Source organism: uncultured Senegalimassilia sp. (genome assembly GCF_934630535.1).
In the GTDB taxonomy this organism is placed as follows: domain Bacteria; phylum Actinomycetota; class Coriobacteriia; order Coriobacteriales; family Eggerthellaceae; genus Senegalimassilia.
The window spans coordinates 1-57,671 of sequence record NZ_CAKTVU010000003.1; the positions used below are offsets into that span (position 1 = coordinate 1).

Annotated in this window: 51 protein-coding genes (1 of these 51 running past the window's edge); 49 read left to right on the forward strand and 2 right to left on the reverse strand. The window is 62.5% G+C overall.

Annotation, left to right across the window (positions count from 1 at the left end):
* From atpD to Q0D52_RS02610, 5 genes are all read left to right on the forward strand, one after another.
* The coding region (atpD, locus tag Q0D52_RS02590; RefSeq protein ID WP_294379970.1) for a F0F1 ATP synthase subunit beta at window positions 1-921 on the forward strand (921 nt) is incomplete at its 5' end.
* A 1-nt stretch (window position 922) separates the two neighbouring features.
* Complete coding sequence (gene atpC / locus Q0D52_RS02595; RefSeq protein ID WP_294360248.1) at window positions 923-1,192, forward strand: ATP synthase F1 subunit epsilon; 270 nt, start codon at window positions 923-925, stop codon at window positions 1,190-1,192.
* A 284-nt stretch (window positions 1,193-1,476) separates the two neighbouring features.
* Entirely contained in the window at window positions 1,477-4,935 is a 3,459-nt protein-coding gene (gene dnaE / locus Q0D52_RS02600; RefSeq protein WP_294379971.1) for a DNA polymerase III subunit alpha, read from the forward strand.
* A gap of 95 nt (window positions 4,936-5,030) precedes the next feature.
* Window positions 5,031-5,972, forward strand: coding sequence for a tRNA pseudouridine(38-40) synthase TruA (gene truA, locus Q0D52_RS02605; RefSeq protein WP_294379972.1), 942 nt, complete (start codon window positions 5,031-5,033; stop codon window positions 5,970-5,972).
* Window positions 5,972-6,133 carry a hypothetical protein gene (locus tag Q0D52_RS02610; protein WP_294379973.1) on the forward strand — a complete coding sequence of 54 codons (162 nt, stop codon included), beginning with the start codon at window positions 5,972-5,974 and terminating at the stop codon, window positions 6,131-6,133. Before truA ends, Q0D52_RS02610 begins: the two co-directional genes overlap by 1 nt.
* 92 nt (window positions 6,134-6,225) lie before the next feature.
* On the opposite strand, the gene asnB is transcribed toward Q0D52_RS02610, so the two are convergent.
* A complete protein-coding gene (asnB, locus tag Q0D52_RS02615; RefSeq protein ID WP_294379974.1) occupies window positions 6,226-8,226 on the reverse strand; it encodes an asparagine synthase (glutamine-hydrolyzing) in 2,001 nt (666 codons plus the stop codon).
* A 340-nt stretch (window positions 8,227-8,566) separates the two neighbouring features.
* On the opposite strand from asnB, the gene Q0D52_RS02620 reads away from it, so the two are divergent.
* The 4 genes from Q0D52_RS02620 (at window position 8,567) to Q0D52_RS02635 (ending at window position 15,359) form a co-directional block, all read left to right on the forward strand.
* A complete protein-coding gene (locus Q0D52_RS02620) occupies window positions 8,567-9,079 on the forward strand; it encodes a YbhB/YbcL family Raf kinase inhibitor-like protein (RefSeq protein WP_294379975.1) in 513 nt (170 codons plus the stop codon).
* A 269-nt stretch (window positions 9,080-9,348) separates the two neighbouring features.
* The gene (locus tag Q0D52_RS02625; RefSeq protein WP_294379976.1) at window positions 9,349-12,363 is read left to right on the forward strand and encodes a YhgE/Pip domain-containing protein; all 3,015 of its coding nucleotides are present in this window, start codon (window positions 9,349-9,351) and stop codon (window positions 12,361-12,363) included.
* Window positions 12,356-14,545 carry a YhgE/Pip domain-containing protein gene (locus Q0D52_RS02630; protein WP_294379977.1) on the forward strand — a complete coding sequence of 730 codons (2,190 nt, stop codon included), beginning with the start codon at window positions 12,356-12,358 and terminating at the stop codon, window positions 14,543-14,545. The genes Q0D52_RS02625 and Q0D52_RS02630 overlap by 8 nt, the downstream gene beginning before the upstream one ends.
* A 334-nt stretch (window positions 14,546-14,879) precedes the next feature.
* Complete coding sequence (locus tag Q0D52_RS02635) at window positions 14,880-15,359, forward strand: universal stress protein (RefSeq protein WP_294164101.1); 480 nt, start codon at window positions 14,880-14,882, stop codon at window positions 15,357-15,359.
* A 123-nt stretch (window positions 15,360-15,482) separates the two neighbouring features.
* Here the strand turns inward: Q0D52_RS02635 and crcB are convergent, their stop codons facing one another.
* Window positions 15,483-15,869 (reverse strand): fluoride efflux transporter CrcB, encoded by a 387-nt coding sequence (gene crcB / locus Q0D52_RS02640; protein ID WP_294379978.1) that lies wholly within the window; start codon window positions 15,867-15,869, stop codon window positions 15,483-15,485.
* Between the two features lie 103 nt (window positions 15,870-15,972).
* Between crcB and Q0D52_RS02645 the strand changes: the two genes are divergently transcribed.
* From Q0D52_RS02645 to nusB, 40 genes are all read left to right on the forward strand, one after another.
* Window positions 15,973-17,364, forward strand: coding sequence for a M18 family aminopeptidase (locus Q0D52_RS02645; RefSeq protein ID WP_294379979.1), 1,392 nt, complete (start codon window positions 15,973-15,975; stop codon window positions 17,362-17,364).
* A gap of 155 nt (window positions 17,365-17,519) precedes the next feature.
* A complete protein-coding gene (locus Q0D52_RS02650; protein WP_294379980.1) occupies window positions 17,520-18,416 on the forward strand; it encodes a DegV family protein in 897 nt (298 codons plus the stop codon).
* Between the two features lie 209 nt (window positions 18,417-18,625).
* A complete protein-coding gene (locus Q0D52_RS02655) occupies window positions 18,626-19,525 on the forward strand; it encodes a LysR family transcriptional regulator (protein ID WP_294379981.1) in 900 nt (299 codons plus the stop codon).
* 296 nt (window positions 19,526-19,821) lie between these two features.
* Entirely contained in the window at window positions 19,822-20,487 is a 666-nt protein-coding gene (locus Q0D52_RS02660) for a cytochrome c maturation protein CcmE (protein WP_294379982.1), read from the forward strand.
* 15 nt (window positions 20,488-20,502) lie between these two features.
* Window positions 20,503-22,707 carry a cytochrome c biogenesis protein CcsA gene (gene ccsA / locus Q0D52_RS02665; RefSeq protein ID WP_294379983.1) on the forward strand — a complete coding sequence of 735 codons (2,205 nt, stop codon included), beginning with the start codon at window positions 20,503-20,505 and terminating at the stop codon, window positions 22,705-22,707.
* A 102-nt stretch (window positions 22,708-22,809) separates the two neighbouring features.
* A complete protein-coding gene (locus Q0D52_RS02670) occupies window positions 22,810-23,529 on the forward strand; it encodes an ABC transporter ATP-binding protein (protein WP_294379984.1) in 720 nt (239 codons plus the stop codon).
* A complete protein-coding gene (locus tag Q0D52_RS02675) occupies window positions 23,530-24,288 on the forward strand; it encodes a heme exporter protein CcmB (RefSeq protein WP_294379985.1) in 759 nt (252 codons plus the stop codon).
* A gap of 36 nt (window positions 24,289-24,324) precedes the next feature.
* Window positions 24,325-25,101 (forward strand): cytochrome c biogenesis protein, encoded by a 777-nt coding sequence (locus Q0D52_RS02680; protein WP_294379986.1) that lies wholly within the window; start codon window positions 24,325-24,327, stop codon window positions 25,099-25,101.
* A gap of 75 nt (window positions 25,102-25,176) precedes the next feature.
* Complete coding sequence (locus Q0D52_RS02685; RefSeq protein WP_294379987.1) at window positions 25,177-25,362, forward strand: hypothetical protein; 186 nt, start codon at window positions 25,177-25,179, stop codon at window positions 25,360-25,362.
* A 90-nt stretch (window positions 25,363-25,452) separates the two neighbouring features.
* Window positions 25,453-26,274: a UTP--glucose-1-phosphate uridylyltransferase gene (locus Q0D52_RS02690; protein ID WP_294379988.1), complete on the forward strand. Its 822-nt coding sequence runs from the start codon at window positions 25,453-25,455 to the stop codon at window positions 26,272-26,274.
* A 970-nt stretch (window positions 26,275-27,244) separates the two neighbouring features.
* Window positions 27,245-28,144, forward strand: a complete 900-nt coding sequence (locus Q0D52_RS02695) for a homocysteine S-methyltransferase family protein (RefSeq protein WP_294379989.1) — start codon at window positions 27,245-27,247, stop codon at window positions 28,142-28,144.
* A 5-nt stretch (window positions 28,145-28,149) separates the two neighbouring features.
* Window positions 28,150-28,416: a hypothetical protein gene (locus Q0D52_RS02700; RefSeq protein ID WP_294360306.1), complete on the forward strand. Its 267-nt coding sequence runs from the start codon at window positions 28,150-28,152 to the stop codon at window positions 28,414-28,416.
* A gap of 80 nt (window positions 28,417-28,496) precedes the next feature.
* Window positions 28,497-29,261, forward strand: coding sequence for a mechanosensitive ion channel domain-containing protein (locus Q0D52_RS02705; protein WP_294379990.1), 765 nt, complete (start codon window positions 28,497-28,499; stop codon window positions 29,259-29,261).
* 397 nt (window positions 29,262-29,658) lie between these two features.
* Entirely contained in the window at window positions 29,659-30,603 is a 945-nt protein-coding gene (locus Q0D52_RS02710; protein WP_294379991.1) for a phosphate ABC transporter substrate-binding protein PstS family protein, read from the forward strand.
* A gap of 51 nt (window positions 30,604-30,654) precedes the next feature.
* The gene (pstC, locus tag Q0D52_RS02715; protein WP_294379992.1) at window positions 30,655-31,572 is read left to right on the forward strand and encodes a phosphate ABC transporter permease subunit PstC; all 918 of its coding nucleotides are present in this window, start codon (window positions 30,655-30,657) and stop codon (window positions 31,570-31,572) included.
* Window positions 31,565-32,482, forward strand: a complete 918-nt coding sequence (gene pstA / locus Q0D52_RS02720; RefSeq protein WP_294360318.1) for a phosphate ABC transporter permease PstA — start codon at window positions 31,565-31,567, stop codon at window positions 32,480-32,482. The genes pstC and pstA overlap by 8 nt, the downstream gene beginning before the upstream one ends.
* Window positions 32,479-33,303: a phosphate ABC transporter ATP-binding protein PstB gene (gene pstB / locus Q0D52_RS02725; RefSeq protein WP_294379993.1), complete on the forward strand. Its 825-nt coding sequence runs from the start codon at window positions 32,479-32,481 to the stop codon at window positions 33,301-33,303. The genes pstA and pstB (Q0D52_RS02725) overlap by 4 nt, the downstream gene beginning before the upstream one ends.
* Window positions 33,304-33,373: 70 nt before the next feature.
* Window positions 33,374-34,114, forward strand: a complete 741-nt coding sequence (gene pstB / locus Q0D52_RS02730; RefSeq protein ID WP_294380183.1) for a phosphate ABC transporter ATP-binding protein PstB — start codon at window positions 33,374-33,376, stop codon at window positions 34,112-34,114.
* Entirely contained in the window at window positions 34,114-34,794 is a 681-nt protein-coding gene (locus Q0D52_RS02735) for a phosphate uptake regulator PhoU (protein WP_294379994.1), read from the forward strand. The genes pstB (Q0D52_RS02730) and Q0D52_RS02735 overlap by 1 nt, the downstream gene beginning before the upstream one ends.
* Before the next feature lie 236 nt (window positions 34,795-35,030).
* On the forward strand, window positions 35,031-35,741 hold the full coding sequence (locus tag Q0D52_RS02740; protein ID WP_294379995.1) for a response regulator transcription factor: 711 nt from the start codon (window positions 35,031-35,033) through the stop codon (window positions 35,739-35,741).
* A gap of 12 nt (window positions 35,742-35,753) precedes the next feature.
* Entirely contained in the window at window positions 35,754-36,446 is a 693-nt protein-coding gene (locus Q0D52_RS02745) for a response regulator transcription factor (RefSeq protein WP_294379996.1), read from the forward strand.
* A gap of 11 nt (window positions 36,447-36,457) precedes the next feature.
* A complete protein-coding gene (locus Q0D52_RS02750) occupies window positions 36,458-37,891 on the forward strand; it encodes an ATP-binding protein (protein ID WP_294379997.1) in 1,434 nt (477 codons plus the stop codon).
* Window positions 37,892-38,293: 402 nt separating this feature from the next.
* Window positions 38,294-39,748 carry a replication-associated recombination protein A gene (locus Q0D52_RS02755; RefSeq protein ID WP_294379998.1) on the forward strand — a complete coding sequence of 485 codons (1,455 nt, stop codon included), beginning with the start codon at window positions 38,294-38,296 and terminating at the stop codon, window positions 39,746-39,748.
* Between the two features lie 163 nt (window positions 39,749-39,911).
* A complete protein-coding gene (locus tag Q0D52_RS02760; protein WP_294360336.1) occupies window positions 39,912-40,544 on the forward strand; it encodes a hypothetical protein in 633 nt (210 codons plus the stop codon).
* An 11-nt stretch (window positions 40,545-40,555) separates the two neighbouring features.
* Complete coding sequence (locus tag Q0D52_RS02765; RefSeq protein WP_294360339.1) at window positions 40,556-41,833, forward strand: AI-2E family transporter; 1,278 nt, start codon at window positions 40,556-40,558, stop codon at window positions 41,831-41,833.
* A 49-nt stretch (window positions 41,834-41,882) separates the two neighbouring features.
* A complete protein-coding gene (alaS, locus tag Q0D52_RS02770; protein WP_366930323.1) occupies window positions 41,883-44,516 on the forward strand; it encodes an alanine--tRNA ligase in 2,634 nt (877 codons plus the stop codon).
* Between the two features lie 83 nt (window positions 44,517-44,599).
* The gene (gene ruvX, locus Q0D52_RS02775; RefSeq protein ID WP_294161951.1) at window positions 44,600-45,022 is read left to right on the forward strand and encodes a Holliday junction resolvase RuvX; all 423 of its coding nucleotides are present in this window, start codon (window positions 44,600-44,602) and stop codon (window positions 45,020-45,022) included.
* A gap of 83 nt (window positions 45,023-45,105) precedes the next feature.
* A complete protein-coding gene (mltG, locus tag Q0D52_RS02780) occupies window positions 45,106-46,179 on the forward strand; it encodes an endolytic transglycosylase MltG (RefSeq protein ID WP_294379999.1) in 1,074 nt (357 codons plus the stop codon).
* Window positions 46,180-46,187: 8 nt separating this feature from the next.
* Window positions 46,188-46,754 (forward strand): YqeG family HAD IIIA-type phosphatase, encoded by a 567-nt coding sequence (locus Q0D52_RS02785; RefSeq protein WP_294360349.1) that lies wholly within the window; start codon window positions 46,188-46,190, stop codon window positions 46,752-46,754.
* A gap of 117 nt (window positions 46,755-46,871) precedes the next feature.
* Window positions 46,872-47,822, forward strand: coding sequence for a hypothetical protein (locus Q0D52_RS02790; protein ID WP_294380000.1), 951 nt, complete (start codon window positions 46,872-46,874; stop codon window positions 47,820-47,822).
* Between the two features lie 71 nt (window positions 47,823-47,893).
* On the forward strand, window positions 47,894-49,069 hold the full coding sequence (aroC, locus tag Q0D52_RS02795) for a chorismate synthase (protein ID WP_294380001.1): 1,176 nt from the start codon (window positions 47,894-47,896) through the stop codon (window positions 49,067-49,069).
* A gap of 18 nt (window positions 49,070-49,087) precedes the next feature.
* Window positions 49,088-49,759, forward strand: a complete 672-nt coding sequence (locus Q0D52_RS02800) for a shikimate kinase (protein WP_294360357.1) — start codon at window positions 49,088-49,090, stop codon at window positions 49,757-49,759.
* Window positions 49,741-50,856 (forward strand): 3-dehydroquinate synthase, encoded by a 1,116-nt coding sequence (gene aroB / locus Q0D52_RS02805; protein WP_294380002.1) that lies wholly within the window; start codon window positions 49,741-49,743, stop codon window positions 50,854-50,856. The genes Q0D52_RS02800 and aroB overlap by 19 nt, the downstream gene beginning before the upstream one ends.
* A gap of 128 nt (window positions 50,857-50,984) precedes the next feature.
* Complete coding sequence (aroQ, locus tag Q0D52_RS02810; protein WP_294380003.1) at window positions 50,985-51,497, forward strand: type II 3-dehydroquinate dehydratase; 513 nt, start codon at window positions 50,985-50,987, stop codon at window positions 51,495-51,497.
* A gap of 1 nt (window position 51,498) precedes the next feature.
* The gene (locus tag Q0D52_RS02815; protein ID WP_294380004.1) at window positions 51,499-52,644 is read left to right on the forward strand and encodes a Xaa-Pro peptidase family protein; all 1,146 of its coding nucleotides are present in this window, start codon (window positions 51,499-51,501) and stop codon (window positions 52,642-52,644) included.
* Window positions 52,645-52,698: 54 nt separating this feature from the next.
* Window positions 52,699-53,259 (forward strand): elongation factor P, encoded by a 561-nt coding sequence (gene efp, locus Q0D52_RS02820; protein WP_294162429.1) that lies wholly within the window; start codon window positions 52,699-52,701, stop codon window positions 53,257-53,259.
* A 401-nt stretch (window positions 53,260-53,660) separates the two neighbouring features.
* Window positions 53,661-55,547 carry an acetyl-CoA carboxylase biotin carboxyl carrier protein gene (accB, locus tag Q0D52_RS02825; RefSeq protein WP_294360368.1) on the forward strand — a complete coding sequence of 629 codons (1,887 nt, stop codon included), beginning with the start codon at window positions 53,661-53,663 and terminating at the stop codon, window positions 55,545-55,547.
* A 1-nt stretch (window position 55,548) separates the two neighbouring features.
* A complete protein-coding gene (gene accC / locus Q0D52_RS02830; RefSeq protein WP_294360371.1) occupies window positions 55,549-56,901 on the forward strand; it encodes an acetyl-CoA carboxylase biotin carboxylase subunit in 1,353 nt (450 codons plus the stop codon).
* Window positions 56,898-57,251 carry an Asp23/Gls24 family envelope stress response protein gene (locus Q0D52_RS02835; RefSeq protein ID WP_294162423.1) on the forward strand — a complete coding sequence of 118 codons (354 nt, stop codon included), beginning with the start codon at window positions 56,898-56,900 and terminating at the stop codon, window positions 57,249-57,251. Before accC ends, Q0D52_RS02835 begins: the two co-directional genes overlap by 4 nt.
* Before the next feature lie 32 nt (window positions 57,252-57,283).
* Window positions 57,284-57,671, forward strand: partial view of a transcription antitermination factor NusB gene (gene nusB / locus Q0D52_RS02840; RefSeq protein WP_294380005.1) — the 5' portion only. The gene runs 83 nt beyond the window's last position; the window shows 388 of its 471 coding nt (coding positions 1-388); the start codon lies at window positions 57,284-57,286; its stop codon lies beyond the right edge, outside the window.

Consider the following 57,671-nt stretch of genomic DNA (forward strand, 5'->3'; position numbering starts at 1 on the left):
ATCCAGGAGCTCATCAACAACCTGGCTCAGGAGCACGGCGGCACTTCCGTGTTCACCGGCGTTGGCGAGCGTACCCGCGAGGGTACCGACCTGTACCTGGAGATGAGCGATTCCGGCGTTATCAACAAGACCTGCTTGGTCTACGGCCAGATGAATGAGCCTCCGGGAGCTCGTCTGCGCGTCGGCCTGGCTGGTCTGACCGAGGCCGAGTACTTCCGTGATCAGGGCCAGGACGTTCTGCTGTTCGTGGACAACATCTTCCGCTTCACGCAGGCCGGTTCCGAGGTGTCCGCACTGCTCGGCCGTATGCCGTCCGCCGTTGGTTACCAGCCTACGCTGGCTACCGAGATGGGCGACCTGCAGGAGCGCATTACGTCCACGTCCACGGGTTCCATCACGTCCGTGCAGGCAGTTTACGTGCCCGCCGACGACCTGACCGACCCCGCTCCGGCTACGACGTTCACGCACCTGGACGCTAAGACCGTTCTGTCCCGTTCCATCGCCGAGCTGGGCATCTACCCGGCCGTCGACCCGCTGGAGTCCACCTCCCGCGCTCTGGATCCCGCAATCGTGGGCGAGGAGCACTACCGTGTGGCCACCGGCATCCAGGAGCTGCTGCAGAACTATAAGGACCTGCAGGACATCATCGCCATCCTTGGTATGGACGAGCTGTCCGAGGAGCAGAAGCTCACGGTTTCCCGTGCGCGTAAGGCTCAGCAGTTCTTCGGCCAGTGCTTCCACGTGGCAACGCAGTTCACCGGCCTGCCCGGCAAGTACGTCAAGATGGAGGACACCGTGCGCTCCTTCGCCGCTATCCTTGATGGCGAGTGCGACGAGATCCCCGAGCAGTGCTTCCGCCTGAAGGGCGGCATCGACGACGTCTACGCTGCTTACGAGGAAATGAAGAAGGAAGAAGCGTAGTATGGCTAGCTTCAAGTGCGACATCGTCACGCCTGCCGAGAAGCTTGCAGCTTGCGAGGTTGAAATGGTCGTCGTTCCGGGCGTCGAGGGCGAGATGGGCTTTCTGGCCGGTCACGCTCCGCTGGTGTCCGTGCTGGCCGATGGCGAGATCCGCCTGACGCCTGCAGGGGGCGGCGCCGTGCAGCGCTACGAAGTCAAGGGCGGCTACGTGCAGGTTACCGACGACAAGGTGATCATCCTTGCCGATAGCGCAACGCCTGTTGCTGCATAGCCTGGGTGTTGGCTTGAACATCTGAACCCGCGGCCGCTGGTGCGACTGCTGGCAACGCGACGGTCGTATCCATCGGCTGTTCACCTTAAACGGCCCCTGCCGAAAGGCGGGGGCCGTTTTGCGTATAGTCTCATGAAACCCCGTGCGAAATCCATCGTTTGTTCGAACACACGTGCGTTAAAGGCTGCTATGATGGGGAACCGGAAAACCCTGCTTCGGTGATCTGCCCATTGGCCTTACCGAAGCGCAGCACATCAGCTTGCGAGAAGATTCGAGGCGCATCCATGGCGTTCGTTCATTTGCATAACCATACCGAATATTCATTGCTCGACGGCCTGACGCATATCAAAGATATGGTCCGTCGCGCTGCGGAGCTTGACATGCCCGCGGTGGCGATCAGCGATCATGGCGTTATGTCGGGCGTTCCCGAGCTGTGCGATGCGTGCGCAGCCATTGAGAAGGAAACCGGCAAGAAGGTTAAGCCGATTTACGGCTGCGAAGTATACTTCACCACCGATGAGGAGCTTCGCAAGGATGTAAAGCCCAAGCTTTACCACTTGCTGTTGCTGGCGAAAACCAACGAGGGTTATCACAACCTGTTGAACCTGGTCAGCGAGTCTCATGTCGATAACTTCTACTACAAGCCGCGAACCACGTTCAGCATGCTGCAGAAATATGGCAAGGGCATCATCGGCTCGTCTGCCTGCATCGCGGGCATCATCCCGAAGCTGCTGGATAACCGCCAGTTCGATGAAGCGGTGGAGTGGGCAAACAAGTTCGCCAGCTGCTTCGAACCGGGCGACTTTTACATCGAGTTGCAAAACCAGGGCATCCGCACCGATGGCGGCCTTACGCAAACGGAGCTGAATCACCAGCTTACCGAGGTTGCGCATCGTGCAGGCCTGAAGACCATCGCAACGAACGACTTCCATTACCTGTTGCAGGAAGATGCGAAGGCGCAGGACATCATGCTGTGCATCGGCACGGGTTCGGCCGTCAACGACACGAACCGCATGAAGTTCGAGAACGACCAGTTCTATATGAAAACGGAAGAGGAGATGCGCGAGGCGCTTCGCGATTTCCCCGAGGCGTGCGACACCACGGTTGAAGTTGCCGAGAAATGCAACGTCATCCTTGAGCGCGATTCCATTCTGCCGAAGTTCCCGCTTCCTGAAGGCGAGACGGACGAGAGCTGGTTCCGTCATCAGGTGCTCGAGGGAATGAAGAAGCGCTATGGCGACCCTATTCCCAAAGAGCCGCTTGACCGCGCCGAATACGAGATGAGCGTCATCATTCAGCAGGGCTTCCCCGCGTACTTCCTGATCGTGCAGGAATATCTGGATTGGGCGCGAAGCCAGGGCATCGGCGTTGGGCCGGGTCGTGGTTCCGCTGCAGGTTCCATCGTCGCATATGCCATGGGCATCACCGACTTGGAGCCGCTTTCAAACGGCTTGCTGTTCGAGCGATTCCTTTCCCCGGAACGCGTGGAGATGCCCGATATCGACTGCGACTTCGAGGATGAACGTCGTCAGGAGGTTATCGAGCATATTCGCGAGGTGTACGGCGCCGACCATGTTACGGGCGTTATCACGTTCGGCAAGCTGCAGGCGAAGAACGCCGTGCGCGATGCCGCGCGCGTGCTTGATTATCCTTACAGTGTAGGCGACAAGATCTGCAAGATGATCGGCGATGAACTGGGCATCACCATTCAGAAGGCACTGGACACGAACCCCGATTTGAAGAAGGCCTACGACACCGAAGAGGACGTCAAGGCGGTCGTGGATGCGGCGCAGTCCATCGAGGGCCACGTGCGCGGCGAGGGCGTGCATGCATGCGCGACCATCATCTGCCGAGACCCTATGGCCGACCATGTGCCGGTCAAGCGCGATACCAAGGGCGGCGGCATCATCACGCAGTACGACGGTCATTACACGCCTGACCTGGGCCTGTTGAAGATGGACTTCCTTGGCTTGCGAACGTTGGGCGTGCTCTCGCGCGCGTGCCGCAACGTGGAGATGACCACGGGCCGCAAGATCATTCCCGAGGAGATCCCCACCGACGATGAGGCGGCGTTCGCGCTTATGCGCTCGGGCAACATGGACGGCCTGTTTCAGGTTGAGGGTGGCCTGTACGTCAGCTTGTTCGCGCGCCTGCCACCGAAGAGGTTCAGCGACATCGTGGCTTCGATCGCCCTGAATCGCCCGGGTCCGCTGGAGTCCGGCATGGTCGACGACTATGTCAAGGTGGCAAGTGGCAAGACTCCTGTGCATTACTACGATGAACGCCTGCGCCCGGTGCTTGAGGAAACCTACGGCACCATGGTGTACCAGGAGCAGATCATGCAGGTGTCCATGGTTATGAGCGGCTTCTCCGCTGGCAAGGCAGACAAGCTGCGCAAGGCAATGGGCAAGAAGAAGCTCGACATCATGCGCATGCTGCAGGAGGACTGGAACAACGGCGCGGTCGAGAACGGGTACTCGCTTGAGATCGCGAAGAAGATCTGGGACGACGCGGAGAAGTTCGCAAAGTACGCGTTCAACAAATCGCATTCGGCTGCGTACTCGATCCTGGTTATGCGCACGGCGTACCTGAAGGCGCATTACCCGAACGAGTACATGGCCGCAGTGCTGTCCAGCTACATGGGCAACACCGATCGCTTGATTCGCTACATCTCCAGCTGCAACCACAACGGCACGCCCGTGCTGCCGCCTGATATCAATTCATCGAACGCCGAGTTCACCCCTGTCGAAAACGGTATCCGTTTCGGCCTGGTCGGCGTGCGCGGCGTCGGGCGAAACGTTGCCGACGAGATCATCGAAGAGCGCGAGAAGAACGGACCGTTCACCAGTTTGCACGACTTCGTGAACCGCGTCGATGCGAAGTGCTACAACCGAAAGACGCTCGAAGCCCTTATCAAGGGCGGTGCGTTCGATTCGACGGGGTACACGCGAAAGCAGCTCATGTACTTCATCGAGGAGACGCCGCTTCTAGAAGGTGCGGCAAAGCGTCAGAAGGACCGCGATCGCGGTCAGGTGAGCATGTTCGACTTGCTCGCGGACGATGAGGATTCGGGCTTCCAGGAAGACGTGCCTGCTCCTGATGGAGTGGAGTGGCCGAAGCGCCAGCTGCTGACGTACGAGAAGGAGATCATGAAGATCTACGTCTCGGACCATCCGCTCACGCCGTACGAGAACTACATCTCGCGCATCACGAAGTGGCAGCTGGGTGATTTGGCCGAGCGCACGAAGGAAATCAAGTCCGCGGTGTTCGTGGGCATGGTGTCCAACGTGGTGACGAAGCTGACGAAGCGCGGCACGAAGATGGCCACGTTCGACCTGGAGGACACCACGGGTCACGTGGAGTGCATCTGCTTCAAGTACGAGGAGAACGCAGAGGCGATCCAAGAGGACGCCATCGTCAAGATCAAGGGCAAGTTCGAGCATTCCGATCGCGGCAACCAGATTATGGTGTTCGAGACGGAAACGCTAGAGTTGAACGAAGAGGATGCAAAGCCTCGCCAGCTGCGCTTGAGCGTGCCTATGTCGGATTTCGACCAATCGAAGTCCATGCGCTTGAGCCGCATTCTGAAATCGTATCCGGGGCGCGATGGCGTGGTGCTGTTCGTGAAGCAAAGCGATGGGCATAAGTTCCGGGCGGAGCTTCCGGTTACGGTGGACGCGGAAAGCCCTATCATGCGCAGCGAGTTGACGGATTTGTTCGGCTATAACGTGCTTACGGCATAGCGGCTGGGCTGCTTGGTATTGGATATCCCATGGGACCCAGATGTGAATCCGGGTCCTGTTTCTTATGCCGGCAGTTGTCGCGTATCATGGACCGCATGGATAAAACGATTGGACACAACAAGCAAGCGTTGCAAGCCGAAGGCGCGGCGGCGCAGGCGGAAGGCGCAGTGGCGCAATCGCAAGGTGCGGTGACGCCGACGCAAGCCGAAGGCGCAACGGTATACGCCGATGCCGCACGGGCGAGCGACGCTGCAGGCTTCAACCGCGAGGATGCCGAGCGAACCTTGTCGTTAACGGTTTCCTATAATGGCGGCCCGTTTTGCGGGTTTGCACGTCAGCCCGGCAAACTAACCGTTCAAGGTGAGCTTGAGCAGGCGCTTTCCCTGGTGATGCGCCGGCCGGTGGAAGTGGTGTGCTCGGGCCGTACCGACGCGGGCGTGCATGCGCTTGGCCAGGTGGTGAGCTTCAATGTTTCCGTCGATGAGCTTGAGAGCCGCAGCTTGCATAGCCTGCGTCGCAGCTTGAACGCGTTAACGCATGAGGACATCGCGGTGCGCAAGGTCGAGGAGCGCGAGCCGGGCTTCAGCGCTCGGTTCGATGCGCAGTGGCGCGAATACCACTACCATATCTGCCTGGATGACACGCCGCCCCTGTTCATGCGCGATTTCAGCTGGTTCGTGCATGCCGACCTGGATATATCGGCAATGCAGCAGGCTGCTCGTTATCTGGAAGGCGAGCACGATTTCAAAAGCTTTTGCATGGCGGCCAGCGCCGTGGGCAAGCCTACGTGTCGCAACGTGCATGAGATCTCGCTTTCGCGCGAGACCATCATGGGCGAGGAGGTGCTGACCATCAAGGTGGTGGGCAATGCGTTTTTGCACTCCATGGTGCGTACCATCGTGGGCACGCTGGTCATGGTGGGTCGCGGCTTGCGTAAGCCCGAATGGGTACGTGAGGTGCTTGAAGCTCGCGACCGAACCGCGGCGGGGGAGAACGCCCCCGCGGGCGGGCTGGTGTTTTGGAAGGTGCAGTACTGATGGCGGGCAAGCAGGAAGACAAGCGCCCCGGGCGCAAGGCGGAAAGAAAGCGTCATCTTGCAAAGTTCACCCATCTGTACGAAAGCCGCGACAAGCGCTTGTGCGTGTTCGAGGATGAGCACGGCCACCTGACAAGCGTTCGAACGTCGCGTTTGGCGTGACGAAGGGTTCTTCTCTAATCGTCCTATCAACTAAGAAGCCCCTTGCAGCCTGATGGGTTGCAAGGGGCTTCGACGTTACGGCGCTGCGTCAGCTAGCGCGTTTTCGGCTTTTCCGGCACCGTTTTGTCCACGAAGTAGATCTTGTACCACATGAGGAACATGTAGACGATCCAGATCTTGCGGCTACGGTCGGCACCGGCCTTGTGCTCGTCGAGCAACCGCACCAGCTCGTCGGCATTGAAGAACTCACGCGCGATGTCGCTGGTGAACCATTCCTTCACCTGGTTGTAGTAGCGGTCCTGGCGTAGCCAGTTCACCACGGGGACGGGGAAGCCAAGCTTCTCCTTCTGCGCCCAGTCCTTCGGGATGGCGCGTTCGGACGCCTCGCGCAGCGTGAGTTTGGTTTGCGTTTCGTTGGCCTTGAGCGGGGTGGGGATGGTTGCCGACACGTCGAACACGCGGCGATCCAAGAACGGCACGCGGGACTCCAGCGAATGGGCCATGGACATCTTGTCCGTTTTCAGCAGGATGTCGCCGACCAGCCAGAAGTACAGGTCGACATACTGCATGCGCGTGGTCTCGTCCAGGTCCTTGACCTCGGCGTATACCGGCGCGGTGAGCTGCTGGGGGGTGGGGGCGTTGCAGCCGCCGCGCAGCAGCTGGGCGCGCTCCTCCACGGTGAAGGCGACGCCGTTGGCGTTGGTGTAGTACCAATCCTCGGGCGTTTCGCTGGCGCGCTCAAGATAGTTCGCGCCGCGGATGCCCAGCTTGCGCATGACGCCGGAAGCGCCGCGCAGCAGACCCTTCGGGGCCCAGGACAGCTTGGCGTTGGAGAACGGCGTTTGGTAGATGCGGTAGCCGCCGAAGAACTCGTCGGCGCCTTCGCCGGAAAGCACGGCCTTGACCTGCGTTGCGGCGATCTGGTCCACGAAGTACAGCGCCACAGCCGAAGGGTCGGCCGAAGGCTCGTCCATGTGCCACTGCACGCGGGGCAGGCTTTCCCAGTACTCGTCCTCCCCGATGTACTTGTTGGTATTGGCGATGTGCAGCTCGTCGGCAAGCTCGTGGGCCCACGAGATCTCGTCGCGCATCATGCCGCCGGCGCCTTCGGCGTTGTTGGCGGCGGCGTTCTTGTAGCAATCGAAGCCCACGGTGAACGTTTTGATGTCGGGGTTTTCCTTCGCCAGGCACGCCGCCATGTAGCTGGAGTCGATGCCCGAGGACAGGAAGCTGCCGACCTCGACGTCGGCCACGTTGTGGTAGCGGACGCTGTCGCGCACGGCTTCGTCGATGGCCTCGACGGTATCTTGGCGGCTGCGCTGCGCATCGAAGTTGTACTCGGGGCGCCAGTAGCGGCGCTCGGTGATGGAGCCATCGGCGTGCACGGTCATGCAGTGCGCGGGAGCCAGCTTGAAGATGCCCTTGAAGAAGGTTTCGGGAAGGGCGCTGAACTGGAAGCACAGGTATTGCTCGAGCGCTTCACGGTTGAGCTCGCGCGTGTAGTCCGGATGCTCGAGGATGCACTTGATCTCGGACGCGAAGATGAAGCGGCCGTTTTGCTGCGTGTAGTAAAACGGCTTGATGCCGAAGAAGTCGCGGGCGCAGAACAGCTCGCGCGAGTCGCGGTCCCAGATGGCGAACGCGAACATGCCGCGCAGGCGGTCAAGCACGCCCTCGCCCCATGCCAGATAGCCCGTGAGCAGGACTTCGGTGTCGGAGTTGGTTTGGAACTGCCAGCCCTGCGCTTCAAGCTCGGCGCGCAGGTCGCGGTAGTTGTAGATCTCGCCGTTGAACACGATGGCGTAGCGGCCCTTGGCGGCAGCCTGCTCGGGCGTGCCGCACGGGGTGCCGTCAAGATGCAGTGCCGGCGAGGTGATGGCAGCGGCGTGCTCGCCCGTGGAGCGCACCATGGGCTGGTTGCCGTTGGCAAGGTCGATGAGCGAAAGGCGGCGATGGCCCAAGGCGATGCCGCTTTCGACGTCGATGTACTGGCCTTCGCCGTCGGGCCCGCGATGGGCCATGACGTCGCACATGGCTTTCAGGGTGGGCAGGCTTGCATCATCAGCCTGCGTGAATCCGCAGATACCGCACATGGTGAGGCATCCCTCCAATCATATATAAAGGTAAGGTTCATCATAACGAATGGGGCGGACGGTGGCACGCCTCCCGCGAAAAGCGCAGATTTTCCAACGCGCGGCGCCAGGCGGGACGACGCTCGGTCCGGCGCATGCTACACTGCGGGGAAAGAACGGCCTGTGCGGAAGACCCTGCGCTGATAGGGCGTTGGAGCTTGCGGGTGGAAGGATCCTTTGCGGCGCTTGAGCGGGGTGCGTTTCGTCTGCAAGCGTGGCGGGCGTCGCATGTTCGCCTGCGGCGCGGCGACAGCGTGCTCGCCCATGGCTTTTGAAACGATGGAAGGGAAGGGAGCAGCTTATGAAGGTGCATGTGGAGTTGGATGGCGGCTTGCTGGCGGATAGGTTCGGGAAGTATGCGTCCGAGCCGGACCGCCTGGAGGGCTTTCCCGTGCGTTCGTTCCCTATCGAGATAAGCGATGTGCCGCAGGAAGCGCGGACGCTTGCCCTGGCGTTCATCGACTTCGACGCCATCCCCGTGGGCGGCTTCTGCTGGATCCACTGGACGGCGTGCGACCTGCCGGCAACCACGACGCTCATCCCCGAGGATGCCAGCCGTACGGGCGCGGTCGCCATGGTGCAGGGGCGCAACAGCAACTGGTCGCCTATGGCGCATGGCAGCGACAACCCGCAGGTGCATTCCCGTTACTGCGGCCCTCAGCCGCCTGATGCCACGCATAGCTACACGTTGAACGTGTACGCGCTTGATTGCGAGCTGGGGTTGCCGGAAGGCTTCTATCTCAACGAGCTGCGCCGCGCGATGGACGGCCATGTGCTCGACCAGGTGTCCGTGGAGCTGCCGAGCCGCGCGTAGGAGGGTGCGGTGCACGGCCCTTTATGTTCGCTTCGTTAGGGAGATTCTTACAGGAATGAAACGGATTCTGTGGTTTGGCGCTATGCGGAGTAGCGCCGCAGGTGGGGTGTTTTACAATGACGGGTACGCAATAGAGCGCCTGTCGTCTTGACGCTTGGGCGCGGGCGGTCTGCCGTGAGGCTGGCCGCCCGCGCTTGTTTTCGAGATGGCGCTGCGAGGTTTTCGATTCGCGCTCGATAGCGCTGGCAATGGAAGAGGTACCGCTTGCTATGAAAAACGTTCTGCACGTGCTCGGCCGCGATCTGCTGCGCCTTTTGAAGGCGCCGGCCGCCCTGGTGGTGGTCGTGGTGCTGGTCGTGCTGCCGTCGACGTACACGTGGTTCAACGTCATCGGCTTTTGGAACCCCTATGACAACACGGGCAATATGCGCGTGTGCGTGGTCAACGAAGACGCCGGGTCCGAGAACGACTTGATGGGCCAGATGAACCTGGGCGATCAAATCGTGGACACGTTGCATGAGAATAACCAGCTGAAATGGGAGTTCACCGATTACGATGATGCGATGCGCAAAGTGGAGTCAGGCGAGGTGTACGCGGCGTTCGTCATCCCCGAGGACTTCACCGCCAATCTGTTCACCATCGTGACCGGCGATTTCCAGCAGCCTAACCTGCAGTATTACGTTAACGAGAAGATGAACCCTGTGTCGCCGAAGGTGACGGATGCGGGTTCCTCCACCCTTGACGAGACCATCAACGGCCAGTTCGTCTCAACGGTCAGCTCGGTGGTGGCGGACACGCTCAACGACAAGATCGCCGAAGCGGAGCAGAGCCTTGGCGCAGCGCAGAGCAACTCGGCCGCGCAGCTTTCGCGCGCCGTTGATTCCATTTCCGATGCGCGCACGACCGTAAGCGGGCTGGCTGCCTCCACCGAAGAGGCCCGCCAAAAGGCGCAATCGGCGAAAGGCCAGCTTGAGCAGGCCCGCGTCGATGCTCAGACCGTGCAAGACCAGCTGCAGCAGGTGAGCGACCTTTCCCTGACGTTGCAAAACAGCCTGGGCACGTTTACTTCGGTTGCCATGCCCGGCATGTCGAACACGAACCTGGTGTTGTCGCAGATCGCCTCGCAGGCGGCCGGGTCGATAACCGATGCGTCCAACGCCATATCAAGCGCGCAGGGCACGGTGGATGCCGCGGCCGATCGCGCCCAGGGCGTGCTGGACATGAACACCGCCGTCATCGAGCAGCTGCAGATCGTGCACGACCAGATGCCCGATTCCGACCCCAACAAGGAGCAGCTGCGGATGGTCATCGATTCCCTGACTTCCCGCAACGCCGAGCTGCAGCGCGACCTTGACGACCTGAAGATGCTCAGCGGCGATGTGGACGACACGGCAGCCAGCGTCGCAGCTGCCGCCAATACCATCAACGCCGCGGCGCAAAGCGCCATCACCGCTTCCGGCGTGTATCAGCAGCAGCTGTTCGGAAGCGCCTTGCCGCAGGTGAGCAACGGCATTTCCCAGGTAGGCATCGCCGCTGCCGGCTTGAAGGGGGCCATCTCCAATCAAAGCTATCTGATCGATGAGACCTCGAGCGTGATCGATCAGCTGTCGGGGACGCTGCGCGTGGCAAGCGATGCTATGGCTCAAACCGACGTCTTGTTGTCAAGCCTTGAGGGGACCATGCGCCAGGCGCGCAACGACGTGTCTCTGCTCGGGACGTCTTCGGCGATATCGGACCTGATCGATAACGGGCGCATCGACCCCGAGAAGATCGCGGAGTTCATGCAGGCTCCCACGCAGGTGACCACCGAGAAGCTGTATCCGCTCAACGCCTACGGTTCGGCAATGGCCCCGCTGTTCATCAGCCTGAGCCTGTGGATCGGCACGTTGATGCTGTGCGTCATCTTGAAGCTGGAGGTCGACAAGGAGGGCGTGCCCGGCTTGACGGTGGTGCAGGGCTATATCGGCCGATGGCTGTTCTTCGCTTTGCTGGTGACCCTGCAGGCCGTGGTGTGCGTGACGGGCTGCCTGTTCATCGGCGTGCAAGCTGCATCGGTGCCGGCGTTTTTCGCAACGGCGATCTTGCTGTCGCTTTCCTATCTGTGCATCACGTACACGCTGTCATCGTCGTTCCAGCATATCGGCATCGGCCTGTGCATCATCATGGTGTTCGTCCAGATCCCGGGCGGCACGGGCTTGTACCCGGTGGAGATGACCGACGCCTTCTTCCGGACGGTGTACCCTATGTTCCCGTTCACCTACGGCATCAACGCCTTGCGCGAGGCCATCGGCGGCTTCTACGGCACGCAGTGGCTTGGTTATTGCGGGGTGCTTCTGCTCATCGCGTTGTCCATGACGCTTGTGGGCCTGTTTGTGCGGCCGCATCTGACCAACCTCAATCGTCTGGTGGCGAAGGAGATCAAGCAAAGCGACCTGCTCAACGTCGAGGAGGCTCTGGTGCCTGAGCGCCGTTACCGCATAGGGCAGCTTATCCGGGCGCTGTCGGACCATGATGAGTTCCACGCCGAGGTGCGGCAGCGGGCCGATGCCTTCCTGAGGCATTACCCTCGCCTGAAGCGCGGTACGTTCATCCTGGGCATTGCGGTGCCGGTGGTTTTCACGCTGGTGTTCGCCGTGACCACCACTGAGAAGGTGGTCACGTTGACGGCGTGGCTGATCTGGCTGGTCATCCTTACCGGCTTTTTGCTGGGCTTGGAGATGGTGCGCGACAACATCCAGCGTCAGGCATCCATCGACGGCATGAGCGAAGACGAGCTGCGCGGGCATTTGGCCGATCGGGGCAAGAAGATGGTCAACGAATTGGTGCCTGCCGCCATGTCGACGGCACGCGTGTCGGTTCCCGTCGACCGCTCCGCCCGCGCGACGGGCGTGTCCGTGCCGCTGCCGCCCGTTGGCGTGACCGTCGACGATATGACCGATCTGCCTGTCTCGGCGCCTGGCGACGATGATGCTGGGCGGGGTGCTGCTCGCAAGCCGAAGGGCACCTCGAGCAAGGTTTCATCGCTTATGGATTTGGCGGCGAAGGGCAAGCCTGCGTATTTCGATGGGCCGTTTCTGACCGACGAGGAGGCCCATGGCGAAAAGAGCAAGGGCGATGAGGAGCTGCTGGAGGTCGAGACGCTCGTTCTTGAGTTGAGCGCTGACGATTTGGAATCCCTCGCGCAGCGCAAGGCCGAGCGCGGCAAGCACGGCAAGAAGCACAAGAAGCATGATAAGAAGCACAAGAAGAAGGGCGATTCGAAGAAGGGGGGCGGCCATGCGTAACGTGTTCAAGCTGTTCTCCTACGATATCAAGCACCTGTTCGGGAACACGGTGACGTTGGTCATCGTCTTGGGCTTGGTGTTCCTGCCGTCCATTTTCACGTGGTACAACGTCATCGCGTGTTGGAACGTGTTCGACAACACGGGCAACCTGAAGGTGGCCGTCGCCAATTCCGACGAGGGGTATCAAAGCGATCTGCTGCCCACGAAGATCAACGTGGGCGATAGCGTGGAGTCGGCGTTGCGCGCCAACGACCAGCTTGATTGGGTGTTCACCAACGAGGAGGACGCCATCGACGGGGCGCGCTCGGGCAAATACTATGCGGCCGTGGTCATCCCGCAAAGTTTCAGCTCCGACATGATGAGCTTCTACTCCGACGATGCCGAGCATCCCGAGCTTATCTATTACGAGAACGAGAAGAAGAACGCCGTGGCGCCGCGCGTGACCGATCAGGCGTCCAATAAGGTTGCCGCTCAAGTGAACACCACGTTCGCTGAGACCATTTCCGATGTGGCCCTAGGACTGATCGATACCTTGGGAACGGTGGCGGATGATACCGATGCGGCGGGGCGGGTGGCCAAGCTTTCGGGCACCATATCCTCTTCTGCGGACCAGATGCGCACCGCGGCCGACGTGCTCGATTCGTATGCGAACCTGGCGGGAACGGCGCAGGCGTTGGTGGGAAGCTCCACTCAGCTTCTGGGCGATGCGCAAAGCGCGGTGAAGGACGCTAAGCAGCAGGCATCGGGGGCGAAAAGCGGTGCGGACACCATTGGCGATGCGCTGTCGACGTCGGTGTCGTCCTTGTCCGATGCCCTGGCTCAATGTTCCGACGGCTTCAACCAAGTGCCCGCCGCCATCGATGAGGTGTATGCGCAGGTTGATACCGATAAGGCGCACGCCGCGCAAGGACTTCGCGACCAGGCGGCTGATGTGGACGCCCAGATCGAGCGCTACCAGCAGCTCGTCGAGGTGCTCGAATCCTTGAAGCCGCAGGTAGATGAGCAATATCGCCCGGCGGTCGATGCCGTGATATCGCAGCTGAACACGTCCATATCATCGCTTGAGAAGCTGCGCGACAGCTTGACCTCGGCGGCGGATAAGATAGTCTCCGGCAACGATCCGGAGTCCGCGTCCCGAGCCGATATCCAGGCGAAGCTCGATGAGGCGAAGGCGAACGCCGACAAGCTGAAGAACGACTACGAGAACAACCTGAAACCGGGCCTTGAGAGCTTGGCGGGCTCGGTGGCGCAGGCGGCTCAATCGCTTTCGGCGCGTGCTTCGCAGCTTTCCGGCGTGGGCGATGATTTGAACGGCGCGGCGTCCTCGGTAACGGCGGATTTGGCGCACGCGCAAAGCGCCATCCGTGCCATGTCCGATGAGCTGCGCGGGTCCGCCGATAAGATGTCGGCGTTGTCTCAGCGCGTCAATGAGGCGTTGGCCAGCGGAAACATCGATCAGCTGAAGCAGATCATCGGCTCAGATCCCGAGGCGCTTGCCAAGGCCGTGTCCGCTCCTGTAGGGGTGGAGCGCATCGCCGTGTTCCCGGTGGAGGACTTCGGCTCGGCCATGGCGCCGTTGTACACCACCTTGGCGCTGTGGGTAGGGTCGCTGTTGATCATGGTGTTGCTGAATCCGGTTCCCTCCGAACGCGCCAAGCGCGAGGCAGATCTGGTCGAGCCCAGGTCCTGGCAGCTGTTCTTCGGGCGATATGGCGGACCGTTCGTGCTCGCGTTCATGCAATCGACGGTGGTATGCCTGGGCAACATGCTGTTCGTGGGCGTCCAGGTTGCCGATCCGCTGCTGTATCTGCTGTGTTTCTGGACGGCGGGCTTCGTGTTCAGCTTCATTATCTACACGCTGGTGTCGCTGTTCGCCAACCTCGGCAAGGCGCTGGCCGTGCTGCTGCTCATCATCTACGTGACCGGTGGCGGTGGCAGCTTCCCCTTGCAGCTGCTGCCCGGCTTCTTCCAGGCAGCCAACCCGTTTTTGCCGGCGACGCACGTCATCAACGCCATGCGCGCGGCGAGCATGGGCGTGTACCAGAACGATTTCTGGGTGCAGATCGGCATAACGCTTTGCTTCATCGTGCCGTTCGTGATCATGGGCATCCTGCGGCCGGTGCTATCGCGCTTCACGTATTGGTTTGTGGAGCAGGTGGAGAAATCGAAGGTGGTCGCTTAATCAGCGGCCGTCTGAGAGGCCGATTTCTTCAGGGCGCGGTCCGGTTTCGGGCTGCGCCCTTTTCGCGCATGCGGGCGTATCCGGCCCGTTCGGCGGTTCGCCTTGCCTTGCGACGGGGTTCCGATCGCGGGTCAGCGGCCCGTCGCGCGTTGCATGGAGTATAATGATGAGCAGGTTCAACACGGTGCGTTACCTGCTTGAACGACGGCAACGTAACGGTTGGGTCCGAAAGCAAGGCGCCAAGGGGCAAGCCTTGCGTATCCGGCGGTTATCCGCTGGTTTCAAGCCTGCGCGGCGGGGTGCCGCTGGGCGCTTTTGAGGGAAGGAGCCCGTTATGATGTTCCGTCATGTCATGGTCCCCTACGATGGGTCCGATCACGCGAAGAACGCTCTGAACTACGCCAAGGACCTGGTTGCCGGCAACGCCGACGCCAAGCTGTCCGTGGTGCATGCCGTCCCGTCCAGCTACATGGGCGTGGACCGCATGGGAACCGATGGCGCGCTCGACGGCGTGCCCTACGGCATGCTGGATTACGAGGAGTATCAGGGCGTGGTCAAGCGTGTGCTCGACGAGGCGCAGAAGCGCGTTGCCGAGGACTTGGGCGATGCTTTGGCGGATCTGGGCGACCGTGCCCAGGTGGAGGCCGTTGCCGGCGCTTCCCCTGCAGATGCGCTGTCGCGCTACGCCGAGGAGCATGATTGCGACCTTATCGTCATGGGCCGTCGCGGCCTGGGCGCCATCCGCGGCATGCTGGGCAGCGTCAGCTTTGGCGTGCTGCGCGCCACCGACATCCCGGTGCTTACGGTGAAGTAGCCTAATCTTGCGATTTGGGCTGATAGGCCGCTCGCGATGCTTGTCGTCGCGGGCGGCTTTTCGCGTTTTCGGGGCGCAAGGCAAGACTCGGGTGCTTGCCATCGAATCAGGCGCGCCGTTACGCTATGCCGTTTGCGCTCCCAACGTCCAGCGCATCAGCATCTTGCCCGCCACGACGCCCAGCACGCACGCCGCCAAGCTGCCGAGCGCATAGGCGCCGCCCATGGCGTATTCGCCGCGCTCGAGCAGTCCGAGCGTTTCGAGCGAGAAGGTGCTGAACGTGGTGAAGCCGCCGCACAGGCCGGTTTTCAGGAATAGGACGGCGTTTGCGGGCAGCATGCCGGGGCGGATGCTGGCCGCTTCCACCACGGCGCCGATGACCACGGCTCCCGTGAAGTTGATGATGAAGGTGATGAGCGGGAATTGCCCCTGATAGGGGAGCAGCCCAAGCAGGTAGCGCGCAACGGCTCCGCAAAAACCGCCTGCTCCGACGCATAATGCCGCAATCATGGCACGTCCTTTCCGATGCGTGTTCTTCGGGTTCGTATTGTAGTGCAACCCGTAACCGCATGCGTTGGTTGCTAGACTGGACGGGAACGAAAGGAGCTGACTGATGGCGGATGAGATGATTGATAAAGGCTCGGCTTCGGCGCAGGCGGGATCGTCGGCGGAGAGCATCGGTGCGGCGGATGTGCGTGCGGCGCATGATATGGCGGCGTTCGTACAGGAGTGCCCGAGCATGTTCCATGCGGCGGCGTCGCTGCGGCGGCGTTTGGATGCGGAGGGCTTCGCCTATCTGCCCGAAAGCAAACCGTGGGAGGTTCGGCGCGGCGGGTGTTACTACACCGTGCGCAACAACTCGAGCGTCATCGCGTTCAAGGTGGGCGCGCGGCTTGATGGGTATCGCTTCCAGCTTACGGCTTCGCACTCCGATTCCCCGACCTATAAGGTCAAAGCCGCCCCTGAGCTTTCCAGCCCGTCGGGCTATATGCGGCTGAACGTGGAGGCGTACGGCGGCGTGATGGACCACACCTGGTTCGACAAACCCTTGTCCGTTGCCGGCCGTGTGCTGGTGCGCTTGGGCGATCGCGTGGAAAGCCGCCTGGTCGCGCCCGATGAGGACCTGCTGCTCATACCTCGCGTCCCCATCCACCTTGATCGCGAGGCGAACTCGCGTTTCGTTCCGAATCGTGCCGTCGACATGTGCCCCGTCATGTCGGCAGGGGCGCTCGGGCCCGGGTCCTTCGACCGGCTGATCGCCCAGGAGGCGGGTGTCGCGCCCGAGCAGGTGCTGGCGCGTGACCTGTTCCTGGTGAACCGCCAACAGCCTTCCGTGTGGGGCTGGGGCAACGAGTTCGTGAGCGCGCCGCGTTTGGATGACCTGGGGTGCGCCTATGTCTCGCTTGCCGCGTTTCTTGCCGCGGAAAATGAAGATGCCGTGTCGGTGTTGTGCTGCTTCGACAACGAGGAGGTAGGCTCGAACACCAAGCAGGGCGCCATGTCGACGTTTTTGCGCGATTCCCTTGAGCGCGTGAACGCGGCCCTGGGGTTCACGCCCGAGCAGCTGCGGTGCGCGCTGGCGAAGAGCATGCTGGTCAGCTGCGACAACGCCCACGCCGTGCACCCGAACCATCCCGAGCTCTACGACGAGGGCAACCGCATCATGCTCAACCGCGGCCTTGCGGTGAAGGAGGCGGCGAACCAGAAGTACTGCACCGACGCATTCAGCCGCGCGGTGTTCTGCGCGATTTGCCGCGATGCGGGCGTGCCTTTGCAGCGCTTCGCGAACAGAAGCGACATGCCGGGAGGGTCTACGTTAGGGAATCTGTCGAATATGCAGGTGAGCATGCATGCTGTCGATGTGGGCCTGCCTCAGCTGGCCATGCATTCAAGTTATGAGACGGCCGGCGTCGCCGATGTCGCCTTGGGAACGGCCGCATTGGAGGCATTCTACAACGCCGATGTGCGCATCGAGGATGCCGATTTTGCGGAGCTGCATCCGTAGGGGCGTTGGGTGCGTGACGGAATCGGCGGGCTGCAAGGATGTCGGTTATAAGGTGACGGTTGCGTTAATGGACATATTGCTGCAATATGGGGTGTTGCGCGTGAACGGAGCTTGCTCACGTGCAACGATGCGATTCACAAAACGATAGGAGCATTTTGCAGCAGCAATCCGCCGGCGCCGACGCGCCTTGTGTGCATATCATCACCGATTCCGCCTCTGACCTGGTACAAGGCGAGATCGAAGGCATAAGCGCCGTCGTGCCGCTTTCCATCGCATTCGGCGATGAGGAGTACTTGGACGGCGTCGACCTGTCCCATCATCGGTTTTACGAGAAGCTGGTGGAGTCTGACGAGCTTCCGCGCACCAGCCAGGTGACGCCGTTCGCGTTCTCGCGGGCGATCGAGGGCGTGCTCGGTGCGCCCGATGCCGGTGGCTCCGATGAGGCGGTGGTCATCACGCTGTCTGCGAAGCTGTCGGGCACGCACGAGAGCGCGCTTGCCGCGGCGCAGGCGTGGGGAGGCCGCGTGCACGTGGTCGATTCCACGAACGTGACCATCGGGCAGAAGGCTCTGGCGGCATATGCGGTGCGTTTGGCGAAACAGGGCATGTCGGCGGCCCAGATAACCTGCGAGCTCGACGATGCGAAGGGCCGTATCCGCTTGGTCGCGCTGCTCGATACGCTGGAGTACCTGCAAAAGGGCGGCCGCATCTCCAAGACGGCGGCTTTCGCCGGCGGCGTGCTGTCCATCAAGCCCGTGGTTGCCATCCGGGATGGAGCCGTTGCGGTGCTCGGCAAGGCACGCGGCTCGAAGAAGGGGAACAACCTGCTCATCGAGCAGGTGAAGGAGGCTGGCGGCATAGATTTCGACATGCCCTTCTTCCTAGGCTATACCGGCTTGGGCGATGATTTGGTCCGCAAATACATCGAGGACAGCCGCGAGCTGTGGGAGGGCCACGTGGAAAGCGTGGGCTACTCCACCGTGGGCGGCACCATCGGCACGCATGTGGGGCCGGGCGCTGTGGCGCTCGCGTTTTTCGCCAAGCAGCAGTAGCGCAGGACCGGTAGGCGTTTCGCCCCGGTATCGTAACCGCGCGGTTACGATACCGGGGCTTTTTTATTCGCACCCAAGCATAGGATACGATCGGCGATGGATGCGCTGCTTTTGAGGTCGCTTTGGTAGCATATGCCTCCGTACGCGTATGACCTGCAGTTTTAGTGGTATTACCCATGATATTCCGTATGTTGTGCGAGGGGGTTGCAATGAGTCCAAGCATCGATCAGCTTGATCGTTTTGTCAGGTCGGCTCGCGCGGGTTCCTACAGCGCCGCTGCGCAGGAGCTGTACGTTACCCCGCAAACCGTTTCGAAATCCGTCCATGATATGGAGCACAAGCTCAACATCGTGCTGTTCGAGCCAACGGGGCGCCGCCTGCGCCCCACCGCTCGCGGCGCGCAGGTGCTCCATCGCGCCTCAGAGGTTCTTGAGGGGATGGACGATATCCGGCGCATCTGCGGCGACGGTGCGCAGTCGAATACGGCGGGGGTTTCCCGATTGCGCGTCGCGGTGGCCAGCTCGCCTTTGCGCGGCAGCGTGCTGCTCGAGCGCGACTTTCGGGGTTTCCGGCGCCGTTGCCCGCACGTTGCGCTTGACGTGTCGTTTCTTTCCAGCGGCTCGTGCTTGTCGGAGCTGGAATCCGGCACGGTGGACGCGGCGGTGGTGGCGGGGCGTCCGGGGGCCGAGGGGCTTGTGTCGGAGCGCGTGGGTGCGGTCGAGTTGCGGCTGTTGGTGTCGCGCGGGCACGCGTTCGCCTCGCGCAAGGCGCTTGTCCTTGCCGACCTGGAAGGCGCTTTGCTCGCCGAGCCGTATGACTCAAACTTCCTTAAGGCGACGGTGCTCGAGCTGCTCTCCCGACGCGGCGTGTGCCCGCGCTGGGCATCGTTGGAGATGTCGGCGGCGCGGCATCGCGGCTTTCTGCATGAGGAGGAAGGGACGGTGCTCGTCGTGTCCGATGCCCGCTATCCCGAGCAGTTCCCGGATGTGGAGGTGGTGCCGTTCACGGAAGGGGAGGGCATGGAGTTGCCGACATATCTTGTGTGGCGACGGGAGGCGGATGCCGCCCGGATGGCCGCTTTAGCGGGATTTCTGCGCTGCTCGAGATGACGGCCCAGGGCGATAACGCGCTTATCGAGCGCGCTCGCCCTGGGCATTTTTCGCGCCTTCCGGGGGCATGCGCCGCGATGCGACCGAGCGGTCTCGCGGCGCATGCCCCGATCGCGATGCCTTTACTTTTCTGGAGGCCATCATGTCGGTAAACGGTCGATAGTGCCGATTGTTCGGGTAAATTCAGCGGTTTAACGAGCAAATTACACTATCTGGGTGATGGAATACCCTCGTTGTTTTCGATATGGTTACCGTTAGAAAGCAAGGGATAAACGCTTAAGGAATAGGGAGGGCCTGTGAATACGAGGACTAAGCGTCGCATGATGGCGGTAACCGGCATCATCGTCATCGTGCTGGTCGTGATCTTGGCCGTCGTCGGCGGTTCCGGTGCTGCGAAGTCCGCCACCGTCGCCGATGCCGTTGCGGGCAAGTATGTAGATCAGAAGATCCAAGTGACGGGCAATGTGGTGGAGAACTCCTACGCCACGAACGGCAATGTGCTCACGTTCGCCATCTACGATAAGGACGGAAACCCCGGCGATCAGCTTGAGGTCCGCTACGAGGGGGGCGTGTCGGCCACGTTCGGCAACGACGTGACCGCCATCTGCACGGGCAAGATCGCCGACGACGGTGTGCTGCATGCCACCGAGCTGGTGACGAAATGCCCCTCGAAGTACGAGAACGCCTCGAGCGCGTTGAGCGTCTCCCGTCTGCTCGAGTACGGCGACCAGGTCATCGACAAACCGGTGAAGGTTTCCGGCACCGTGCAAGCGGGTTCCCTCAAGGCCGCCGGCGTGGGCGATCGCTTCGTGCTGGCAGATCCCGATTCCGGCAAGACGCTGCCCGTCGCGTTCGACGGCGCGCTGTCCGACGAGGTCGCGGAAGGCAGCTCGCTCGTGGTCACCGGCAGCCTGTCCGCCGAGGGCAAGTTCACGGCCACCGATGTGGCGCTCGAGGGTTAGGAAGAGGTTTCACGTATGTCGACTATCGGCCTTATGGGCCTGCTGGTGGCGTTCGCCGGCGTGGCCGTATCGGTGCTGTGCCTGCTGGTGGGCGCGATCTTGGGGCGCAAGGGGGACAGCTCGCTTGGCGAGACCCTGACATGGGGCGGGCATATCGCCTCCATCCTGACCACGGTTGCGCTTACCGTATGCTGCGGCATCCTGGTGTACTGCTTCTTCGCGGGCGACTACTCCATCGAGTACGTGCTCAAACAGCATAGCAACGCTGAAGGCGCGCTTGGCTGGCTGTTCAAGCTGTCCGGCCTGTGGGCCGGCCGCGAGGGCTCGCTGCTGTTCTGGGCGTGGCTTATCAGCGTGTTCAACTCCGTGGTGGCCATCCGCGATCTGAAAAGCCCGCGCAAGCTGGATTCCATGGCGCTTATGGTTTCGCAGCTGGTGCTGGCGGCGTTCGTGGGCGTGCTGCTGTTCAGCGAGAGCAACATGCCGTTCACGGTCACGCCGCAGAAGTACTACAACGCCGACGGCACGCTGACCAATGCGGCCAGCATGCTGGGCATGAATTCCCTGCTCGAGCATTGGGCCATGGCCATCCATCCGCCTACCTTGTTTGTGGGTTATGCGGGCCTGACCATCCCGTTCGCCTATGCCATCGCCGCGCTCATCGTGAACGACCCGTCCAGGGAATGGGTGGTGCGCAGCCAGCGTTACGCCCTGTTCTCGTGGCTGTTCCTGGGTATCGGCATCGGCCTTGGCGCCGTGTGGGCCTACGTGGTGCTCGGCTGGGGCGGCTATTGGGGCTGGGATGCCGTGGAAAACGCCAGCCTGCTGTCGTGGCTGGTGGGTGTGGCTCTCATTCACAGCTTCACCGTGTACCGCCAGCGCGGCGCGTTCAAGCGCTGGAGCGTCATGTGCGCCTGCATCACGTTCGCGTTCGTCATCGTGGGCACGTTCATCTCCCGCTCGGGGTTGGTGCAGTCCGTGCACGCATTCGAGGGCGATCCGGTGTCGCTTGTGCTGTTCGGCGCGCTCATCGTCGTGGCGCTGTTGGCCGGCATCGTGGGCTTGGCCGTTCGCTGGAAGAGCTTCGGCCCGGCGGCCGACGGTTCCGACGAGGTGGAGAACCTGCTGTCCAAGGAGGGCGCGTACTACTTCAACAACGTCATCATGGTGGTGTTCGCCACGCTGCTGGCGTACCTGACCGTGTCCTCGGCCCTGCCTGAGTTCCTGCCGTTCGGCGGCCAGACCGTGTCCTCGGGCACGTTCAACGCCATCGCCCGTCCGCTGGGCGTGGTCTACCTGGCCATCTTGGCGGTGTGCCCGCTGCTGGCCTGGGGCAAGACGCTGCGCTCGAAGTTCCTGAAGCAGGCGCGTATCCCCGCTATCTGCGCGTTGGTCCTGTTCGTGGTGTTGGCGGTGTACTGGGCCACGTACTTGGTGCCGAGCTACAACGCCATCATCGTGGCAGGCGGCACCGCCGCCGAGGAGCTGGCAAGCGACGGCCCTGCTTGGTACTACAACGGCCTGGCGCTCGTGGGCTTCTTCGTGGCGAGCATGCTGCTGTTCAACTCGCTGTTCATGTTGGGTCGCATCGTGCGCTCGTACAAGGAGTCTCATAGCTGCGGCGCCGTGGCGGCGTTCGGCGGGTGCCTGCGCAACCGCCCCGCAAGCTTCGGCGGCTTCCTGTCGCACGCGGCCATGGCCGTGATCTTGGTGGGCCTGATCGGTTCGTCGATGTACGTGACGGAGAAGGTCGCCTACATCGGCTACGACGAAACCTCCGATACCGCTTCCGAGACCTTCCACATCAAGGATTACACGCTTGAGTACGTGTCCAATTCCGTGACCGAGGTCAACGGCGGCGACGACATCATGTACACCGTGAACTACGATGCCTACAAGGACGGCGCTTTCATCGGCCAGGTCAGCCCCAGCGTGCAGCTGGCGCAGAAGACCCAGCAGCAGAAGCTGGTCGCAAGCGTCATCTCGCTGCCCACCGAGGATCTGTTCGTGGTGTACCGCGGCGTGAACAACGACGGCGCGTTCTCCATGGATGTGCGGGTCAATCCGCTGATCTCGCTGGTGTGGGCGGGCTTCGGGCTGCTCATGGTCGGCGTGTGCGTGGCCACGGTGGGCCGCAGGCGTGCCAGCCGCAAGCTCACCGACGCGCAGCGCGCCGCAGCCGATGCGGCATCCGATGAGTCGGCGGAGGAGGCGCGATAGGCGCCTGCAACCGGCGCCGCCGCTCGCACGGCGATCGCGTTTTGCGTTAGACTGACGTGCGAATGCTCGCACGCATCCAAGATGCAGGGGAAGGGGGGGCCGATGGAGGAAACGGCTGCCATCAAGACAAGGAAGCTGTCGAAGGTGTTCGGCACGCGCAAGGCGGTGGACAAGGTGTCCATCGAGGTTCCGCAGGGGGCGTTCCTTTCCATATTCGGACCCAACGGCGCCGGCAAGACCACTCTGTTGCGCATGTTGTCCACGTTGACGCGTCCCACGGACGGCTCGGCAAGCCTTATGGGCATCGACCTGCGGGAAGAGCCCGAAGCGGTCCGCGGGCGCATCGGGCTGATCTCGCATAACGCCATGCTCTACCCCGACCTTACCGCCGAGCAGAACCTGCTTCTGTATGCGAGGCTCTACGGTTTGGCCGACCCCGAAGCGCGTGTGATGGAGCTGCTCGAAGCCGTCGAGCTGAAGCATCGCAGGCTTGACGTGGTGCGCACGTTCTCGCGCGGCATGACGCAGCGCCTGTCCATCGCCCGCGCCCTTGTCCACGACCCCGATGTGGTGTTTTTGGACGAGCCGTATTCGGGCCTCGACCCGCATGCCGTGGATATCTTCGATCAGCTGATCGAAGGGCAGCGCGCGGGCCGAACCTTCGTTATGGTGAGCCATGACCTGCGCAAAGGCTTCGACATGTGCACGCATGCGCTGGTGTTGGCACGTGGTCGCGTGGTGACGTTCGGGGCGAAGGACCAGCTTGATTTTGACGAGTTCTCCGAGCTGTATCGCTCCACGGTGGGAATGGGGGTGTCGTAAATGGCGCGCAAGCAAAGCGCGGGCGCCGATCGGGCGCGCGCCGGCCGGGTGGCGTTGAGCGTGCCCAGCACGTTCGCCCAGTATAAAACCCTGCTTACCAAGGATCTGCAACAGGAGTTCCGCACCAAGGAGATGCTCACGTCCATGGGCATTTACGCCCTGCTCGTGCTCATCGTGTACGGCGCGGCGCTCGGGCAGACGGCGCAGGCGACCGATGTGCTGCAGCTTTCCGGCGGGCTTCTGTGGGCGCTCATCGTGTTCACGTCGCTGCTGGGATTGAACCGTTCGTTCAACCACGAGAAGGAGCAGGGCTGCATGGAGGGCATCCTGCTCGTGCCCATGGACCGCAGCGTGATCTTTCTGGCGAAGGCCACGTCGAATCTGCTGTTCTTGCTGGTGGTCGAGGTGATCGCCGTGCCGCTGTTCTGGTTCTTCTTCCTGACCACCGCCCAGCCCGGCCCCGATTTCATGCTCATGGCGGTGCCGCTTGCGGTGGGCACCATAGGCGTGGCGGGTGTCGGCACGCTACTGTCCACCATCACCGTGAACACGCGCGGCAAGGACGTCATGCTCGCCGTGCTGTTCGTGCCGCTGATCTTCCCGCTGCTCTACGCATGCGCGTCGGCGACCACCGCCGTGGTGGTGGGTGCCGAGGGGTATCTCGACGTGTTCACGCAGTCGATGGCGCTTGCCGGCGGCTACGACGTCATCATGCTGCTGGTCAGCTGGGTTCTGTACGATTTCGTTATCTCCGCATAGCTTTTGACCTGCGATCCTCATAAGGAAAGGAAACCAATGACGAACAAACCGGTGAAGCTGCCCGAGGCGGGGCAGTGGCCCGACAAGGTGGCGCCGTGGGCGCTGCTGGCGGGCATCGTGCTCTCCACGCTGGGCTTTCTCATGGCGTTTCTGTACGCCGGGCCCGTTAACGGAGCCGCCGTCGACGGCGTGGAGCTGATCGGCGGGCAGATGGTGGCCAACAAGCTGCTGCTGTCCCAGAAGATCTTCTACTTCCATATGCCGGTGGCGCTGGTGTCGTTCTGCGCGCTGGCGTTCGCGTGCTATTACTCCGTGCGCTTCCTGGCCACCAAAAACCAGCGCTTCGACACGTGCGCGAAGGTGTGCATGGAGATCTCGCTCGTGTTCGTCATCTGCACCATGATCACGGGCGACCTGTGGGAGCGCTTCGAGTGGGGCGTGTGGTGGACGTGGGAGCCGCGCCTGACCACCTACCTGATCCTCATGCTCATCGTCATCGCGTACTTCGTGCTGCGCAACGCCATCGACGAGCCGGAGCGCCGCGGCGTGTACGCCGCCGTCATCGGCATCATCGCCATGGTGGATGTGCCCATCTGCTTCATGATCACGCGCCTCATCCCCTCGGGCGTGCATCCCGTGGTGCTGCGCGAGGGCGGCATGTCCGGCGACATGGGCATGACCGTGGCCGTGTGCTTGGTGGGCCTTATGCTCGTCGGGTTCGCGCTGTATCGTTTCCGTTTCCGCCAAGTTCGTTTGCAGGAGCGCCTGCAGGCCCTCAAAGACGAGGTGGAGGTTTTGGAGGAGCAGCGCTAGGCGAAAGCTGCGCGAGTCCCGTTTCCCGTTAGCAAACGTTCGCGCCCCAAGGGCGCTTGATCGAAGGAGCATCCCATGAATCCCGTTCTTGCCGACATTTACAGCACCGTCATCCCTTCCATGCCGTTCATCATCGCGGCCTACGCGCTCATGTGGGCCTTGCTGCTCATCTACGTGTTCGTGTGCGTGAGCGGCCTGAAGAAGACCGAGAAGCAGATCGCCGTGCTTGAAGAGGCTGTGGCGGAACTGAAGGCCGAATAGCCTGCGTGCTACAATTGCCGAAGCGAATCGACGAAACGCCGCACCTCGCGGCGTTTCGCGTCTATTCCCCCGAAGAAAGGTAAACCTTATATGAAGGCTATCATCCCCGCCGCCGGCCTCGGCTCGCGCTTCCTGCCGGCTACGAAGGCCCAGCCCAAGGAAATGCTTCTCGTCGTGGACCGTCCCGTCATCCAGTACATCGTGGAAGAGGGCCTGGCATCGGCCGCCGACGAGGTGGTTATCGTGAACAGCCGCGAGAAGAAGTCCATCGAGGAGCACTTCTCGCCGAACCCCGAGCTGGTGTCCATGCTGCGCGAGCGCGGCAAGGACAAGTACGCCGACGCCGTCGAGCATGCCGGCAACCTCAACGTCAGCTACGTGTACCAGGACGAGCCGCTGGGCCTGGGCCACGCCGTGCACTGCGCCGCCGAGAAGACGGGCGACGAGCCGTTCTACGTGCTGCTGGGCGACGTCCTGGTCCCCGACAACAACATGCTGCCCGCCATGCAGAAGGTCTCCGACGAGCATAACGGCGCTTCGGTCATCGCCGTCATGCCCGTGCCCGACGATCAGGTGGACCGCTTCGGCGTCATCGCCGGCTCCGCCATCTCCGATAACGTGTGGAAGATCGACAGCCTGGTGGAGAAGCCCGCGCTCGAGGATGCCCCCTCCAACCTGGCCGTGTTCGGCCGCTACCTGCTGTCCGCGCGCGTGATGGAGCTTTTGGCCGAGGCGAAGCCCACCGTCGGCGGCGAGATCCAGCTGACCGATGCGCTGGACGCGGTGCTCAAGGAAGAGGAGATGTACGCGCTTATCATCGATCCGCAGGACGGTTTCGACACCGGCACCGTGGAAAGCTGGCTGGAGACGAACAACGTTCTCTACGAGCGCAAGTACGGCAAGAAGGCGTAAAGGTCTTCGGCGAATACCTGCGACGGTTTGGCCGCTCGGTGATGCACCGGGCGGCTTTTTCGTTTTAAAGAGGCGTGCGGTGAGCCGTTGCGGGGTTGTGCGGATGACTGCCCGATAAAAGGAGCGGGCCCGGCAAGAAGGGGAACTTGCCAGGCCCATTAAGGAGGGGATATACGGTGCCGGTTCGTTGACACCGAACAACTGCTTTTAAGGAGAAAGCAGAGCGAAGGAGGAAGGAGGGGAACCTCTCCGTTCGCTGATAAGCAGTATAACCGTCGACGTTGAAGGCGTTATGTCAGCGTCTTGCGCATTTTGTGAAGAAAATTGCCCCGTTTTCGCTTTTACAGACCTTTCGGAGTCGGGTAGCGACCTCGAAAAAGTGGACATATATTGCAATCTGTCCGGTAAATCGGGTCCGATATTTCGCGCATCGGGCCTATGGCGTATCCCGATCGTAGCGCGGTCGTACGCTTGTAGGAGGATTTGCGCGTTACTGTGGAGTTGTTTGCCGGGCAGTCCGCTTCCGGTCGGGATGCGTGCTTTGGTGCATTCAGCTTGAAAAAAGGGTGGGCCGCAAGCGAAAAGGGGGAAACTTGCGGCCCGAAAGGAGGGGAGGAACGATGCTTTCGCATCGCGATCTGCTATGGGAAGCAGGCAAGCGGTGGAAAGGGATGTCCCGCTTGCAAGGCTTACTATAGCGACCGATGTTGGAGCGGGCGTGTCATGGGAGTGGCTTTGGGATGATGCGCTCGTGAACGGATTGTGAAAGCCCAGGACATGCCGTTACCTTTTCGTTGCCAAGCGGGCGCGAAGGGACGGGATTGCTTGAGTTTTCCCTGATGAAAGCACATGTTCTCTTTCTGTAACCTTATGGAGCGAAGATGTGAGGGAGCGCTTGTGTGCCTGCGATGCCCCTTTGCCTGGCCCCTTGGGGCCTTTGGTATCATGTTCAGGTCGAAAGGAAACATCCATGCCTGATATCCAGCTGCGGTTCCACCGCGATATGCTCGTGCTGTCCAGCCCCATCGCCCCCGTGCTCGCGCGCCAGGGGTTCGAATTCGATGGCGATGTGGAATACGCCACGCTTATGGAGCCGGAGGCCGTCGAGGACGCCCTTCGCTTGAACCTTTTGGCGGGCGTGCAGTGCCTCATTACCGAAACGGCGGGCATGACCCCGGCACGCCTGGCGCATCGGGGCATGGCCGAGCGCCTGCCCGAGCTCGCCCGCGCCGCCGTCGCGTGCGCTGCGAAGCTGCGTCCCCAGCATGTGCTGGTGGAGCTTGGGCCGTGCGGTCTGCCGCTCGACGCGTCCAGCAAGGCGTCGCTCAACGAGAACCGCGACCAGTACGCCCGCGCGGCGCGCGCCTTCGAGGGCCTTTCCCTTGACGGCTTCTTCTTGAACGGGTTCTCCAACCCGAGCGACTTGAAATGCGCGCTTATGGGTCTGCGCCAGGTCAGCGGCCTGCCTATGCTCGCCTCCGTGAACGTGGGCGCCGACGGCATGCTGGCGGACGGCCGGCACGGCTTCGATGAGGCGCTTGGCGTTATGGCCGAGTTCGAGGCGAGCGTGGCCGGCTTTTGCACGCAGGCTCCCGTCGAGCGCGCTTGCGAGCTTGCGCAGCAGGCGGCGAAGCTGCCCCTGCCCGTGCTTGCGCAGCTTGACGTCGTGCGACACGACCCCCGTCAGCGCCAGGCAACGCCGGAAAACCCGTACCATCGCCCTGATGTCATGATGGAGGCGGCACAGCACCTTCGCGCGGCAGGTGCGCAGTTCCTCCGCGCCACCGGCCAGGCCACGCCCGCTTATGCCGGTGCGCTGGTCGCGGCCACGGACGGCCTTGACGCGCAACGCAGCGACGTGGAGGCGTAGCCGTTATGGCGAAGCTTGCGACGAACACGCGCCGCAGCGAGCATTACGGACAGTTGCAGCGCGTCGTCGATTCGGTGTTCGCCGGCGGCGGGAAGTTCGTGCGGCGGCTCGACGTGGTCGTGGCGGCCGAGTCGTTCGACCTGCCCGACGATCTTAACGAGATCATCGCCTTGTTGCCGCCGGGCACCTACACGCGCCAGCGCCTGTGCGATCAGCTGAACTCGGCTATCGGCGGGCACGCCTGGGGCCAGGTGTACGGCACGGTGGAGTAACGGTTCCCAAGGGGCCGCGTCCCGGTTCGGGCGCGGCCCCGCGGTTTGAAGCGGGTCGTCCCGCGGAAGGGCTTTTCCTTATGGAGGATTTCGAACACGGCATCATATCGGCAGTGGGCAATGCTTGGCTGGGCACGCTCATAACCGCCGTGGTCATCATCGTGATCACGGCGGTGGTGGGGCATCTGCTCACGAAGTTCCTGCGCCGCGTGCTTAACTATTCCGATGAGCTTCCCTCGTCGTCTATCTTCATCAACATCGGGCGCGCCATCGTGTGGGTGGTGGGCGGATCGGTGGTGCTGTCCACATGCTTCGGCGTGGACGTGTCGGCAGCCATCACGGCGCTGGGCATCGGAGGTATCGCCATCTCGCTGGGCTTCCAGGACACCATCTCCAACCTGATCGGCGGCGTGCAGGTCAGCTTGCTGCGCATCGTCTCGCCGGGTGACAACATCTCGGTCGGCGGCGCTTCGGGCGTTGTGAAGGACGTGAACTGGCGCCATACCACCATCACCAACTCCAAGGGCGAGACGGTGGTCATCCCCAACTCCATCATCAACAAGACGTCGCTCGTGCACTTGCCGCCCACGGGCAAGGTTTCGCTCTCCTTGGTGGTGGAAGGCGGCGGCGAGGACCTTGACGAGAGGGCGCGGCGCATCGAGCGGGCGGCGCTTGCCGCCGCGCGCCGGGTGGGTGCGGTGGAGGCGGACCCGCGTTTGTGGTTCACCGAGGTCGTCGACGTCGGTTTCGCCGGATCGCTTATCTTCACCATGGCAAGCGGCGATGACGCCACGCCGGCGAAGGATGCCGTGTTGCGCGCCATTGCGCCGCTGACCAGGCAATAATCGGATTTCGCATACAAATGGGCCGAGGGCTCCGGAGGCAGATGCTTCCGGAGCCCTCGGCTTTTTCGCGCTTTGGAGGGGCTACGCCCGTTCGTTTCGATGGCGATGGTGCCGTCTCTTCGCCTTGGTGCGCCCGTCCCGTTTCGCCTGCGGGCGTGCGGGTTTCGCAAGCCGCCAGCTCCTCGCCTTATCCGTGCGACAGGCGCAGGTAAAGCGCTTGCAGCGAAGCGGGCGGTTTGTAAAGCAGCGCGGTCCGGCTTGTAAACCGCGCGTAAAACCCTGTCACGCTTCGGTCATGGACCGCGCTTGCGGCCGTGCGCTGGCCGATGGTGCGCGTACCATCCTCACCTGCAAGCTCGTTTTGCATGAGAAGACATCCGAAGGGAGTACACGAACTATGCAGGGTTCTTACATCAGCCGCCGCAGCTTTATCGGCATCGCCGGCATGTCCGCGCTGGCCGTCGCCGGTTTCGGTTTGGCGGGTTGCTCGGGTTCCAACGGCGGCTCCGCCGAATCCGGTAACGCCGCCTCCGGCAAAAAGGCGCTTTCCGGCACCATCACGGCGGTGGGCTCCACCGCGCTGCAGCCGCTGTGCGAGGCGGCCGCGGAGCAGTTCATGGAGGAGAACCCCGGCGTCCAAATCACCGTCCAGGGCGGCGGTTCCGGTCAGGGCGTCACGCAGATCGCCCAGGGCGCGGTGCAGATCGGCAACTCCGATGTGTTCGCCGAGTCCAAGCTGAAGGACTCCTCCGACATCTCCAAGATCGCCGATAACAAGGTGTGCATCGTCGGTATGGGCCCCATCGTCAACGCCGATGTGACCATCGACGACATCAAGCTCGAGGACCTGAAGAAGATCTTCACGGGCGAGATCACCAACTGGAGCGAGGTCGGCGGCGCCGACGCTCCGATCACGGTCATCAACCGCGCTTCCGGTTCCGGCACGCGCGCCACGTTCGAGGACGTCGTCCTGGCCGGCACGAAGGTGCCCGATTCCTTCAAGCCGCAGGAGCAGGATTCCTCGGGCACTGCCGCCAAGATGGTCGCCAGCACCCCCGGCGCCATCTCCTACGTGGCCTTCTCCTACTTCGACAGCAGCTTCAAGGCCCTCAAGGTCGACGGCGTGGAGCCGGATGCGAAGAACGTCGAGGACAACGCTTGGAAGATCTGGTCCTACGAGCACATGTACACCGCCGCCGACCCCGACGAGGCGACCAAGGCGTTCCTCGAGTACATGATGGGCGACGAGGTGCAGGGTGGCCTGGTGGAGCAGCAGGGCTACATCCCCATGTCCGGCATGAAAGTGGAGAAGGACGCTTCCGGCAAGGTTTCCAATAAGTAGGTTTGCCATACCCGCATCGAGTCAACTAGTTTCGAAAGGAGACGCGCGCATATGGCCTTAATGGCGAAAGCACGCGTCGAGCGGGTCGGTCAGGGCGTCACGGGCGCGTGCATCGCGCTCGTGGCGCTTCTTGTCGTCACGCTTGTCGCCATGGTCGCCGGACGCGGTATCGCAACGTTTACCGCCGACGGGATCGACCTCGGTTCGTTTTTGACGGGGACCACATGGAACCCGCACCAGGAGGACGCGAACGGCATGCCCACGGTGGGCGCGCTTCCCATGATCGCGGGCTCGTTCTCCGTCACGCTGCTGTCGACGCTGTTCGCGCTGCCCATCGCGTTCGGCAGCGCCATCTTCGTGGTGGAGGTTGCCCCGCGCTTCGGGCGCCGCGTGTTCCAGCCGCTCCTTGAGCTTTTGGTGGGCATCCCGTCGGTGGTCTACGGCCTTATCGGCTTGACGATCATCGTGGCCTGGGTGCGCGATGCGGCGGGCGCCATGGGGCAGACCATCACCGGCTTCGGCATCTTCTCGAGCGCCGTGGTGCTGGCCATCATGGTCTTGCCGACCATCACCAGCCTGTCCATCGACGCGCTGGCAGCTGTGCCGCACGAGTATCGCGAGGGCAGCTACGCGCTGGGTTGCACGCGCTGGCAGACCATTTGGAACGTGGTGCTCAAAAGCGCGGCCCCGTCGCTGATGACGGCGGTCATCCTGGGCATGACGCGCGCCTTCGGCGAGGCCTTGGCGGTGCAGATGGTCATCGGCAACGCCATTCAGATGCCCTCCGGCCTGTTCACGCCTGCTTCCACGCTGACCAGCGTGCTGACCATGGGCATGGGCAACGAGGCCATGGGAACGGTCTACAACGACGTGCTGTGGTCGCTGGCCCTGCTGCTTTTGGGTATGTCGCTCGTGTTCATCATGATCATCCACCTCATCGGGCATAAGGGGGCGGCGAAACGTGGCTAACTTCGATATGTCGGCGCATGTGCGCCGCATCAACCGGCAGGACCGCATCGCCACCGCCGTGTTGGTGGGCATCGCCGCCTTCGTCATGCTCATGCTCGCGGCAATCGTGATCTACATCCTGGTGGCCGGCGCGCCGAAGCTGTTCGACCTGAACTTCCTCACCGGCAAGCCCCAGCAGTTCAAGGAGGGCGGCGGCATCGGCCCCGAGCTGTTCAACAGCTTCTACCTGCTGATCCTCACGCTGCTCATCAGCGTGCCGCTATCCCTGGGCGCGGCCATCTTCCTGTCGCAGTATGCGCCCGATAACGCCGCCACGGCGGTGGCGAAGACCGCCATCGAGACGCTGTCAAGCCTGCCGTCGGTGGTCGTGGGCCTGTTCGGTTTCCTGTTCTTCGTGCTGTACATGGGTTGGGGATTCTCCATCATCGCCGGTGCGGTGGCGTTGACCATGTTCAATATCCCCATCCTGGTGCGCGTCATCCAGCAGGCGCTCGAGGACGTGCCTCGCAGCCAGCGCGATGCGGGCCTTGCCATGGGCCTGACGCGTTGGGAAACCACCATCCACGTGCTGCTTCCCGCCGCCATGCCCGCCATCGTCACCGGCGTGGTCCTCTCCGCGGGCCGCGTGTTCGGCGAGGCCGCGGCGTTGATCTTCACGGCGGGCCAGTCCGCCCCGGTGCTCGACTTCACGTGTCTGGACTTCTCCAGCCCGTCCTGCCCGTGGAACGTGTTCCGTCCGGCAGAGACCTTGGCGGTACACATCTGGAAGATCAACAGCGAGGGCGTCGTGCCCGACCTGACGGCCATCTCCAACGGCACCGCCGCGGTGCTCATGGTGTGCATCCTGGCGTTCAACATCTTGGCACGCGTGATCGGCAAGTATCTGGAAAGGAGGCTGACCAGCGAATGAGCAGGGAAAACGAATCGGTAGGCGCTTGTGCGCCTCAGGCGGGCAACGGTCGGCCCGATGGCGGCCCGCTTCTGAGCACGCGCGATCTGACCGTATGCTATGGGAGCAACGAGGCCCTGCATCCCACGTCGCTCGACTTCGCGGCGGGGCAGGTGACCGCGCTGATCGGCCCGTCCGGTTGCGGCAAGTCAACGTTTTTGCGTTGCCTCAACCTTATGAACCGGGAAATCCCCAAGTGCAAGATCGGCGGCGAGGTGCTCTATCACGGCCGCAACATCAACACGCGCAAGGAGAACCTGTTCGAGCTGCGCAAATCCATCGGCATGGTGTTCCAGCAGCCAACGCCGTTCCGCAAGTCCATTCGCGACAACATCCTGTTCGCCCCCAAGCGCCACGGCCTGGTGAGCGGCAAGGATGATTGCGATGCGCTGGTGGAGCAGAGCCTGCGCGCCGGCGCGCTGTGGGATGAGGTGCGCGACAAGCTCGACGAGAGCGCCTACGCGCTTTCCGGCGGTCAGCAGCAGCGCCTGTGCATCGCCCGGACGCTTGCAATGCATCCTGACGTGGTGCTGTTCGACGAGCCGTGCAGCGCGCTCGACCCCATCTCCACTTTCACGGTGGAGGAGACCATCCGCTCCATCGCCGAGTCGGGTATCTGCGCCATCATCGTGACGCACAACATGGAGCAGGCGACGCGCGTTTCCGACAGCACGGCGTTTTTCTACGTGGGCGATATGGTGGAGACCGGCCCCACCAAGCGCCTGTTCAGCCAGCCGGAGGATAAGCGCCTGCAAGATTATCTGACGGGAAGGTTCGGCTGATCATATGACCGATTTCGAAAACGGGCAGGCCACGGCGGCGCGCGGCGCGCACGCCCAGGCCGACGAGCCCATGATCTCCATCCGCGACTTCAACCTGTGGTACGGCGATTTCCAGGCGCTCAAAGGAGTCACGCTCGACATCCCGAAAAACCGCGCAACGGCGTTCATCGGGCCTTCCGGTTGCGGCAAGTCCACGCTGCTGCGCACCTTCAACCGCATGTGCGATTTCGCTCCCACTGTGCGCAACGAAGGCGTCATCGAGGTGGCAGGACGCGATATCTTCGGCGGCGACGCCAACGAGCTGCGCGTGAGGGTAGGCATGGTGTTCCAGCACCCTAATCCGTTCCCCATGTCCATCCGCGACAACATCCTGTACGGCCCGCGCCGCATGCGCAGGCTCGGCCGCGCCGAAGCTGACGAGCTGGTGGAGAAGTGCCTGCGCGACGCCGGCCTGTGGGACGAGGTGCGCGACAAGCAGGGCCAATCGGGCTTGGGGCTTTCCGGCGGCCAGCAGCAGCGCCTGTGCATCGCGCGCGCTTTGGCTACGCAGCCCGAGGTGCTGCTTATGGACGAGCCCACGAGCGCCCTCGACCCCATCTCCACGGCGCTCGTCGAGGAGCTGATGGTGCAGCTTGCCCGCGAGCGCACCGTGGTGGTGGTCACGCACAACATGCAGCAGGCCACGCGCGTGGCAGACAAGACGGCCTTCTTCTACCTGGGAGAGCTGGTGGAATCCGGGCCTACCAAGCAGCTGTTCGGCAACCCCGTGCAGCAGAAGACGAAAGACTACCTGACAGGAAGGTTCAGCTGATGAAGACCCGTACTCGTTACATTAGCAAGCTGGAGGATCTGGGCGCGCTGGTCAATCAGCTGTCCGAGAAGACGGTGCTTGACGTTCGTGCCGCGGGCCGGGCGCTTGCCGGCGATGCCGATGCTGCCGAAAGCGTGCTTTCCGGCAGCAAGGCGGCGCGCAGGCTGCGCGAGGCCATCGAGGACGGCTGCCTTGACATCATGCTCATGCAGCAGCCCTTGGTCGCCGATGACCTGCGCGAGGTGACCGGCGCGTTTCGCCTGGTCAGCGACCTGGCGCATATCGACGAGATGACGCGCGACGTTGCGTACCTCGCCCAGCAGCTCACGCCGAAGGCCGTCTCGCACCTGCAAAGCGAGTTCGCCGAGGCCACCGACAAGGTATCGAACATGGTATCGCTCGCCATGAAGGCGTTCTCCCAGGCCGATGCCGCGCTCGCCCAGCGCGTGTTCGCCATGGACGATGGGGTGGACGAGCTGTATGACCGCTGCGAGCAGGTGGTGGTCGACCTGATCCGCAGCGAGACGCAGGGCGCCAGCCACTTGCCGGAGCTGCTCATGGTGGCGAAGTACTTCGAGCGCATGGGCGATGACGCCGAGCGCATCGCAAGTTGGGCCGTTTTCCGCGCAACGGGCGAGCATGCGTTAAACTCTGCGGGTAAGGAAAACGCCGAAGAGTAGCGCAGCGCATCCGGCAAGGTGCTCGGGGGTGGGCTGTCCGATCCCCGAGCACCGCGGCAGCGGGGCGCAGGGTTCGCGTTCCGTCCGGCGCTTCGGCTGTGGAAAGGGTGCGTGGCAGGTGACTGTCTACTATGTCGGACAGCCCTGTGGGCTGTCCGATCCCCGAGCACCGCGGCAGCGGGGCGCAGGGTTCGCGTCTCATCCGGCGTTTCGGCTGTGGAAGGGGTGCGTGAGGGTTGACTGTCTACTATGTCGAGGATGATGAGAACATCCGTCAGCTGGTGCTGTACGCCTTGACGCAGTCGGGCATCCAGGCCGAAGGGCAGCCCGACGACGCGGCGTTTCGCGCCGCATGCGCCAAAAAGGTCCCGGATGTTGTGGTCTTGGACATTATGCTGCCCGACGTCGATGGCCTGGAAATCCTCAAGCGCATCCGCAGCGCGCCCGGCAAGCTCTCCCGCGTGCCCATCATGATGGTTACGGCTAAAAACTCGGAGCTGGACATCGTGCGGGCGCTGGATACCGGGGCCGATGAGTACATCACGAAGCCTTTCGGCATGATGGAGATGGTAAGCCGCGTGCGCGCCATGCTGCGCCGCGCCCCCGATTGGGGAGGCGGGTGCTGCAAGGATGCGCTGAGCTTAGGCGCCCTTTCCTTGGATTTTCAGGCGCGCGAGCTTCTCGTCGATGGGGAGCCCGTCGTGCTTACCATGCGCGAATTCGATTTGCTGGCGTACATGATGCGCCATCCCGGCATCGTGTTGTCGCGGGAGAAGCTGCTGCAAAACGTGTGGGGCTGGGATTTCAGCGGCGGCAGCCGCACGGTCGACATGCACGTGCTCACGCTTCGGCAGAAGCTCGGCGTGCATGCCGATGCCGTGGAGACCGTGCGTGGGGTCGGCTATCGCTTGGCGGGATCGCGTCCGGATGATGCGGTTGTGGAATAACGAGGTGCAAGCATGATCTATTACTTGGAAGACGATACGAATATCCGTGATTTGACGGTGTACGCGCTCAAGCAGGCGGGTCTTGAGGCGGCGGGATTCGCCCATGCCGGCGATTTCTTCGATGCCTGTCGCGAATCGCTTCCCGATCTGGTGTTGCTCGACATCATGCTGCCCGAGATCGACGGGCTTGAGGTCCTTCGCCGCCTGCGCGAGGACCCGGCGACCAAGTTCCTTCCCGTCATGATGCTCACGGCGAAAGGCACCGAGTTCGACAAGGTCAGCGGCCTTGATGCGGGCGCCGACGATTACCTGGCCAAACCCTTCGGCATGATGGAGCTTGTCAGCCGCGTGAACGCTCTTTTGCGCCGCGCCGCGGCGCCTACCGCGCCCGCCGGCGATGTGCTGGAGTGCGGCCCCATCGAGCTGCGCGTGCTCGAGCACACCGTTTCCGCAGGCGGCGTTCCCGTCGAGCTCACGCTCAAGGAGTTCGATCTGCTGCGCGCGCTGCTACGCAACATCGGACGCGTGCTGTCGCGCGGCCAGCTGCTCGAGGACGTGTGGGGCATGACGTTCGTGGGTGAGACGCGCACCGTCGACGTGCACATCCAAACGCTGCGCCAGAAGCTTTCCGCCGCATGCCCGGGCGCCGATGCCTGCATCAAAACCGTGCGCGGCGTGGGCTATAGCATCAGGCAACCGGAATAGGGGTTTGCCGCATGAGCCCTTCGCCCGATCACGTTAAAAGCCTTGCCGGACGTATCTTCACCACCGTTTTGGCGTTTTCCCTGGGAATCCTGCTGGCATTTTCCGTGGTGATGGTCAGCATCTTCTACTACTCGTACGAGCATGACGCCGAGCAGGCCCTGGTCCAGGAGGCCAGCCGGGCGGCGGCATCCCTCGACGACGCCCCGGCCGCCGATGTGACCACCATCTTGTCCCAGCAGTTCAGCGGCATCACCCGCTATACGCTCATCAGCGAGAGCGGCATGGTCCTCTACGACAGCCAGGCCGATGCCGGTCAGATGGACAACCACGCCTCCCGTCCCGAGGTCAGCAAGGCCGCGCGCACGGGCGAGGCGGTGAGCATGCGCTACTCCGAAACCTTGGGCACCGATACGGTGTATGCCGCCGAGAAACTCTCCGACGGGCGTATCGTCCGCTTATCCGAAACCCGCCATTCCCTGTTCGCCTTCCTGGGTGAGATGCTCGTGCCCACGCTGTTCACGCTCGTCGTCGTCGCCGGTTTGGTGTTCCTGCTGTCCCGGCTGCTCACGCGCCATATCATGAAGCCCATCGACGCCTTGGACATGGCGGAGCCCTTGGAAAATGACATCTATGGGGAAATGGTGCCCCTTCTTCAGCGCATCGACGATCAGCAGGCGCAGCTCAAGAAGCAGAACAAGGAGCTTGCCGAAGCCGAAAGCATGCGCCGCGATTTCTCCAGCAACGTCAGCCACGAGATGAAGACGCCGCTGCAGGTTATTTCGGGCTACGCCGAGCTTATGAAGAACGACATGGTGCTGCCCGAGGACCGGCAGAAGTTCGCGGGGCTTATCTACGACGAGGCGCAGGCGATGCGCGGCCTTATCAACGACGTGCTCACGCTCTCAAAGCTCGACGAGAGCGCGTTCGGCCGCGAGGAGCGGCCCATCGACGTGACGGCCGTCGCCCGGCGCATGGCCGGACGTTTGGAGTCGTTCGCCGCCGATGAGGGGGTATCCATTTCCGTGGAGGGCGCGCCGGCTCACATCAACGGCAGCGAGACGCTTGCCGAGGAGATGCTGTACAACCTTATCGAGAACGCGGTGCGCTACAACCACGCCGGCGGAAGCGTGTCGGTGCGCGTGTCGCAAGGCGTCGCGTCCAACGATATCCTGGAATCGCTGCGTGCTGCGGGGGCGGAGCCGAACGTTGCCTCGGTGGTCACGGTGCGCGTGAGCGATACCGGTGCGGGCATTCCCGAGGAGATGCGCGACAAGGTGTTCGAGCGGTTCTTCCGCCTGGACAAAAGCCGTTCGAAGGAAACAGGCGGCACGGGCCTTGGGCTTGCCATCGTCAAGCACGCGGTGCAATACCACCATGGCACTATCTGCGTGGAAGGGGCTGCAGGCCAGGGCACCACGTTCGTGCTCAGGCTGCCTGCGGCGTAGGCGCGTTAGGCGTGACGGTTGCGTGCGAAATGGCGGGGTGGGACGGATTCGGGCATGAAAAAAGTCCCACCCCTGGCCGGAAGGATGAACCCACCTCAGCAAGGTGGGTGCTCGCAGCTTGTTTCCCGGCTTTCGTGCCAACGGGCGCGAATCTCCGTTTCACTTGCTATCTTGAGCTCCCTCGGAAATAGCATCGGTCCATCGCAAAAAGTACGGCGACAAGGGTGGAACCTGATATCGAGTATATGGGACCTCAAGGCAAAGTAAAGTCTTGACAGAATCGATGTAGCGGGTGTAGGCGAGCCGTTGCCTCCCGTCGCCAAACGGAGCGCCCCGTTTTCTTCTAGGCAAACAAACGTTCGCGTGTTATCATAGTTTGCCAATCAACAGGCAGGGGTGGTCATGGACACGCTATTCACGGCAATGGAGAACGAACGCAAGCAACAGGTTGCGCCGCTGGCGGTGCGCATGCGGCCGCGCACGTTGGAGGACGTGGTGGGGCAGCAGGATGCCGTTGGCCCGGGCAGCTGGCTGCGGGCGGCCATCGAGCAGGACAATGTCAGCTCGGTCATCCTGTACGGCCCGGCGGGAACCGGCAAAACCTCCATTGCCCACGTCATCGCCGAATCCACGAAGGCGACGTTCGTGGAGGTGTCGGCCATTGGCGGTACCGTGTCCGACCTGCGCCGGGAAATCGACGCCGCCGAGAAGCGCTTGGCGCTCAACGGCTCGCGCACCATCTTGTTCGTGGACGAGATCCATCGATTCAACCGCAGTCAGCAGGATGCGCTTCTCCATGCGGTGGAGAATCGTACCGTGGTGCTGGTGGGCGCCACTACCGAGAACCCGTTTTTCGAGGTGAACTCCGCTCTTATCAGCCGTTCTCGCGTGGTCGGCCTCAAGGGGCTCTCCGATAGCGATGTGGCCCAGCTGGTCGATCGTGCCGTGGTCGACCCTCGTGGGCTGGGCGGTTTGTATAAACTCGAACCGGCCGCCCGAAGCGCCATCGTGCTCTTGGCGGGCGGCGATGGCCGTGCATCGCTTACCACGCTCGAGCTGGCGGCGGGTATGCAGCAGCCCGGCACGCGCGAGCACCCTGCTGTTATCACGAAAGCTCAGGTGAAAAGCGCCACCCCTCATCGTGCGCTGCCTTACGATAAGAACAAGGATATGCACTACGACATCATATCCGCCTTCATCAAGTCCATGCGCGGCTCCGACCCCGACGCGGCGCTGTATTGGCTTGCGCGCATGATCGATGGGGGAGAGGACCCCAAATATATCGCGCGCCGCATGCTTATCCATGCGTCCGAGGACGTGGGCAACGCCGATCCGCAGGCTCTGCTGGTGGCTGCGGCCGCGTTTAAATCCGCGGAGGTCATCGGGTATCCCGAATGCCGTATCAACTTGGCGCAGGCTGCCACCTATATAGCCCTCGCGCCGAAAAGCAATGCTTGCGAGGCGGGCATAGATGCCGCCTTGGCGGAGGTGCGAAACGGGCCAAAGCGCGATGTCCCCGATTATCTTCGCGATAGGCACCGTCCCGGCTCGGAACATTACGGCACGTACAAGTATCCGCATGATTACCCCGCGGGCTGGGTCGATCAGCGCTATCTGCCTGAAGGGCTTGAGCGTGGCTGCTTTTACCACCCCTCCGAACGTGGGTGGGAGGCCTATCGTGTGGACGCCGCGGCGCGCGATCGGGCACAGGCTGCGCATGCAGCGGTCTCGGGTTGTCAGCGGGTCGGGGAGTCGAAGGCACGGCAAACCGACGCTGCGCAGGATAATCGACCCAGCGGGCAAGGGGAGTCGGTTAGGCGCAAGGCGTCGGAGGGCGATGGACCGGACGCCCGTTAAGCTGCCTATCGTCAAGGTTGCGGGCAAAACCCCACGTCTAGTTGAAGGTAACCGCATCGCAACCGCTATGAACGGCGGGTGTAAACGTATGCGTCGGCGGAGTAGAATCCAGGGCTGCATGCTATAGTTGGCGGCGTATATGGATATATGAAGGAGGCGTCTGGTGGATTTCGGCGAAGTTATGGGCGTGGTTTTGCCTATCGTGTACGTGGTGCTCGGCGTGGCTTTGGTGTGGTTCGTGATCGAGCTTGTTATCACTGTGCGTAAAACGCGTACCACGGTCGACAAAATGAAGGAGCAGCTCGATCCGACGCTGGAAAGCGTGCAGCGCATCACGAAATCGCTTGAGCCCGCTATGGACAAGGTAGATCCGCTCGTCGATCGCGTGTCTTTGACGGTGGATGCGGCGAACCTCGAGATTATGCGCCTCGACCAGATCCTCGAGGACGTGAGCGACATCACCGACTCCGCTTCGAATGCGGTTGGCGCGGTCGAGGCTGCCACGAACGCCCCCATGGAGATCATGAACAACGTAACGTCGAAGGTTCGCGAGAAGCTCAAGTCCAAGCATGCAAGCGATGAATCGGTCGCCCTTGGCGAGGCGAAGGCGAAAGCCCAGGCAGCCGCATTGGCAGGCGTGCCGGACGAAGGCGCCGATGCTGAGAGTGTCGCCCCTTCCAAGGCCCAGGCGAACGACGACGATGCGCCCCAGCAGGTCCAGCCCGATGACCAGCCGGAACAGCCCGCGTATTTCACGTATGCTCCCCAGGCGGGCGATACCCCCCAGGAGCGCTAGGAGCTGATATCGTGACAACCAATCCCGATGTTGCGATGGAAAAGGCCCGCCGACGGTTCCTTGCCGTATGGACGGCGGTAGGGGCCATTCTACTTACAGGCGCAGCGGTCTACCTTATCAATATCCTCAGCGTCCCGATCGGCATCTTGCTCTGGACGCTGGTCATCGTGTTCTGCCTCCGCGGCACGGTGAACAAGCTGGAATCCAAGGGCATCCCGCGCCCGGCGGGAACGGGGATCGCCTATGTGCTCATGATTGCCGTGCTGGCTCTCGTCAGCTTCCTCATGCTCTCCCCGGCGTTCGGCTTTGGAGAGCAGTTCACCAACCTCGTACAGAGCATCCCCGGCTACATCAACGACTTCATGAGCTGGGCCAACGGCGTGTATGCTCGCTATTCCGACGTGTTCCAGAACAACACGGTGCAAACGTACATGAACGAAGCCCTGTCCTCCATGGGATCGGCGGCGTCCGACGTGGCGCGTCAGAGCGCCACGGGCATGGTCGCCATCGGCGCCGGCGTGGTGAACACGGGCATAGCGATAGGTTTTGCCCTGGTCATAGCGTTTTGGATTCTCATCGAGCTTCCGGCGCTCGGTCGCGAGACCATGCGATTGGCAGGCCCTTCCCGTCGCGAGACCATGGATATGCTGCATGTCACGTTCACGCGCGTCATGGGCGGCTATATCAAAGGCACCCTCATCCAATGCGGTATCATCGGCGCGGCGTGCGGCGTGCTGTTCGCCGTCTCCGGCATCCCCAATTACGCTGCACTCGGCATCATCGCCGGTATTTTGAACATCATCCCCATCGTGGGCCCGTGGCTTGGCGGCGCCCTGGCGGCCCTCGTGGGCGTGTTCGTCAGCCCGTGGATCGCTTTGGTCGCGCTGCTCGGCACCATCATCATCCAGCAGGCGGTGTACACGTTCATATCCCCGAAGATCATGGCCTCATCGGTGGATATCCATCCGGCGCTCACCCTTATCGCCTTGATGGCGGGCAGCGCGATCGGTGGGGCCATGAGCGGCTTCACCGGTTCGCTTGTGGGCATGCTGGCCTCTATTCCCGCCGTGGCGGTCATGAAGTCTGTTTTCGTGTATTATTTCGAGAAGCAAACCGGGCGCCAGCTGGTTGCCGAGGACGGCGTGTTCTTCCAGGGCACGCCTCGATCCGACGGATCGCTCGATCCCATCGCCGATGCAACGTCCCCTCATCCGGACGCCTCGGCGGGCTTCTCCCTTCCGAAGGTGGGCCGCAGCAAAGAGCAACGTCGCGACGACGGTCGGCAATAGGGCGCACGCGCGCCGATTTATGGCAAGGCATAGTTAGAAAGACAGGCACATGGAGTACATGACTAGCGCGGAGATCCGCGAGAAGTACTTGAAGTTCTTCGAGAGCAAGGGCTGCAAACGCATGCCGTCCTCCTCCCTTATCCCCGATGACCCTTCGCTTCTGCTCACCAGCGCAGGCATGGTGCAGTTCAAGCCCTACTTCCTTCATCAGAAGGAGCTTGATTCCGCATATATCGGCACTACCACGGTGCAGAAATGCGTGCGCACCAACGACATCGACAACATCGGCGATGCCCGTCACCTGTCGTTCTTCGAGATGCTGGGCAACTTCAGCTTCGGCTGCTATTTCAAGCACGAGATGTGCGCCTGGGCCTTCGAGTTCTCCACGGAGGTGCTCGGCCTTCCGAAGGACAAGCTGTACTTCACCGTGTTCGAGGACGATGACGAGACCATCGAGATCTGGAAGTCGCTCGGCGTGGCCGAAGACCATATCTCCCGTTTGGGCGAGGATGACAACTTCTGGCGCGCCGGACCTACCGGCCCGTGCGGCCCGTGCTCCGAGATCTACTTCGATCAGGGCCCCGAGGTAGGTTGCGGCGATCCCGACTGCAAGCCGGGTTGCGATTGCGATCGCTTCCTTGAGTATTGGAACTGCGTGTTCACCCAGTACGACGGCCAGGAGGACGGTACGCTGGCCCCGCTTAAGACCAAGAACATCGACACCGGCATGGGCCTTGAGCGCATGGCCGCCATCATGCAGGGCGTCACGAACAACTACGATACCGACGTGCTGCGCAGCCTGGTCGGCGTGGGCGAGCGTCTGGCCGGCGTCGAATACGGCAAGGACGAGGCCGCCGATCTGTGCCTGCGCATCATGGCCGATCACAGCCGTTCGGTCACGTTCATGATCGCCGACGGCATCCTGCCCTCGAACGAGGGTCGCGGCTACGTGTTGCGCCGCCTGCTGCGTCGTGCCGTCATGAAGGGCCACATGCTGGGCCTGGACAAGCCGTTCCTTAACGAATACGTGGACGAGTTGGTCAAGCTCATGGGCAGCGTGTACCCCGAGGTCATCGATAACCGTGAGCTTATCCGTGGCATCATCCTGTCCGAGGAGGAGCGCTTCGGCGCCAACCTGCGCCAGGGCCGTGCGTTCCTGTCCGAGTCCCTTGACAAGCTCGAGGGCGCCACGCTTCCCGGCGAGCAGGCGTTCACGTTGCACGACACGTACGGTTTCCCTGTGGACATCACGCGCGAGCTGTGCGAGGAGCGCGGCGTCGTCGTGGATATGGAGGGCTTCGAGCGTTGCATGGAGGCGCAGCGCGACCGCGCTCGTGCGGCCAACGTCAAGGACGCCGAGGCGGCCTGGTCCACGTACGGCGGCATCCACGCCGAGCTGCTCAAGGAGCTCGGCGCCACGAATTTCGTCGGCTATCAGAATCTTTCCGCCCAGGCAACGGTCAGCGCGCTTATCGCCGATGGCGAGCGTGTGACCGAGCTGAAGGCTGGTCAAACCGGCGAAGCGGTTCTGGACGTAACCCCGTTCTATGCCGAGATGGGCGGCGAAGTGGGGGACACGGGCGTCATCGAGGCCGATGGCGTCAAGGTGCAGGTCGTCGATACGAAGGCGCCCGAGAAGGGTCTCGTGTGCCACGTGGTGAAGGTGCTCGAGGGCGCTCTTTCCCAGGGCGCTGCCGTCACGGCCTCCGTGGATGCGGATCGCCGTGCTCGCGTCACGCGCAACCACACTGCCACGCATATCCTGCATGCTGCGCTGCGTCAGGTGCTTGGCGAGCACGTCTCCCAGGCTGGCAGCTACGTGGGTCCCGATCGCCTTCGCTTCGACTTCACGCACTTCGCCGCGGTCACGGCCGAGCAGCTGGCACAGGTGGAGCGCGTCGCCAACGAGTTCATCATGTCCGCAACGCCCACCAACATCTACGAGACCTCGCTTGACGCGGCCCGCGAAAGCGGCGTCACCGCGCTGTTCGGCGAGAAGTACGGCGATCAGGTGCGCGTCGTCGAGTGCGGCGGGTTCTCCCGCGAGCTGTGCGGCGGCTGCCATGTGGCCAACACCGCCGAGATCGGCATCATGAAGATCGCCTCCGAAACCAGCGTGGGCGCCAACGTGCGTCGCATCGAGGCGGTTACCAGCTACGGCGCCCTTGATTACATCAACAAGGTGGAGGCCGAGCTGAAGGAAACCGCCGAAGAGCTGCGCGTCCCGTTGTTCGACGTGTCCGAGCGCACCGCCGCCAACGTCAAGCAGCTGCGCGAGTTCCAGAAGAAGGCCAAGCAGACCAAGGGCATCGTGTCCGACGACAACATCACCAAGCTCGTCGACTCCGCCGTGAAGTCCGCGGCAGGTTACCCTGTGGTTATCTCCCGCGTGAAGATCGCCGACGCAGGCGGCCTTCGCAACGGTTGGGATGTCCTGTCCGCCCGTATGGCCGAGCCCGGCGCATGCGTGCTCATCGGCGAGAAGGACGGCAAGGCCGTGTTGATGGCCGCAGGCACGCCCGAGGCCGTCGAGGCCGGCTTCAACGCCGGCGCCGTCATCAAGGCGATCGCACCCTGCGTGCAGGGCGGTGGCGGCGGCAAGCCGGCCATGGCGCAGGCCGGCGGCAAGAACGCCGCGGGCATCGATGATGCGCTCGAGGCCGCTCGCAAGATGCTGCTGTAGCTTTTCAAGCGGTTTTCACGCCCCGCCGCCTTTGGCAGCGGGGCGTTTTTCGTATCGGTCCGTTACCTGAGGTTAGGTTGGCAATGAGGATTCTTGCACTGGATATCGGTCAGACGCGCATCGGGGTGGCGGTCAGCGACCCGCGCGAGCGCGTGGCATCCCCTGTTTGCGTGCTTCCCGCGAACGAGGTTCTTTCCAACGCTAAAAGCTGGAAACGCGTGCTCGAGGATTGGGAGCCGGAGCTCATCTTGTCGGGGTTGCCCTACACGCTTTCGGGTGAGGAGGGGCCTCAGGCCAGCCGCATCCGTGGCGTCGCCGCTAGCATCGGAAAGGCGGCGGGCCTGCCTGTGGAGTTCACTGATGAGCGTCTCAGCTCGCAGGAGGCGAAGCGCAGTTTGCGTGAAAGCGGCATGTCGGAGCGCGATATGCGCGGCAAGATAGATATGATTGCAGCAAGTGTGTTCCTTCAGGCGTGGCTTGATGCCCGCCATGCAGGCGAAAGGTAGTGTAAATGTCCCCTCGTAGGCAAGTGACCTATTCCCGTCGCCCAACTCATGCGGCACGCTCGGCGCACGCGCGCGGCGACCGTATGTTCCGCACGTACGATACCAGCTTCATCCAGCCCAAGCGGTCCAAGGTTCCTCATTACGTGTTCCTTGTCGTGTTGGCGCTTCTGGGCATCGGAATCCTGTGGTTCGTAGGCTCTTCGGTTGCCAGCTGCGTTTCGCCGAAGGTCGACCTGTTGGCCGAGGATCAACAGGCAACCATCACCGTCAACGATGGAGCATCGGCAAACACCATAGGCTCCTCGCTTGTGGATGCCAAGCTGGTGGGGTCGGCCAAGGAGTTCACCGAGCGCGTGAAGGATTTGGATGCCGGGTCCGATCTCAAGCCCGGTACGTATACCTTCAGCGGCGGCGTATCGGTCGATGACATCATCTCGGCATTGCGCAACGGCCCGGTTTCCGATGCCGTGCTCACCATCCCCGAAGGGTATCGCTTAAGCGAGATCGCTTCGGCGGTGGAAAGCGCCACCAACGGGCGCATCAGCGCCGATGCCTTCAAGCAGGCGGCATCGGACGCCAGCGTGTATGCGGGTGATTACGGCTTCTTGAAATCGGCGGGCACGAACAGCCTTGAGGGCTTCCTATTCCCGAAAACCTATGATGTCGCCTCCGACGCCACGGCGGATAGCTTGATTCGCGCGATGCTTTCCCAATTCCAGGTCGAAACGGCGGGGCTTGACTGGTCTTATCCCGAATCCCAGGGTCTTTCCGTGTACGAGACCGTGAACCTGGCATCCATCGTGGAAAAGGAATCGAGCGGGGATGAGACGATTCGCGCCCAGGTGGCCGCCGTGTTCTACAATCGCCTGACCACCAAGGGCGAGCCGAGCTATGGCTACCTGCAAAGCGACGCCACTACCGCCTACGAGGTTGGGCATGACCCCACCGCCGAGGAAGTGCACGCGAACAGCCCGTATAGCACCTACAGCAACGCCGGCCTTCCGCCTACGCCGATCTGCTCGCCTTCCATCGAATGCCTGCAGGCCGTATGTTCGCCGAATCAGGATGCGTTGGGCAAGTATTACTTCTTCTATTTCCAAGATGACAAGTACACGTTCAGCGAGACCTATGACGAGCATAAGGCCGCGTTCTCGTAAGGGGATCCATGTCGTACCTGCAGCCGGAGCGCTACTTCTCCCGCATATCGCATATCAATATAGAACGGGACCTGCTTGCATGCGGGTTCCGCTATGTTTTGTTGGACATCGATAACACCATCCTGTCCCGCGCAACGCACGATGTCCCACGCGATGTGGGCCTGTGGCTTGCTCAAGCCCGAGACGCCGGCGTGCAGTTCTGCCTGGTGTCGAACAATTGGCACAAAAACGTGCATGAGCTTGCGAACCGCTTGTCCATGCCCATCATCGCAAAGGCCATGAAGCCCTTGCCGGTGGCGTTGTTCGCGGCGTGCTCCATGCTTGGGGCGAAGCGCAGCGAGACCGTTATGGTCGGCGATCAGCTCTCCACCGACGTGCTTGCTGCGCATAACGCCGGAATGTCGGCGTACCTGCTGGCGCCGTTGGCGGAGCAGGATTTGCGGCACACGAAGTACGTGCGCATGGTGGAGCAGGCCATTCTTGGCGGGGCGGTTCCCGAGGGCGTTCCGCAGCCCGTGCAGGCGCATGCGACCGATCATCCGAGCGCACAAAACGTCATGGCGCAGGAAAAGTAGCGAAACCGCCTATTTGATGGGCCTCATGGGGGAATTAACCCCTACAAAGCTAGTATGCATTGGTATGATGAAATCCCTGCTAAACTGCAGGCCCTTGATCGACCAGGAAGGAATTCCATGACCGAGCAGAGCGAAGGCGAGCGCCTCTATATCCTGGGGCATCCGGTCGCGCATTCGAAATCGCCGGTAATGTACAACGCGTTATACGAAAGGCTGGGTCTGCCTTGGACCTATGCCCTTGCCGATTTCGCCGAGCTGGACGACGCCCGCGCTTTTCTGGATGCGCGAGAGTTCCTGTCCGTGAACATCACCACCCCTTATAAGCCATTGGCCTTTCAGGCCGCAACGCGCAAGGCTGCCAGCGCGCAGCTTGCGCAGGGCGCCAACGTGCTTGTCCGCAAGGACGGTCAGCTGATCGGCTTCAATACCGACGGCGATGGGTGCGTCAAGTTTCTCGAGCTTGCAGGCGTGAACTTCAGGGGCAAGCGCGTGGTTGTGTGCGGAACGGGCCCCACGGCGCTGTCCATCCTTCATGCGTGCGCTATCGCCGGTGCCGACGTGTTGTTGCTGCTCTCGCGCGACAAGGAGCGCGCGCATAGCGTGCTGGACGCCTACCTTGAACGTTTCGGCAAGCTGGCCAACGCCACCATCGATTTCCCCGCTGTGAAGGAAGGGCATCGCAGCTTTCGCGAAGCCTACACGAAGCCGACGTTCAAGTTCGGCAGCTATACCACGTCGTCGGGGGCGTTGGGCTCTGCGGACATCATCATCAACGCCACTCCGGTGGGAATGAAGCCCGACGATCCGGCTCCGTTCGATACGGGGCTTTTGCGCCCGGGCCAGGTGGTTATGGACGCCGTATACGCATCGGGGCGCACGAAGCTGGTGTCCGATGCCCTTCAGGCGGATTGCAAGGCGGCTTTCAACGGCGGGGGCATGCTGGTGGCTCAAGCGGTGGCCTCGGCGCTCATCGTGTCCGATATAGCGGAAGTGGAGATACCGTATTCCGAGGCGGAGCTGTTCAACCTTATGGCCGACGCCGCCGGATTCGATTGTCCGCGCGCGTAATGTAATCATAGCCACCCGTATCGGCGCGGCGAAAAAAAGAATGCCGCGCATTAGCACGAAAAGAGAGCAGCATGCGCTACTACACAGCAGGAGAGAGTCATGGACAGGGCTTGGTCGCCATCGTCGAGGACGTGCCGGCGGGCCTTAAGATATCCGAGGAGCAGATCAACGTAGATCTAGCGCGCCGCCAGGCAGGCTACGGCCGGGGTGGACGTATGAAGATCGAGCGCGATACGGCGCAGGTGATTTCCGGCGTGCGCTTCGGGCGCACCATAGGAAGCCCCGTTGCCATGCTTGTTGCCAACAGGGATTGGGAAAACTGGACCGAGCGCATGGCCCCGTTCGGCGAGCCGCCGCTCGACCTGGTTCGAGAGGTGACCCCTCGTCCGGGTCACGCGGATCTGGTGGGCGCGTTGAAGACCAACACCGATGACTGCCGCAACATCCTCGAGCGCTCAAGCGCCCGCACCACTGCGCCGCGCGTTGCGGCGGCGGGCATCGCACGCGAATTCCTAGCCGATCTGGGCGTGGAGATCTTCTCCTATGTCACCGGCATCGGGAGCGCCGTCATGAAGGAAGACGACCCCTTCATGAACGCGGCGCGTTATACGCCCCTTGAGATCGAGACGAGCGAGGTCCGTTGCCCCGATGCGGAGGCAAGCGAGGCCATGAAGCGCGAGATCGATCGGGCAATCACGAACAAGGACAGCTTGGGAGGGACGTTCCGCGTGGTCGTGCGCGGTCTTTTGCCGGGCGTCGGCGGTTACGCCGTGCCCACAGAGCGTCTGACCTCCACCATCGGCGGCGCTCTGTTCAGCATCCCCGCCATCAAGGGGGTCGAATTCGGCATGGGCTTCGAGACGGCCCGCAAGCCCGGTTCGCAGGTGCACGACCCCATCTTGCTCGACCGGGCAAAAGCCGAGTTCACGCGCGCATCCAACAACGCGGGCGGTCTTGAGGGCGGCATGACCACGGGCATGCCCTTGGTGGTTACGGCTGCCATGAAGCCCATTCCCACGCTTATGCAGCCGCTGCAAACCGTGAACCTTGACACGCTCGAGGTGGCTCAGGCCTCCAAGGAGCGAAGCGACGTGTGCGCCGTGCCGGCGTGCGCGGTAGTCGCCGAGGGTGAGGTGGCGTTCGCCATAGCGGACGCGTATATGCGCAAGTTCGGCTCCGACAACATGGCCGATATCAAGGCGGCGATCAAAGCATACAAGCAGCGGTTGAACACCGTGTCGCGCTAACCAGCCAGGAGGATCATCATGGAACAGCAGGATGCAAAAAACGGCGATATCACCCCGGAAAGCAATCCGGTAGCGTACACGCTGTCGGTCACCACCCCCGACGAGGTCGTCGCCGTCGTCAACAACCCCGAGATCAAGCCCCATGCGCGCCCTACGTACGAGCTGACGCGCAACGTGTTCTTCGTGGGCTTCATGGTCGCGGGTAAAACCTCCACGTCTCGCCGTTTGGCCCGTCAGTGCGGCCTGGCCACCATCGACCTGGACGCCTACATCGAGCGTCGCGAACGCAGGGCTATCAACCAGATCTTCGCGGAACAGGGCGAGCAGGCGTTTCGCGACATGGAGACTCAGGCGCTCGACGAGTTCGCCCACAAGGGCCCCATGCTTGTGTCCTGCGGTGGCGGCATCGTACTGCGCGAGGAGAACCGCGAGATTCTGAAGAACAACGGTTTCGTGGTGTATTTGCAGGTCACCGCCGAACAGGCGGTCGATCGCGTCAGCGATGTGTCCACGCGCCCGCTGTTCAAGGACCTTGAGACCGCGCAACGGACCATCGCCGGTCGTTTGCCCATGTACGAGGACGTTGCCAGCGTATCGATCGACACCGTGGGCAAATCCATCAACGTCGTGGCGCAGGAGATCCAGGAGATCCTCGAGAAGGAAGGCGTGCTGTGTCTGCGACAAGGGTAGTGGTGAACATCCCCGGCGAAGATGCCTACAGCGTGCGCATCGGCGCCGGGGTGCTTGATGCCCTAGGGGCGTCCATGCGCGGCGTGCCGGCTATCGCCGACGCGCAGCAGGTGCTCGTCATCACCGATACGAACGTCGGGCCGCTGTACTTGGCCCGCGCGAAGGCTTCGCTTGCCCAGGCGGGGTATCGCGTTTCCGACATCTGCGTTCCTGCAGGCGAGGAGGCGAAGTCGCTCACGGTGCTCGGCGAGGTGCTCGAGGCTATGGCTGCTTTGGCGCTCGAGCGCGATTGCGTCGTGGTCGCGCTTGGCGGCGGCTGCGTGGGCGATCTGGCGGGTTTTGCCGCGGCAACCTACATGCGCGGCGTGCAGGTGGTGCAGGTTCCCACCACGCTCCTTTCCATGGTCGATTCCAGCGTGGGCGGGAAAACGGGCGTGAACCTGTCCGCCGGCAAGAATCTGGTAGGTGCGTTCAAGCAGCCCGCGTTCGTGTGCGCCGACACCGATGTGCTGGCAACGTTGCCGCCTCGCGAGTGGGCATGCGGTTGCGGCGAGGTGGCGAAAACCGCGCTCATCGATGGTGACGAGTTCTTCTTCTGGCTCTCCGATCAGGCGCCGGCAATGGTCGATCGTCGGTCCGATGCCGTCTCCGAGGCTATCGCCCGCTGCGTGGTCTTCAAGGCCGATGTGGTGGCGCAGGATAAAACGGAAAGCCGCGGCGTGCGCGAGTGTCTGAACTATGGCCACACGTTGGCCCATGCCATTGAGAAGCTGTCGGGATATGGCACGTACAGCCACGGGCATGCGGTCGCCGAGGGCATGCGCTTCGCAGCCCGTATGGGCATGCGGCTTGCCGACATGCCGGCAGAGCTTGCCCAGGCGCAGGCGCAGCTGCTCGACGACCTGGGCTTGCCCGAGCTTGACTGGGAGGCTTCCCCGGCGCAGGTGCTTGAAACGATGAAGCGCGATAAGAAGGCGCGTCACGGGCAGGTTCGCTTCGTGTGCTTGCATGATGTGGGGCAGTGGCAGCTTCGCGATGTGGCCGATGGCGTCATCCTAGAAGAGCTGGAGGCGTATTTCGCGCAGAAGCGACGCTAGCTTCCTCCTTTTCCGAACAGACCTGAGCGCGGCGCGGCCTTTGAGGGGTTCGCAAAGACGAACAAGGTCATGCGACGTTTCGAGCATACGCTGAAAGCGGCGGCAAACAGCAACGAAAGGCATGCGATATGAAGAAGATCCTGCTGATCAACGGGCCTAATCTGAACATGCTCGGCATCCGCGAGCCGGGCGTGTACGGCAACGATACCTTAAGCGACCTTGAATCCGGCTTCGCCGAATATGCCCAGGCGCACGGCTGCGAGGTGGAGTGCTTCCAGTCGAACCATGAAGGCGACCTGGTCGATAAGATCCACGCCACGCACGGCACGTGCGACGGCATCGTGTACAACCCCGGTGCGCATACCCATTATTCCTATGCGCTGCGCGATGCTTTGGGCAGCGTGAGCACGCCGTGCGTCGAGGTGCACATCTCCGACGTAAGCACGCGCGAGGCGTTCCGCCATATCTCGGTGATCGCCCCGGCGTGCGTGGCCCAGGTCAAGGGCCACGGCTTCGCCGGCTACAACGATGCGCTCGACATCCTGCTCGAAGGCGTGACCGAGCGCCTGGGCGAGGGCTTCGAGGGGCGTTATGCTCCAGGTCAGGTTATCGTGGCAGGTCGTGATCTCATTGACGGATAGCATGAAAGCCCAGGCAGCAGGGCGTTTGGAACGGCTGCGCGATGCGGCGGCGGAAAACGGCATTCGCACTTTTTTGGTGCGCGACACCGCCAGCATCGAATGGCTGACGGCATTCGATGACGTGTTCGACGACGAACAGGCGCATGCGCTTCTGGTGACGCCGCATGACGCAGTGCTGCACACCGATTCCCGCTACAGCGGCGCGGCGCGCAAGGCGGCGCAAGGCGAAGGCGTCATCGCCGTCGACGATGCGCGCCAAGGCCATGGCGAATGGGTTGCCGATGTGTTCGCGCGTCGGCATGCGAACGCGCCCGCCGGCTCGCCGGCGCCCGAGAGCATCGTGCTCGGCATCGAGGACTCCATGACGCTTGCGGCGTTCCGCGCGCTCGAGGGCGCCCTTGCCAAGGCTCCGGCATCTCCGCAGCTGCGCGAGACCTCGGACTTCGTTCGAATGTTGCGCGCGGTCAAGGAGCCGTCGGAGGTTGCGCGCATGAAGGCGGCCCAGGCCATCACCGATGCGGCGTTCTCCTATATCGTCACCTATATGAAGCCGGGCATGACCGAGCGGCAGGTGCAGATCGAGCTTGAGGACTGGATGCTGCGTCACGGCGCGTCCGGCCTGGCGTTCTCCTCCATCGTGGCCTGTGGCGCCAACGGCGCGAGCCCGCATGCCATTCCGGGCGAGGCGAAGCTTGAGGCGGGGCAGTGCGTGGTCATGGACTTCGGCGCTCGCGCCCACGGGTATTGTTCGGACATGACCCGCACCGTGTTCGTCGGTCAGCCTGACGCGCAGATGCGCGCAGCCTACGAAACGCTGCGCGAGGCCAACGAGCAGGTGGAAGCCGCTATCAGGCCCGGCATCACCGGCGCGCAGATGCACCAGATGGCCGAAGACGTCCTTGCGGCGGGCGGATTCGCCGGCAAGATGGGTCACGGCTTGGGCCATGGCGTGGGCATCGACATCCATGAGGAGCCCGTGTTGTCGCCTCGCAACAAGGAGCCGCTTGCCCCGGGTAACGTGGTCACGGTGGAGCCGGGCATCTACCTGGAGGGCGATTTCGGCATGCGTTTAGAGGATTTCGGCGTGGTCACCGAAACGGGATTCCAGGTTTTCACGCAATCTACGCATGACATGGTTATAATTTAAGGGTTGAACTAAAGGGGCGGCCTTGGTCGCCTGAACGGTTGAAAGGATCTACCAGTGGCTATCTCTACCGCCGATTTCAAGAACGGAATGTGCATCGTCAACAACGGCAAGATGTGCACCATCGTCGAGTTCCAGCATGTCAAGCCCGGCAAGGGCGGCGCCTTCGTCCGCACGAAGCTTCGCGACATCAAGACCGGCCGCGTGGTCGACTACACGTTCAACGCCGGCACGAAGTTCGATACCGTGCGTCTGGAAACCCGCAAGATGACGTACCTGTACAACGACGGTTCCGATTTCTACTTCATGGATCCCAACACCTACGACCAGATGAGCATGCCCGCCGAGACCGTCGGCGACACCGCCAAGTGGCTCAAGGAAAACGACGAGGCCAGCCTGCTGTACGCCGGCGAGGAGCTTATCAGCATCGAGCCGCAGATGTTCGTCGAGCTCGAGTGCACGCACACCGAGCCCGGCTTCAAGGGCGACACCGCCACCAACACCACCAAGCCGGCAACCTTCGAGACCGGCGTCGAACTGCAGGTGCCCACGTTCGTCGAGATCGGCGACGTGCTGCAGATCGACACCCGCGACGGCCGCGTCATCAAGCGCGTCTAGCTCGCATCGCATCGGCGGTCGATGATCGTGCTTTCGCGTCGAACGGCTATTGCTGCGCGATTGAAACACGGCAAAAGACGCTTGCGGAAGCCCGTGTCCGCCCTTGTTTGGCGAACCGAAGCATGAATAAATGTTTCGTCGAGTGCGACGATATCTCCGAATGCGCCCGTTCAGGGCGCATTCGTTGTATTTGGATTAGTTCCTTCTGGTGCGCGATGGGTGCCGCTGCATGTGTCGGTCATCGCTGCTTGGCGGCTTGCGAAGCGCGCCGCCTGGGCGGCGTTTCTGTTTCTTGCCCGTGAATTCGCCGTGTGCGCACGGTATCGGCTCCGGTATCTTCTATAATCCTGGTTTCGATCTATACGGTCTGTATCACTTGAAAACGAAGGGGGTGCGAGTTCATGTCAAGGCTTCAGATCATGGATACCACTATCCGTGACGGCCAGCAAAGCCTGTGGGCCACGCGCATGAGCATCGGCGACATGCTGCCGATCCTGCCGAAGATGGATCGCGTCGGCTACTGGGCCATCGAGGCATGGGGCGGCGCGACGTTCGACTCGTGCATGCGCTTTTTGGATGAGAATCCGTGGGACCGCCTGCGTTCCATCAACGCGGCAACGCCGAACACGCCGCTGTCCATGCTCACCCGAGGTCAGAACCTGGTTGGCTACAAGCATTATTCCCGCGAGATCGTGAACCGCTTCATCAAGGCTTCCAAGCGCAACGGCGTGCACGTGTTCCGCGTGTTCGACGCGCTCAACGATATCCGCAACGTGGTGGATACCGCCGAGGCAGTCAACGAATGCGGCGGGCACTTCGAAGGCGCCATCTCCTACACCATCTCCCCGGTGCATACGCTTGACAGCTACCTTGAGTACGCGCAGCAGCTCAAGGAGCTCGGTGCCGACTCCATCTGCGTGAAGGACATGGCCGGCCTTATGACGCCGTACCGCGCCGAGCGCATCGTGAAGGCCCTCAACGCCGAGATCGGCCTGCCCGTGCACCTGCACTGCCACTACGTCGGCGGCATGGCCCCGGCCAACTACCTCAAGGCTGCCGAGGCGGGCGTGTCCATCGTCGACACCGCATCCGCGCCGCTGGCGTTCGGCAACTCCCAGCCCGCCGTCGAGATGATCGTGGCGGCGCTGCAGGAAAGCCGCTACGACACCGGCCTTGATCTGGACCTGCTCTTCGAGATCGCCGAATACTGGGAGGAAGTGCGCAAGCGCAGCCACTACAAGCGCGGCGTGTCCTCGCTCATCCATATGCAGGTGTACTCGCATCAGGTGCCCGGCGGCATGATGTCCAACCTCATGAGCCAGCTCGAGGTGCAGAACGCATCCGATCGCCTTCCCGAGGTCATGAAGGAGATCCCGCGCGTGCGTGCAGAGGTCGGCTATCCGCCGCTCGTCACGCCCATGTCCCAGATCGTTGGCACGCAGGCCGTGTTCAACGTGCTTACCGGCAAGCGCTGGGGCGTCGTGTCCAAGGAGATGAAGGACTACATCTGCGGCTACTACGGCAAGGCTCCGGGACGCATCGATCCCGAGATCATGAAGAAGGTCGCGGGCAATTCGCAGGTGCTGCCCGACGACGTTGCCCCGTCAAGCCTGGTCACCACCACCTATGACGAGGTCGTCGAAGAGGTCGGCGATCTGGCCCAAAGCGAAGAGGACGTGCTCATGTACGCCCTGTTCCCCAACGAGGCGCGCACCTTCTTAAGCAAGCACCGCGCATCCGAGAAAGTCGACTTCCTCATGCAGGAGGAGTCCAGCAATACCAAGGAGGACGATTACGTGGATATCAACCAGATTCGCGAACTGGTTCGCGTTGCCGAGGAAAGCGGCGTAGGCGAGATCGTGGTCGAGGACGGCGGTCAGCGCATCGCCGTGCGCATGCCCGGCGCAATGCCGGCCGCCGCACCGGTTGCCGCCGCTCCGGCAGTCGCCGCCGCGCCCGCAGCTCCTGCAGCGGCCCCTGCCGCTCCGGCCGCTGCCGCCGCCGAGCCCGAGCGTCCTGCCAACTGGTATGCCGTGAAGGCCCCCATGGTCGGCACGTTCTATGCAGCTCCCGCTCCGGGCGAGCCTGCGTTCGTGAAGGTGGGCGACGAGGTTGCCGCCAACCAGACCCTGTGCATCGTCGAGGCTATGAAGCTCATGAACGAGATCACCGCCGAGGAGATGGGTACCGTGCGCGAGGTGTGCGTCAAGGACGCCGATCCGGTCGAGTTCGGCACCGTGCTGTTCTACATCGAGCCCCATTCCGTCCAGCCCATCTCGGAGCAGTAACATGTTCAAGAAAGTACTCATCGCAAACCGCGGCGAGGTTGCCCTGCGCGTCATGCGCGCCTGCAAGGAGCTGGGCGTCAAGACCGTGGCGGTGTACTCCACCGAGGACGAGAACACCTATCCCGTGCGGTATGCCGACGAGAAGGTGTGCATCGGTCCTGCTCAGGCCACGAAAAGCTACCTGGTCATGTCCAACATCATCGCGGCGGCAACCATCACCGGAGCCGATGCCATCCATCCTGGCTACGGCTTCCTGGCGGAAAACGCCGACTTCGCCCGCGCCTGCGCGGACAACGACCTGGTGTTCATCGGCCCTTCCGCCGAGTGCATCGAGCGTATGGGCGACAAGTCCTCTGCCCGCGAGACCATGAAGGCTTGCGGCGTGCCCACCGTCCCCGGTTCCGATGGCTGCATCGACACCGTGGAGGAGGCCCGTCAGTTCGCCGAGAGCGTGGGTTACCCCGTGCTCATCAAGGCAACCGCCGGCGGCGGCGGCAAGGGCATGCGCGAGGTTCACGACCCCGCCGACCTGGAATCGCACTACAAGGCAGCCCGCGCCGAGGCCGGCGCCGCGTTCGGCAACGACGAGGTGTATCTTGAGAAGCTCGTGCTGCGCCCGCGTCACGTGGAGGTCCAGGTGCTCGCCGACGACTTCGGCAACAACGTGGCCCTGTGCGAGCGCGACTGCTCCGTGCAGCGTCGTCACCAGAAGCTTATCGAGGAGGCCCCTTCGCCGGCGCTGACCGACGAGCTGCGCCGCGCCATGGGCGTTGCCGCCATCAAGGCCGTGCGCGCCGTGGACTACCGCAATGCCGGCACCATCGAGTTTTTGCTGGACACCACGGGCAAGTTCTACTTCATGGAAATGAACACGCGCGTGCAGGTGGAGCATCCGGTATCCGAGCAGATCACGGGCACCGATATCATCAAAGAGCAGCTGCGCATCGCCTCCGGCGAGCCTATGAGCTGCGCCGATAGGGCGCCTTTCACGCCGTTCGGCCATGCCATGGAGTTCCGCATCAACGCCGAGGACCCCGAGCACGGCTTCCGTCCGTGCCCTGGCACCATCACGCGCTTCGAGCCCCCGGCGGGCCCGGGCGTGCGCGTGGAGGCATACGTGCATTCCGGCTCGAAGATCAGCCCGTTCTATGACTCCATGGTGGCTAAGCTCATCGTGCACGGCCAGGATCGCGAGGAGTGCCTGGCGCGCGGTCGCCGCGCCCTTGACGAGTTCGTCATCGAAGGCATCCCCACCACGCTGCCGTTCCATCGCCGCGTGCTGGATAACCAGGTGTTCTGCGCTGGCGAGGCCACCACGGACTTCATCGAAACCCAGATGGGAGATGTGTTATGAGCGATTTGACCGTTGACGGCATGGCGCTTGCGCCGGGCGTCGTCGAAACCATCGTCTCCATCGCCGTAGCCGACGTGGACGGCGTTGCCAGCGTGGGCAACGCCCCCGTGGCAAGCCGCGGCATCCGCGGCGTGCTCGGCGGCAAGCCCTCCACGTCCGGTATCGAGATCGCAGCGGATGAAAACGACAAGCTGCAGATCTCGGTGCGCATCGACGTTTATTATGGACACGTGCTGCCCGACGTGGCTGCTGCGGTCCGCCAGTCTGTGGCGGACGCCGTTGCAAGCCAGGTGGGCGCGCAGGTTGGATCGGTCGACGTCTACATCGACGGCGTCCAGTTCAACCGTTAGGAACAAGAAGAAGCACAGGGGATTATTTGCACATGGCATCGAAAAGACACGAGCGCACGACGGCACGTCGCGTCGCGCTGCAGGTTCTGTACACTGCCGAGATCAAGGGCGCTTCTGCGGCCCAGATCGTAGCTGAAGGCGTCTTCCCGTCCGAGGAGGGCCCGCTTTCGCAGTATGCTCAGGATCTGGTGCGCGGCGTCGAGCAGAACCGCATCGTCATCGACGGCAGCCTGAAAGCTGCTGCGGAGAACTGGTCGCTGGGCCGCATGCCCATCGTCGACCGCTCCATCTTGCGCTTGGCCGCCTATGAGATCATGTTCGTGGAAGACGTGCCTACCAGCGTTGCCATCAACGAGGCGGTGGAGCTGGCGAAGGATTTCGGCGGCGAGGATGATTCCCCGCGTTTCGTCAACGGCGTGC

Coding starts and splice junctions, on each gene's coding strand:
- atpC (WP_294360248.1), top strand. CDS start 923: ATGGCTAGCTTCAAGTGCGACATCGTCACGCCTGCCGAGAAGCTTGCA.
- dnaE (WP_294379971.1), top strand. CDS start 1,477: ATGGCGTTCGTTCATTTGCATAACCATACCGAATATTCATTGCTCGAC.
- truA (WP_294379972.1), top strand. CDS start 5,031: ATGGATAAAACGATTGGACACAACAAGCAAGCGTTGCAAGCCGAAGGC.
- Q0D52_RS02610 (WP_294379973.1), top strand. CDS start 5,972: ATGGCGGGCAAGCAGGAAGACAAGCGCCCCGGGCGCAAGGCGGAAAGA.
- asnB (WP_294379974.1), bottom strand. CDS start 8,226: ATGTGCGGTATCTGCGGATTCACGCAGGCTGATGATGCAAGCCTGCCC.
- Q0D52_RS02620 (WP_294379975.1), top strand. CDS start 8,567: ATGAAGGTGCATGTGGAGTTGGATGGCGGCTTGCTGGCGGATAGGTTC.
- Q0D52_RS02625 (WP_294379976.1), top strand. CDS start 9,349: ATGAAAAACGTTCTGCACGTGCTCGGCCGCGATCTGCTGCGCCTTTTG.
- Q0D52_RS02630 (WP_294379977.1), top strand. CDS start 12,356: ATGCGTAACGTGTTCAAGCTGTTCTCCTACGATATCAAGCACCTGTTC.
- Q0D52_RS02635 (WP_294164101.1), top strand. CDS start 14,880: ATGATGTTCCGTCATGTCATGGTCCCCTACGATGGGTCCGATCACGCG.
- crcB (WP_294379978.1), bottom strand. CDS start 15,869: ATGATTGCGGCATTATGCGTCGGAGCAGGCGGTTTTTGCGGAGCCGTT.
- Q0D52_RS02645 (WP_294379979.1), top strand. CDS start 15,973: ATGGCGGATGAGATGATTGATAAAGGCTCGGCTTCGGCGCAGGCGGGA.
- Q0D52_RS02655 (WP_294379981.1), top strand. CDS start 18,626: ATGAGTCCAAGCATCGATCAGCTTGATCGTTTTGTCAGGTCGGCTCGC.
- ccsA (WP_294379983.1), top strand. CDS start 20,503: ATGTCGACTATCGGCCTTATGGGCCTGCTGGTGGCGTTCGCCGGCGTG.
- Q0D52_RS02670 (WP_294379984.1), top strand. CDS start 22,810: ATGGAGGAAACGGCTGCCATCAAGACAAGGAAGCTGTCGAAGGTGTTC.
- Q0D52_RS02675 (WP_294379985.1), top strand. CDS start 23,530: ATGGCGCGCAAGCAAAGCGCGGGCGCCGATCGGGCGCGCGCCGGCCGG.
- Q0D52_RS02680 (WP_294379986.1), top strand. CDS start 24,325: ATGACGAACAAACCGGTGAAGCTGCCCGAGGCGGGGCAGTGGCCCGAC.
- Q0D52_RS02685 (WP_294379987.1), top strand. CDS start 25,177: ATGAATCCCGTTCTTGCCGACATTTACAGCACCGTCATCCCTTCCATG.
- Q0D52_RS02690 (WP_294379988.1), top strand. CDS start 25,453: ATGAAGGCTATCATCCCCGCCGCCGGCCTCGGCTCGCGCTTCCTGCCG.
- Q0D52_RS02695 (WP_294379989.1), top strand. CDS start 27,245: ATGCCTGATATCCAGCTGCGGTTCCACCGCGATATGCTCGTGCTGTCC.
- Q0D52_RS02700 (WP_294360306.1), top strand. CDS start 28,150: ATGGCGAAGCTTGCGACGAACACGCGCCGCAGCGAGCATTACGGACAG.
- Q0D52_RS02705 (WP_294379990.1), top strand. CDS start 28,497: ATGGAGGATTTCGAACACGGCATCATATCGGCAGTGGGCAATGCTTGG.
- Q0D52_RS02710 (WP_294379991.1), top strand. CDS start 29,659: ATGCAGGGTTCTTACATCAGCCGCCGCAGCTTTATCGGCATCGCCGGC.
- pstC (WP_294379992.1), top strand. CDS start 30,655: ATGGCCTTAATGGCGAAAGCACGCGTCGAGCGGGTCGGTCAGGGCGTC.
- pstB (WP_294379993.1), top strand. CDS start 32,479: ATGAGCAGGGAAAACGAATCGGTAGGCGCTTGTGCGCCTCAGGCGGGC.
- pstB (WP_294380183.1), top strand. CDS start 33,374: ATGATCTCCATCCGCGACTTCAACCTGTGGTACGGCGATTTCCAGGCG.
- Q0D52_RS02735 (WP_294379994.1), top strand. CDS start 34,114: ATGAAGACCCGTACTCGTTACATTAGCAAGCTGGAGGATCTGGGCGCG.
- Q0D52_RS02745 (WP_294379996.1), top strand. CDS start 35,754: ATGATCTATTACTTGGAAGACGATACGAATATCCGTGATTTGACGGTG.
- Q0D52_RS02750 (WP_294379997.1), top strand. CDS start 36,458: ATGAGCCCTTCGCCCGATCACGTTAAAAGCCTTGCCGGACGTATCTTC.
- Q0D52_RS02755 (WP_294379998.1), top strand. CDS start 38,294: ATGGACACGCTATTCACGGCAATGGAGAACGAACGCAAGCAACAGGTT.
- alaS (WP_366930323.1), top strand. CDS start 41,883: ATGGAGTACATGACTAGCGCGGAGATCCGCGAGAAGTACTTGAAGTTC.
- ruvX (WP_294161951.1), top strand. CDS start 44,600: ATGAGGATTCTTGCACTGGATATCGGTCAGACGCGCATCGGGGTGGCG.
- mltG (WP_294379999.1), top strand. CDS start 45,106: ATGTTCCGCACGTACGATACCAGCTTCATCCAGCCCAAGCGGTCCAAG.
- Q0D52_RS02785 (WP_294360349.1), top strand. CDS start 46,188: ATGTCGTACCTGCAGCCGGAGCGCTACTTCTCCCGCATATCGCATATC.
- Q0D52_RS02790 (WP_294380000.1), top strand. CDS start 46,872: ATGACCGAGCAGAGCGAAGGCGAGCGCCTCTATATCCTGGGGCATCCG.
- aroC (WP_294380001.1), top strand. CDS start 47,894: ATGCGCTACTACACAGCAGGAGAGAGTCATGGACAGGGCTTGGTCGCC.
- Q0D52_RS02800 (WP_294360357.1), top strand. CDS start 49,088: ATGGAACAGCAGGATGCAAAAAACGGCGATATCACCCCGGAAAGCAAT.
- aroQ (WP_294380003.1), top strand. CDS start 50,985: ATGAAGAAGATCCTGCTGATCAACGGGCCTAATCTGAACATGCTCGGC.
- Q0D52_RS02815 (WP_294380004.1), top strand. CDS start 51,499: ATGAAAGCCCAGGCAGCAGGGCGTTTGGAACGGCTGCGCGATGCGGCG.
- accB (WP_294360368.1), top strand. CDS start 53,661: ATGTCAAGGCTTCAGATCATGGATACCACTATCCGTGACGGCCAGCAA.
- accC (WP_294360371.1), top strand. CDS start 55,549: ATGTTCAAGAAAGTACTCATCGCAAACCGCGGCGAGGTTGCCCTGCGC.
- Q0D52_RS02835 (WP_294162423.1), top strand. CDS start 56,898: ATGAGCGATTTGACCGTTGACGGCATGGCGCTTGCGCCGGGCGTCGTC.